We start from the raw sequence: 57,671 nt of genomic DNA, 5'->3' as shown, positions 1-57,671 counted from the left end.
GTTTTGCTATATTTTTACGAAGGTTGTAGGAGTGGTATTCTCCCCACGGAATTACATTATTAGAAAAGAAAAAAGTAACAATTCCTAAAATAACAATAAAAACACTTAGTCCCGCCATAGCACGTTGTAATGAAATTCCTGTAGATTTCATGGCGGCAAATTCATAGTTTTCTGCAAAACTTCCAAAAACCATTATAGATGATAATAAAATGGTAAGTGGCAATACTAAAGGTATTAACTTAGGCGAGTAGTACATTAAGAACTTAAAAATAACAATAACGTCTAAATCTTTACCAGCTAGCTCTTTTATAAATAGCCAAATGGTTTGTAATACAAAAATCATCATTAGTATTATAAAAACACTAAAAAATGTCTTGAGGTAAGTGGTTAAGATATATCGGTCTAAAATTTTCAAGTACGTACTAGTTTAATTTGTTGATGTAATAGTTTTTGTATTTGTTTTTATCGAAAGAAAATAATGCTTTAGATAAAGTCTGATTTGTTTCAAACGATGTTACAGTAAGTGTTGTTTGCGTTTCGTTATTACCAACTTCTATTAAATTGTATATGTGTTTTGTTTGTGGATCTATACCTAATAAAATATGATTTATTTCTGAATTAGAATCCATTGGTGTTAATTTTACAAATTGAATTTTACGTCCTTTAATGTTTTTTTCTTCACCCATTTTATATGTATAACCATCTGTGTAAAACGATAACATTTTACTAGGAGTAATACTGTTTTCGTCGTCTGGATCTTCAGTAGAAATGGTTACTTCTTCATCTTCAGGATTGATGCTGTAAAGTGTTTTACCATCAAAAACTCGAGTAATACCTAAAATGTTTAATACATATTTATCTCCTTCCATAACCACATCACCACGTGTTTCTTGGTTAATGTTTTCTGCAGAATTATGAAGTACGTATTTAAAATCTAATGAAATATTATCGTAAGATTTTACTTTTTTAGATACTTGATCTAATAATGTTTTCGCTTTAGTGTCATTTTGACTAAACCCTAGAAGGGTGAAACATAATGTAAGTGAAAGTAAAAATGTTTTCATTCTAATTGTTCTTTTCATTTTCTAATAATTGTTCTAATGCAATAAAATCAGGAACTAATACTTGTCGGGCTTTACTACCTTCAAAAGGGCCAACAATTCCTGCGGCTTCTAATTGATCGATTAATCGTCCGGCACGATTATAACCTAATTTTAATTTACGTTGTAATAACGATGCAGAACCTTGTTGTGCTGTAACAATAACTTCGGCAGCGTCTTTAAATAATTTATCTCTGTCGGAGATATCAATATCAAGATTTGTGCCACCTTCTTCACCAACATATTCTGGAAGTAAATGCGCGTCTGGATATGCCTTTTGTGCTCCAATAAAATCTACAATACGTTCTACTTCTGGAGTGTCTACAAAAGCACATTGTATACGTACTAATTCGTTACCTTGAGTGTAAAGCATATCTCCACGACCAATAAGTTGATCTGCTCCAGAACCATCTAAAATGGTTCGAGAATCTATTTTACTTGTTACTCTAAATGCTATTCTAGCGGGGAAATTGGCTTTAATAATACCTGTAATTACATTTACAGATGGTCTTTGTGTTGCTATAATTAAGTGAATACCAATGGCACGGGCTAATTGTGCTAAACGTGCTACAGGGGTTTCAACTTCTTTTCCAGCCGTCATAATTAAATCTGCAAATTCATCGACAACCAAAACTATATATGGTAAATAGGCATGTCCGTCGTTTGGATTTAATTTTCGTGCTTTAAATTTTGTGTTATATTCTACAATGTTACGGCACAATGCATTTTTTAGCATTTCGTAACGATTATCCATTTCTATACAAAGCGAATTAAGCGTATTAATTACTTTGGTATTATCTGTAATAATCGCTTCAGCTTCATCTGGAAGTTTTGCTAAATAATGACGTTCAATTTTGTTGAATAATGTTAACTCTACTTTTTTAGGATCGACCAAAACAAACTTAACTTCTGCAGGGTGTTTCTTATATAGTAATGATGTAAGCACTGCATTTAGTCCAACAGATTTACCTTGACCAGTAGCACCTGCCATAAGCATGTGAGGCATTTTAGCTAAATCGACTACAAAGGTTTCATTACTAATGGTTTTTCCAAAAGCAATAGGCAATTCCATTTCTGATTTCTGAAATTTCTGAGACGCAATTACAGATCGCATAGATACGATAGTAGAATTTTTATTAGGAACTTCTATACCAATGGTTCCTTTTCCAGGAATAGGGGCGATAATACGAATACCTAATGCTGATAGCGATAAGGCGATATCGTCTTCTAAGTTTTTAATTTTAGAAATACGAACACCGGCTTCTGGTACAATTTCATATAATGTAACTGTTGGTCCAATAGTCGCTTTAATACTAGCAATACCAATTTTATAATTGTTTAAGGTTTCTACAATTCTATTTTTGTTACCCTCAAGTTCTTCTTGGTTGATAGAAATGCCTTCATTATCGTATTTTTTTAATAAATCTAATGGCGGAAATTGATATTTTCCAAGCTCTAAAGTCGGATCAAACAAGCCAAAATCTGCGACTAATTTATTAGATAAATTATCGGTTTCAGAAAGCTCTTCTTCAACGGTTTCAATTTCTAATTCAGCGGTGTCTTCAATAGTTTCTTCCTTTGGCGTTTCGACTTCAAAAGTGCTTGTAGTAATATCTTTTACAGGTTTTGGTTGTTGTTTTGTCTCAAATTCGACAACAGGTGTTGGCTCAGGTTCTGGTATTATTGGTTTAGGTTTGTCTTGTTTCGGAGTGATATAAGCAGATTTTATTGCTTCAGCTTCTTCAGTTAGGCTGTTATCGAAAGCAAAACTATCTTCGTTTTTATTTGATTTTAATTCATCAGAAATATTTTTTCTAGCCGATTTGAATAGAGCTATAAAACTGTGAATTGTAATCTTAAAGCGTATGGCGAGATAGACTATAAGTCCGAAGAATAATAGTAAAGAGACACCTAGAATACCAATATAGTCTTGTAAAAAGGTATTGATTTCAAAACCTACTGTACCACCAAGAATGGCATGTTTTTCTCCAAAAAATCCGAAAAATATAGAAATCCAGATTGTGAGGTATAATCCCCAAAACCAGTGGCGTCTTAATTTAGCACGATTAATATCTAAAAGTACGTGTAATCCAGAACGAATAAGTAATCCTGAAAAAATAAAAGCTGCGATACCAAAACCGCGATATACAAAAATATCACTAAGGTAAGCCCCTAATTTTTTAACCCAATTTTCGGCTTCTACATTTCGTGCAGAAAACTCATTTAAAATGCTTTGGTCGGCTTTTCCTGTAAAGAAATAAGATAAAAATGCGGTACCCAAAATAATGCCGAGAATGATAAGTAAACTCCCAAAAATTAGCTTTTGTTGGTTGGTTAATTTCAGACTTGGTTTCTTAAATTTTGAAGTACTAGGTTGTTTAGTTTTTGGGTTTTTTTTAGCCATCAACGCGCTGTTGTTTATTTGAGCAAAAATACAAATTACTAACGTTTATCCTAAGGGTATGGTCTTTAAAATACTTTTGGGATATAAATAATAAAACCAACGATAGTTGCAGCAATAGCAGCAATGAAAACCGCTCCCGCAGAGATGTCTTTTATAAATCCAATTTTAGTATGGTGTTCTGGGTGAATAAAATCTGCAATAGCTTCTACAGCTGTATTTAAACCTTCGGCAGTCATGATAATACCAATGGCTAATGTTTGAGCCATCCATTCTGTAGATGATATATTAAAATAAAATCCAGCAACGGTGACGCAAAGCGCAATCACGAACTGGATTTTTATACTCGCTTCTGTTTTTAAGAGTAGGATAGCGCCTTTATACGCATATCCTACACTTTTAATTCTATTCGCTAGAAGTGATTCTTTTTTAGCCATTTTGTAGAGCTTCTAAAGCAGCCTTGTAATTAGGTTCGTCTACCGTTTCAGATACTTGTTCTGTGTAGATTACGTCTCCTTTTTCGTTTATAATAACTACAGATCTTGATAATAATGCTTCAAGAGGTCCTGTTATAAAATCTAAACCGTACGTTTTTCCGAAGCTACCATTTTTAAAATCTGATAAAGAAATAACATTATCTAATCCTTCCGCGCCACAAAAACGTGCTTGAGCAAAAGGTAAATCGCGAGAAATACAAAGTACTTTAGTGTTATCTAAATTGCTAGCTTCTTTATTAAACTCTCTTACAGATTGTGCACAAGTTCCTGTATCTACACTAGGAAATATGTTTAAAATAACATTGCTTCCTTCGAAATCTTTTAAAGATTTTGAACCTAATTCTATAGTTGTTAATGTGAAATCTGGAGCTTTTGTACCCACTTTTGGTAATTCTCCTGAAGTTTCTATTGCGTTTCCTTTTAAGGTTACAGTTGCCATATTTATGATTTTTTGATTAATGGTTAAAAATAATAATAATTATATGCTTACACTATTAGTTTCTTTTTTTTTTGAGTTTTTGATATTGATGTAAGTATTTTAAAATCAATAATCTAGGCGATGTGTCTAGTTAATATATTGTTAAGACGTTTAAAAAGCAAAAACTGAGGGAGATTAAATTTCGTTAATAGTACAGAAACAATAAAATAACAATTTTAAAAAACGTTAAAACTATGAAATCATTAAAATTATTAAAATCAGCATGCTTTACTGTTGCAATTTTTACAGCTGTTAGCGGATTTTCTCAAGACCGTACGATGAATGAAAAAACAGTTATGGTTGGTGGTGCTAAAATGTATCCTACTAAAAATATTATAGAAAATGCAGTAAACTCTAGAGACCATACCACTTTAGTTGCAGCTGTTAAAGCCGCAAATTTAGTAGATGTATTATCAAGTGAAGGTCCTTTTACTGTGTTTGCACCCACTAATGAAGCTTTTGATAAATTACCTAAAGGGACTGTTGAAACGTTGTTAATGATCGAAAATATGAAGCAATTACAAACCGTATTAACTTACCATGTTGTTGCAGGAAAATGGAATGCTAAAGATCTTTTAACATTGATTAAAAAAGGAAAGGGTAAAGCTGAAATTAAAACAGTAAGTGGTGGTATGATTACGTGTTGGTTAAAAGGTGAAGCTGTTTATGTTACAGATGAAAACGGAAATTCTGCTCAAGTAACGATTGCAGATGTGAATCAATCTAACGGAGTTATTCATGTTATTGATGCTGTATTGTTGCCAAAATCTTAATTTTTAGGGATTGATTAAGGTTGGTTTTTAAGAGTCACTTCTTTTTTTGAAGTGGCTTCTTTTATAAATTCACTTTAAGTATGTATTGTACAAAGAATGAATTTATAATTATTTATACTGAAGTCTTTCTATGAAAAATAATGGTTAATTATTAGGTGACTAATAAATAAAATAGCGGTTTTAATCCTAGATTAAAGCCGCTATTATTGTTATATATTATGAGATTTTATTTTAAATCAAATCGATCTGCATTCATTACTTTAGTCCAAGCTTTTACAAAATCGGTTACAAATTTTTCTTTGTTATCATCTTGTGCATATACTTCAGAATAAGAGCGTAAAATAGAATTAGAACCAAATACTAAATCCATTCGTGTAGCGGTCCATTTAACAACTCCAGTTTTACGATCTCTAATTTCGTAAAGACCTTTTTCGATAGGTTTCCATGTGTTACCCATATCTGTTAGGTTCACAAAGAAATCATTAGTTAAAGCTCCAACCTTATCTGTGAACACACCATGTTTTGTATTGTAATAGTTGGTTCCTAACATTCTCATTCCACCAACAAGGACTGTCATTTCTGGTGCAGTTAAGCCCATTAATTGAGTGCGATCAAGCATTAACTCTTCAGGACTTACTACGTATTCCTTTTTTGTATAATTACGGTATCCATCTGCTAAGGGTTCTAATGGAGCAAAAGAATCAGCATCAGTCATCTCGTCTGTAGCATCGCCACGTCCTGGAGTAAACGGTACTTCAATATTTAAACCGCCAGCTTTTATTGCTTTCTCAACTCCAACATTACCTGCTAAAACAATAGTATCAGCAATACTAATTTCAAATTCAGCTGCAATAGGTTCTAGCACAGATAATACATATGCTAAACGTTGTGGTTCATTGCCTTCCCAATCTTTTTGAGGAGCTAAACGAATACGAGCACCATTTGCACCTCCACGTTTATCAGAACCACGGAACGTACGTGCGCTATCCCAAGCAGTATTTACCATTTCAGGAATTGATAATCCTGAAGCTGCAATTTTATTTTTTACTGCCGTTATATCATAATCTTTTTTACCAGCAGGAATAGGATCTTGCCAAATTAAATCTTCTTGTGGTATATCTGTTCCAAAGTAATTTGCTTTTGGCCCCATATCTCTGTGAGTTAATTTAAACCAAGCACGTGCAAAGGTTTCAGAGAAATATTGTTGATCGTTCATGAATTTCAATGAGATGTCTTTGTATATAGGGTCTACTTTCATAGCCATATCAGCATCGGTCATCATTGGATTATGACGAATAGTATTGTCTTCAACATCTACAGGTTTATCTTCGTCTTTAATAGATACAGGTTCCCATTGCCACGCTCCCGCTGGACTTTTTACAGATTCCCATTCGTGATTAAATAACATTTCAAAGAAACCACCATCCCATTTTGTAGGGTTTGTTGTCCATGCACCTTCTAGTCCGCTTGTTACTGTATAACGACCTTTACCAGATTTATTAGGGTTGCTCCATCCTAAACCTTGTTCTTCTACATTTGCAGCCTCAGGTTCTGGTCCTAAAATACTAGCATCACCATTACCATGTGTTTTTCCTACGGTATGTCCACCAGCAGTTAACGCCACAGTTTCTTCATCGTTCATAGCCATACGCGCAAAAGTTTCACGAACATGAGCAGCCGTTTTTAAAGGATCTGGTTTGCCATTAACACCTTCTGGATTCACATAAATTAATCCCATTTGTACAGCGGCTAATGGATTTTCCATTGTTGATGGACTTTCTACATTATCATAACGTTCATCACTTGGTGCTAACCATTCTTTTTCTGCTCCCCAATAGGTGTCGGTTTCAGGATTCCAAATATCTTCACGTCCAAAAGCAAAACCGTAAGTTTTTAAGCCCATATCTTCATAAGCAATAGTACCTGCTAGAACAATTAAATCGGCCCAACTTACTTTATTACCATATTTTTTCTTGATAGGCCAAAGTAACCGTCTAGCTTTATCTAAGCTAACATTGTCTGGCCAAGAGTTTAATGGAGCAAAACGTTGGTTTCCTGTTCCTCCGCCACCGCGACCATCTGAAGTTCGGTATGTACCAGCAGAGTGCCAAGATAGACGTATCATTAATCCTCCATAGTGTCCCCAATCTGCAGGCCACCACTCTTGACTATCCGTCATTAAGGCATGCATATCTTTTTTTAAAGCTTCTATGTCTAATTTTTTAAGTTCTTCATGATAATCGAATTCCTGACCTAAAGGATTTGTTTTAGTATCATGCTGATGTAAAATATCAAGGTTAAGTGCTTTTGGCCACCAATCCATAACAGAATCCTTATTAGAGGTGTTAGCTCCGTGCATTACAGGGCATTTACCTGTAGATGAATTATGACTAGTAGAATGGTCGTGATTTTCTTCTGAAATAGGAGCTGCATGATCTTGGTGCTGCTGTTGTTGCTGTTGTTGGTGGTGTGGGCATTGACTAATATCGTCTGATGCTTTTGAGTTTTTATCGTTTTCCATATCTAAAGGGGTTAAAGTGTTTTTAATTTTATTGCTGATCAAATTTACTTTAGTTATCGTTTTTAAATTCAATATTTTAATTTTCAAATTCTATAAAACTATAAATATAATTGATGGGTTTTATGTTATTTATAAGTTTATGTTATTTTTAAATCGACATTTCTATAAAAATAACCTAAAAAACTAAGAAAGTGTTGTTATTTTGGTTGAAAATTTAAGAATATATTGGTCGTGTGGAGATGTTATTTAAATACACGATTCTTTAAGACTGATTATTAATAATAGTATTTGTTGCTATTATTTTTTCTGTTTTTTTAATATTATATCTTTAAAAAAGAAGATAAAACGTATTAATTATAAATCTTTAAAAGATTGAAATTAGTTAGATTTATTAAATCGTTTTTTAATTTTAAACAAAAAAAATCCACTTCATTTTGAAGTGGATTTTTGATAGTATAATTTTTCTTTTTCTATTTATCTATAGCGCCTAAAACACGTTTCATAAAACTGTTTAAAGCTTCTTTTTTTGGAGTACCATTTTTAATCATAGTATTCACTTCAATGGCACCGTACATGTTAGAGATTAATTCACCAATAACATCTAATTCATCATCTTTTAAAGAAGGTACTTCTGTCAAAGCTTCAAGTGTTTCGATGGTTTCATTTACGAAATCTTCATCGTTTGCTTCAATAAATTGAGTGAGGTGTTTAATTACTGGTAACTTCATTGACTAACTCTTTTAAAACGTCAAACTTATTTGTTTGTACTTGGTTTACAAAAGCTCCTTTTTTAAAGGTTGCAAAAGTAGGTAAATTGTCTACAGTTGCTAACTTTCTTGATTCAGTAAATTTTTCGGCATCAGCAATAACGAATGTTACATTTTCGTTTTCAGTAGCTAATTTTTTAAATTTTGGTTTCATAATTTTGCAATTACCACACCAAGATGCTGCATATTGTACAACGACTGTATCGTTTGAAGATACAATATCTTTTAAATTGTCTTGTTCTAATTCTTGTACCATAATAGAAGATTTTTTGTTTACCATCCTTTAACGAAAAAGGATGGTAGATTGTGTTTTTTTAATTAGTGAGAAGCTAAATAGCTAGAAACACCGTCTCTGTTAGCGCTCATTGCATCTTTTCCTTCTTCCCAGTTTGCAGGACAAACTTCACCATTTTTTTGTACGTGCGTTAAAGCATCTACGATACGTAAATATTCACCAACATTTCTCCCTAAAGGCATGTTGTTAATACTTTCGTGTTGTACAACACCATCTTCATCTATAATGTAAGTCGCTCTATAAGTTACGTTATCACCATCTACGGTTACAACTCCAGTTTCTTCGTTGTAAGTTTCGTTAGTAACATCTAAAATTCCTAGTGTAGAAGCTAAGTTTCTGTTAGTATCTGCTAAAATTGGGTAAGTAACACCTTCAATACCACCGTTATCTTTTGCTGTATTTAACCAAGCAAAATGTACTTCTGGAGTATCACAAGATGCTCCTATTACAATTGTATTTCTTTTTTCAAATTCAGCTGCAGCAGCTTGAAATGCATGTAATTCTGTTGGGCATACAAAAGTGAAATCTTTTGGGTACCAAAATAAAACTACTTTTTTCTTATTGTTAATCGCTTCTTCTAGAACGTTTACTTTAAAAGTATCGCCCATTTCGTTCATTGCGTCAACGTTTAAATCTGGAAATTTTTTACCTACAAATGCCATGTTATATGTTTTATATTGTTAATTTTTACAATACAAATATACGGCACTATATGTATTTATAGTGTGAACAAAATTTTAAATATTTATACCAATATAGCTTTTATTTATAGTGCAATAAATAAGGTATAGTTATTTGTTATTTGTCTTTAATTTGTTTGATTTTTATTTTAAATGCAGCAAAAACTAAGGTTGTAAATGGACTTAAATAATTGAAGAAAGCATAACCAGCGTAATGCCATGTGTCTACACCTAAAACACTGCTTTGATAGGCTCCACAGGTGTTCCAAGGGACTAAAACAGAGGTTACTGTTCCTGCATCTTCCAAAGTTCGACTTAAGTTTTCAGGAGCTAATCCTTTGTCTTCGAAGGCTTTTTTATACATTCTACCGGGAATAACAATTGCTAAATATTGATCGCTAGCAATAGCATTTAATCCGATACAGCTAATTACAGTACTTGCGAATAATCCGAATACAGAATCGAATAATTGTAATACCGCTTTGCTAATTCTTGCAAGTGCACCAATGGCATCCATAATACCTCCAAAAACCATAGCACAAATAATCAACCAAATAGTTCCAAGCATGCCGTACATCCCTCCTGAAGAAAATAAATCGTTTAAATCTTTACTATCAGTTGCCACAGAGGTGTCTACAGTAATAGCCGTCATTACTCCTTTATATGCCGATATAAAATTAAGTTCTGTTGCACCTGTAATTTGTTTAACAATTTCAGGTTGAAATATAAGAGCGAATATACCACCTAATAATGTACCAACTAATAAAGCTGGTAATGGTGGTGCTTTTTTTATGATTAAGAAAATAACTAATACAGGGACTAAGAATAGCCAAGGAGAAATATTAAATGCACTATCAATAGAGTGTAACATCGCAGATGTATCTGTTGTTCCGTGTACATCTAAAGAGAAACTAATAATTACAAAAATAACTAGAGTCGCAATTAATGTTGGTATAGTTGTATACGTCATGTATTTAATATGCGAGAATAATTCGCCTCCAGCCATAGCAGGAGCAAGGTTTGTGGTGTCACTTAAAGGCGACATTTTATCTCCGAAATATGCTCCAGAAATAACAGCCCCAGCAGTCATACCGTGATCGATTCCTAAAGCATTTCCTATACCTACTAAAGCAATCCCAACGGTTGCAGATGTTGTCCAGCTGCTTCCTGTTGCAATAGATATAATGGCACAAATAATAACACAGGCGGGTAAGAAAATAGATGGACTTAATATTTGTAGTCCATAATATATCATAGATGGAATAATACCACTAATAAGCCAAGTTCCCGCTAAGGATCCTACAAATAAAAGAATAAGTAATGCTCCTGTAGTCGATTTAATATTTTCTGCAACTTCCTCAAGCATCTGCTCGTAAGATACCTTATTAAAGAAGCCAACAATAGCAGCAACGGCTGCACCTAGTAATAAAATAAACTGATTACTTCCACTTAAAGCGTCGTCACCAAAAGCATATTTTACGTTAAAAAATAACATAATAACTAAAGCCAAAACTGGGATTAGTGCTTCCCAAATACTTAATTCTCTGTTCTCTACAATGGGGTCGTCTTCTTGAGTTTTAGGCTTTATATCTTGGCTTTCCATGCGCAATTATTAAGTTAAAAATAAAAAAATTATCGTTTTGTAATGTTACGATTTTACATGCTTATCTGCAAATAGAGTTTCAGATAAACATATTTTACAAAAAAAGGGGATAAAAAAAACACTTCTTTTAAAAAGAAGTGTTTTTAGAAGTGTAAAAGTTATTTTTTTATTATAAAATATGCAATTCTAACATACATTCATTCATGGTTTGATAAGTACGATTTATATCAGCATCTAATCCTACAGAGAATCTTATTAACCCGTTAGACATTCCCATTTCTTTTTGTTCTGCTTCTGGTATTTCTGATGATGTAGAACTTCCTGGTGATGAAAACAGTGTTTTGTAAAAGCCTAAACTCACTGCTAAATATCCTAAATTTTTATGTTGCATGAGTTCCATTAATGCGTTTGCTTTGTCTAGAGATCCAACATCTATGGTTAACATACCACCGAATCCGTATTGAGAATTCATTATGCTTTTGTATAATTTGTGAGATGGGTGAGAAGCTAATCCTGGATATACCGTTTTTAATCCGTTAGCTTCAAATTTTTCAGCTAAATACAATGCGTTTTTACTATGTTGTTCCATACGTATATGAAGTGTTCTCATGTTTTTTAAAACTGAGGCAGATCGCATACTATCCATAGTTGCTCCCAATAACATCGCCGCGCCATTATTAACATCTCTTAATTGGTTAATAAAATCTTGAGTTCCACAAACTACACCTGCAACCGTATCGCTACTACCATTAATAAATTTTGTTAAACTATGAATAACCACATCTGCTCCTAGTTTTGCAGGAGAAATACTTAAAGGAGAAAAGGTATTATCTACAACTAATTGCAAGTTGTGTTTTTTTGCAAGCTTTGCTAAGTTCTTAATATCTGCAATTTCTAATAATGGATTACTTACAGATTCGCAATATATTATTTTTGTATTAGGGGTAATAGCGGCTTCAACACGATCTACTTTTGTAATGTCTACAAAAGTAGTTTCAATATTGAATTTAGGGGTGAAGTTTTTTAAAAAAGCATAAGTGCCACCGTAAATTGTTCTGCTCGATACTATGTGTTCTCCTGCTTTACAGTGTTGTAATATGGTAGATGTAATAGCTCCCATTCCTGAAGCATAAACATTTGCAGTCTCTGTGCCTTCCATAGCTGCTAAGGCTTCGCTTAAATTTAAATTTGAAGGAGAAGCATGGCGAGAATATAGATAACAACCATCAGTATTTCCTTCAAAAGTATCGAACATGGTTTTTGCCGACATAAATGTATAGGTAGATGAGTCTGAAATGGAAGGGTTTACGCCTCCAAATTCTCCAAAATGTTGTACGTCTTGTATGTTGTTTGCGGGTTTAAAAGCCATTTTATTATTTTGTTTTTTTAGTTTAGTTATTCATTAAAATTGATGAAATTTAGATATATAATCAATACTTGTTGTTTTATTTAGATTTTAAAACTGATTTAAGTTGTTTTAATAGTTTTAAATTTGTTTTGTAAATGAATTTATTCAATTTAATAGAAAATTTTTCAATATGACTTTTGACACTATCGACAAACAACTCATTCAGCTTTTACAAACAGACAGTAAGCAAACTAATAAAGCATTGTCTACAAAATTAAATTTATCAGTTACTGCCGTATACGAGCGGATTAAGAAACTAGAAAATCAAGGTGTTATTAGTCGTTATGTGGCAATGGTTAACAAAGCAGAGGTACAAAAATCGTTTGTAGCATTTTGTCATATTAAATTAGTAAAACATAGTCAGGATTATGTGTTTCAGTTCGAAAAAGAAGTAGCAAATTTAAACGAGGTTATGGAGTGTTATCATATTAGTGGCGATTACGATTATCTACTAAAAGTATTAGTGAAAGATATGGAAGCCTTTAGGGAATTTATGGTAAATAAGCTTACTACAATAAATCATATAGGAAGCACTCATAGTATGTTTGTGATTAATGAAGTAAAGCATAGTACTGTAGTTACTGTTTAAGTGTAAGTAGTGTGAAAACATTTAAAATGTAGGTCTATTTTGGTGTTATATATTTTAATATTTTATTAAGAATTTTAATTTTAAAACATGTTTGAAATATATTATTTTAGTTTTTGAATCAAAAAACATGTTAATTAAATAATTAAGGTATGAAAAAAGTTTTATTTTTTACAGGATTGTTATTCTTAGGTTTAAGTGCTAAAGCGAGGACAATTAATCCGGTTCTTGTAAATGTTGGGGATGTTGTTACTATAGGTGCTCCGAGTAATTTTGAATATTCGTCAATTAAGTTTCCACGAAAAAACTTTATTATGAAACGTGGCGGGATTGTGAATCACAAAAGTTTGGCAGGAGTAAAGGTTGAAGTTGTAAGAGTAGAAAAAAGACGTGATGGTTCTAGAGAAGCCATTATAAAAAGAGCCGATGGACGTAAGTTTTTTAATGTACTGCCAACAGTTATAATTGAGCTTGAACATGCAGTAGATACAAAAGAGTTATTGTTACATACTAATTCTGTTTTTGTGATTTAATGTAGCCAAAATTATAAAATAAAAAACCCCCTACTTTTAATAAAAGTGGGGGGAATATGTTGGAATAAGATGATTATTTAATCATGCTGTAACTACGTTTTATGAAGTTAGTAAGTTCTTCTCCTTTTAATAAACCTTGAGATAAACGTGCTAAATCTAAACTTTGAGTAATTAAACGTTTTTGGTCCTCTTCAGCTTCAGTGTTTAATATTTCTGAAACTAAAGGTGCATTTGTGTTTACAACTAAATTGTACATCTCTGGCATACTACCAAACATGTTCATTCCGCCACCTCCAGTTTGTTGCATCTCTTTCATACGACGCATAAATTCTGGTTGCGTAATAATAAAAGGTGTTGCATCACTATCTGATGCTTCTAGTTGAACTGTAAATTTATCTGCAGGAATTGCTGCTTTTAAAACGTCTTCTAATTTCTTTTTCTCGTCGTCGCTTAATTTAGAAATTTCGGTATCATCTTTCTTAATTAAATTATTTACGTGATCTGCATCAACTCTAGAGAATGTTATATTTTCTTTAGAACCTTCTAATTTTTGCATTAAATGGGATACTATAGGAGAGTCTAATAAAAGCACTTCGTAACCTTTAGCTTTTGCATCTTGAATGTAACTGTGTTGGGCGTCTTTATCTGAGGCATATAAAATAACAAGCTTACCATCTTTGTCGGTTTGCGCGTCTTTTATTTTTTCAGTTAACTCTTCGTATGTAAAATATGTTCCGTCTACAGTTGGATAAAGTGCAAATGCTTCAGCTTTTTCAAAGAATTTATCTTCAGAAAGCATACCGTATTCAATAACAATTTTAATATCGTTCCATTTTGCTTCAAAGTCTTCACGATTAGCATTGAATAACGATTTTAATTTATCTGCTACTTTTCTAGTAATGTAAGATGAAATTTTCTTAACAGCACCATCTGCTTGTAAGTAGCTACGAGATACGTTTAATGGAATATCTGGAGAATCTATTACACCACGAAGCATGGTTAAGAATTCTGGTACAATACCTTCTACATTATCTGTAACATAAACTTGGTTTTGGTACAACTGAATTTTATCTTTTTGCACACCCATATCATTCGTCATCTTAGGGAAATATAAAATTCCTGTAAGATTAAATGGATAATCTACATTTAAGTGGATGTGGAATAAAGGTTCTTCGAATTGCATTGGGTACAACTCACGGTAGAAATTCTGGTAATCTTCAGTTTCTAAATCGGCTGGTTGTTTTGTCCAAGCTGGATTCGGGTTGTTTATAATATTATCGACAGTAATTTTACGTTGTGGTTCTTTTGTTTCTTTACCGTCTTTATCTGTAATAGTTGCAGGTTCATGCTCTGGGTCGTTAACCTCTTTAGTTCCAAATTTAATTGGCACTGGCATAAACTTGTTATATTTTGAAAGTAAACCACTAATACGACCTTCTTCTAAAAATTCAGTTGAATCTTCAGCAATATGAAGAATAATTTCTGTTCCGCGTTCTGTTTTGTCTGCAGGTTCTAAAGTGAATTCAGGAGATCCGTCGCAAGTCCAATGTGCAGCAGGTTCGTCTTTAAACGATTTTGTAATGATTTCAACTTTATCGGCTACCATAAAAGCGGAGTAGAAACCTAAACCAAAATGACCAATAATTCCAGAATCTTTAGCAGAGTCTTTGTATTTGTCTAAAAATTCTTCGGCTCCAGAAAAAGCAACTTGGTTAATGTATTTTTCTACTTCTTCTGCAGTCATTCCTAAACCTTGATCGATAATGTGAAGTTTTTTACCTTCTTTATCAATCTTAACTTCAAGTTTTGGATTGCCATATTCTACCGCTGCTTCACCAATACTTGTAAGGTGTTTCAACTTTAGGGTTGCATCTGTTCCGTTACTAATTAATTCACGTAAAAATATTTCGTGATCGCTATATAGGAACTTTTTAATTAATGGAAAGATATTTTCTACCGAAACATTAATACTTCCTTTTGTCATAATATGTATGTTTTAAATTGATTTAATTCTTATACATGGTAGTCAAAAAAAATACCAAGTATATAAAAGTGACAATTTGACATTGATAAATGAAAAAATGCCATTCGTGTTGGATGGCATTTTTAGAGTATTTAAAAAATATTTTAGAAGAAACTTAATCTACTGTTTCCGTTTTTTCTTTGTTTTTCACATGTTCTTCTAACCATTGGTCTTCTTCCCAAAGCATATGTAAAATAGATTCTTTAGCAGAATATCCATGACTCTCACGAGGTAACATGACTAATCTTACAGGAGCACCTAATCCTTTTAAGGCGTTAAAATAACGTTCACTTTGTAAAGGGTATGTTCCAGAATTGTTATCAGCTTCACCATGAATAAGTAATAGTGGTGTTTTCATTTTATCGGCATGCATAAAAGGTGACATGCTGTTGTAAATTTCTGGTGCTTCCCAGTAGTTGCGTTCTTCACTTTGAAAACCAAAAGGGGTTAATGTTCTGTTGTAAGCTCCAGAACGGGCAATACCAGCAGCAAATAAATTAGAGTGTGCTAATAAATTAGCGGTCATAAATGCACCATAACTATGGCCTCCAACAGCAACACGGTCGCGGTCTATGTATCCCAGATTGTCTACAGCATCTATAGCTGCTTTAGCATTTGCAACTAACTGTTCTCTAAACGTGTCGTTAGGTTGTTCGTTTCCTTCTCCTATAATAGGGAAAGCTGCATCGTCTAAAACCACAAATCCTCTAGTGACCCAGAATACTGGAGAGCCATAACTTGGGTATGTAAATTCATTAGAGCTAGACGTACTTTGTGCTGCACTGTTTTTATCTTTGTATTCACGCGGATACGCCCACATAAGCATAGGATACTTTTTTCCAGCCTCATAATCTGTTGGTAAATATAAAACACCAGATAAATCTAAACCGTCTGCACGTTTGTATGAAATAACTTCTTTCTTAACATTCTGAATACTTTTAAATGGGTTTTCAAATTGCGTTAATGGTGTTAAACCATTTCGTTTTTTTATATTTCTAATATAATAGTTTGGGTATTCGTTTTTAGATTCTATTCTAACAACGTATTCTCCAGTTTTTGTGTTTAAAGCTGAAGAAATACTCTCCATCTTATCTGTTAATCTAGATTGGTATAAACGTTTTGTTTTTTTTGTGCTTAAATTTAGTTCGTCTACAAACGGAAATTTTCCAGCATCGCTATATCCATCTCCAATTAAATAAGCAACGTTTTTATTTAAATCTAAAACGTACTCATTAAAATCGTTTTTAGTGTAAACAAATTGTCCGGGATCGCTATATAGATCTTGGTAATTGCGGTCAAATAATACTTTAGCGTCTTTATTAGGATTAGACGGGTCGAATACATATGTTCTTGTGTTACGCGTATTCCACCAATTATCGTAAGCGATAGCCGTATTGTCGTTACCCCAAGTAATACCTCTAAAACGATCTATAGTTTTTAATACAGAAGTGATTTTTCCGTTAAAAGGCGCATCTTGTTGAAAGACTTCATCACGAAAAGGAACTTCTACAGCAGGATCTCCACCGTCTAAAGCTTCTGCCCAGTATAGTGTTGCAGGCTTGTCGCTACGCCAGTCGAAATCTCTTTTTCCTGTACGTTCTGCCATAAAACCTTTTGGTAAATCTTCTATTAAAGGCACTTGTAAAACAGACTTTACTAAATCTCCATTAGACGCGTAAACAATAGATTCTGATGGAAACCTATTATAAGGTACCAAATAAGAAAACGGTTTACTAATTGTAGTTATCATTACATAATTACCATCTGGAGAAAATGAAATACCACGATACATGTTCGTTTCCTTCCATAAGGTCGCTTTTCCGTCTAATGTAATTTTGTATAGTTCTGATTGTGATAATTGTTCAAAATTATGTTCGTCATTCTTATTTTTTAATAAATCTTGGTACGTTCTATTTTGAGCTTTTACACCAGCTTCACTTACAGAAACTGTAGGACCTGTAGGTATGGCTTCACTTGTGTTAATTAATGCTTTACGGTTTTTAGGAAGCACTTTTACTAAAACAGCTTCGCTATCTTTAAACCAAGTTACAGGATTTCCCATGTTGGCATTTAGGTTAGCTTCGCTTATTTTTTTAGCCGAAGTATTTTTAATGTCTAATAACCATAATTCAACTCCGGTACTAAGCGTTTTAGTAAAGGTCATGTACTTTTGGTTTGGAGACCAAGAGAAATTTGCGTAACGACCATCTGTAGGTAAACCTGTAACGGTTATTGGAGTGCCATCTTTTTTGGTACTTAATTTAATATCTGTATAATAACGCGTACGACTACCAATATTGGTTACTGGGTTAATACGTAAACCTCCTAAGCGTAATTCGGTTTCAGAAAGTTCTTCAATAGTTTTGTACTTGCTTCTGTACAATAATACAATGTGTTCTCCCTTATTGTCTATTCTAATACTAGGAGCAAGAGGTGCTTCGGCTAACTCTAAAATGTTTTTGTGTGGCTTCTGGTATGTTAAGTTTTCTTGAGCATAACCTGTTATTACAAAACAGAGCAGGAAAAGAGTAAAAAAATGTTTCATGGGCAATTAAATATTTTTTAGAATGTGTTTAAGTTGATGAAGTTAGTAAAAAAAAACTTTATGGTTGCAGTCTAGGTCTGTATTTACAGTTGTTATGCAAGCATAGTAATTGGAAATAGGTTTAGAATATTTTTACATTTTAAATGATTAAATTGCAACTTATAAAAGTTGATATATGTACAATTCTAAAATTATAGGTCTTGGATATTATGTTCCAGACAATGTAGTAACCAACGATGATTTGTCTAAATTAATGGACACTAATGATGCTTGGATTCAAGAACGCACAGGTATTAAAGAACGTAGATGGGTTAAACCTGGTTCTGAAGATACAACATCTGTTATGGGAGTGAAAGCAGCGAAGGTTGCTATTGAGCGTGCTGGTATAGATAAAAACGATATTGATCTAATTGTATTTGCAACACTAAGTCCAGATTTTTATTTCCCTGGTCCAGGCGTGTTAGTACAAAAAGCTTTAGGTATAAAAACAGTTGGAGCTATAGATATTCGTAACCAATGTTCTGGGTTTATTTATGCACTTTCTGTAGCCGATCAGTTTATTAAAACAGGAATGTATAAGCATGTTTTGGTTATTGGTAGTGAAATTCATTCTAAAGGTTTAGATATCTCTACAAGAGGAAGAGGTGTTTCTGTGATTTTTGGAGATGGTGCAGGAGCAGCTATTTTAAGTAGAAGTGAAGATAATTCTAAAGGAATTTTATCAACTCATTTACATTCTGAAGGCGAACATGCAGAAGAATTAGCTTTAATAGCTCCGGCCATGGGAACACGTTGGGTAAGTGATATTTTAAAAGATAATGATCCTGAAGATGAAAGTTATTTCCCGCATATGAATGGGCAATTTGTATTTAAGAATGCAGTAGTGCGTTTTAGTGAAGTGATTATGGAAGGTTTAATGGCTAATAATTTAGATAAAGATGCTATTGATATGTTAATTCCGCATCAAGCCAACTTAAGGATATCTCAATTTATTCAGAAGAAATTTGGTTTAACAGACGATAAAGTGTTTAATAATATCATGAAATATGGTAACACAACAGCGGCATCTATTCCTATAGCTTTAACTGAAGCTTGGGAGCAAGGAAAAATTAAAGAAGGAGATACTGTTGTTTTAGCTGCTTTTGGTAGTGGTTTTACATGGGGTAGTGCAATTATTAAATGGTAAACATTTAAATATATAAATAAAAAGCCGAAATATAAGTTTCGGCTTTCTTGATTTTTAGCTATTAATCAATTCTATGAGTTCATACAATTTGCGAATAATAATTTTGATAAGAAGACTAATTCAAAAAGTAAAATGATAATTCGTTAAATGTAATTACTTAAAGGTAACGAAAAAAAAGAGTGTCTATTGTTTTGATAATCAGTAATTTTGAAAAATTTAACACTATTAACACAATATTTAGAAAACAAAATGAAAATAGCTTCTAATCTCTTGCTTCTTTTTTAGATTTCCTTAAACTAACGCTCAGATTTTTTATATCTATATTTTGTAATGTTTTAAAGTATTAGAGTTAATTTTAAAATTGATTGCTATATTAGAAAGACTATAATTTTGTGTTATTGTTACATGAATTTTAAAATATTATCTTCAATAAAAAAAATATGAATAAAAAAACATTAGTAATTGGAGCATCTTTAAAGGAAGAACGGTATTCTAATAGAGCAATAAAACGATTAGTTGTAGCTAAGCACGATACAGTTGCTTTCGGATTAAGATCTGGAGAGGTTTCGGGAGTGACTATCGATACCGATTTAAAAGCATATACAGACATAGATACAATTACGCTATATTTAAATCCGAAGCGGCAAGAGCAGTATTACAATTATATAATTGGCTTACATCCTAAACGTGTTATTTTTAATCCTGGGACAGAAAATCCTGAATTTTACGAACTTTTAAAGGAAAACGGAATCGATTTTGAAATTGCGTGTACTTTAGTTTTGTTGTCTACGAATCAATACTAATCCTAAAAAGGTTAAAAATCCATTTAATATCAGAATAAAAAATCCAAATTCAAAGCCAAACCATTTTAAACTGTTTACACTAATTATATAAGACAAGATAGGAGACAAGATTGCAATTGCGGGTACAAGTTTGTCTTTTATATGCCATGTTGTAAATAATCCAAAGCTATATAATCCTAATAAAGGACCATAGGTGTAACCTGCAAATACAAATAATTTAGCAATTACACTTTCGTCTTTTATTACATATTTAAACATAATAATAACAAATATTAAAAGTATAGAAATAAGGACGTGAATGTGCCTTCTAATCTTAATCTGTTTAGCTTCATCGTATTTCTTTTCTATATCTAAAATATCTATACTAAACGAGGTCGTTAAAGAGGTTAATGCACTATCAGCACTACTGTATGCAGCGGCAATTAATCCGAGTAAGAAAAATATAAAAACACCAGTTCCTAAATGGTGCTTTGCTAAAATTGGAAATAAATCGTCTTTGTGTGCATCTATACCATTTTGTTGGGCGTAAACAGTAAGCAGTAACCCTAGGCTTAAGATCACAAAATTAGTAATGGTTAATACAATGGTAAACCAAAACATGTTTTTTTGTGCGTCTTTTAGCGACTTACAGGTTAGGTTTTTTTGCATCATATCTTGGTCTAAACCAGTCATAACTATGGCTATAAAGGCACCGGATATAAATTGTTTCCAAAAATAATTTGCTGTTTTTACATCATCAAAAAAGAATATTTTAGATAAATCACTGTCTAATACAAAATTTAATGTTGTTTTTCCGCCTAGATTAAGATCGGCACTTACTGAATATATAGCAACACCAATGGCTACAAGCATAAAAAGGGTTTGGAGTGTGTCTGTCCAAACAATAGTTTTTATACCAGATTTAAAAGTATATAGCCATATTAATAATACGGTAATTGTTACAGTTTGCCAAAATTGAATGCCTAAATCGTCAAACAGTATAATTTGTAATACGTTAGCTACTAAAAATAATCTAAAACTAGCGCCTACTATTCTGGAAATTAAAAAGAATGAAGCCCCTGTTTTGTAGGAATAGTTTCCAAAACGTTCTTCTAAATAGGTGTAAATAGATGTTAAGTTAAGCTTGTAATATAACGGAAGTAATACTGTACCTATAACAACATACCCTACTATATAACCAAAAACAACTTGCATATAACTAAATTGAGATGCTTCAATCCAGCCAGGAACAGAAATAAAAGTAACTCCAGAAAGCGAAGCTCCAATCATACCAAAAGCAACAACATACCAAGGTGATTGTTTGTTTCCTTTAAAGAAAGCATTGTTATCTGTTTTTTTTCCAGTTAAATAAGATATTAAAATAAGCACGCCAAAATAGGCAGCAATAAGTAGAATGATTTGAGTTGCGTTCATAAAATAGTTTTCGCAGACCAAAATACAAATTACAATGCGATAATAAATAAATCTTAAAACTAAAATTGTAAATTAGTCGCATGGAATTTTCTTCAAAATTATTAGAAAAGGCAGTAAACGAAATGTCTCAGTTGCCAGGTATTGGTAAACGTACGGCTTTACGTCTGGTTTTGCATTTGTTGCGCCAACCAGAAACACAAACGGTAAACTTGGCCCAAGCCTTATTGAATATGCGTACCGAGATTAAATTTTGTAAGTCATGCAATAATATTAGTGATAATGAGTTATGTGAAATATGTTCTAACCCAAGAAGACAGGAAGGTCTTATTTGTGTGGTAGAAGATATTCGCGATGTTATGGCTATTGAAAATACGAGTTCGTATAAAGGATTATATCACGTATTAGGTGGGAAAATTTCGCCAATGGATGGCATTGGACCTCACGATTTAAATATTACACCTTTGGTTAATAAGGTGAAAGCAGGTCGTGTTAAAGAACTTATTTTTGCGTTAAGCCCAACAATGGAAGGTGATACTACCAATTTTTATATTTTTAAACAAATTCAAGATCTCGATGTTGTTATGTCTACAATAGCACGTGGAATTTCTGTTGGAGATGAGTTAGAATATGCAGATGAAGTGACATTAGGACGAAGTATATTAAATCGAATTCCGTTCGAAGGATCACTAAAATCTTAAGCCGATTTGAAGTTTTCTATTATTATATTAAATTATAATGTGCGTTATTTCTTGGAGCTCTGCCTAAAAAGTGTGGTAGAGGCTACCTCTAAGATTGATGTAGAAATTATTGTTGTAGATAATCATTCTGCAGATGATAGTTGTAATATGGTTAAAACATTATTCCCACAAGTAAAACTCATAGAAAATAAAACTAATTTCGGATTTTCAAAAGGAAATAATATAGGTGTTGCAGAAGCTAAGGGGGAGTACATTTGTGTTTTAAATCCAGATACAGTTGTTGCCGAAGATACTTTTGAAAAGGTTCTAGAATTTGCAGAATCAAAATCTAATTTAGGAATTATTGGTTGTAAATTAATAGATGGTTCAGGAAAATTTCTGCCAGAAAGTAAACGAAATGTGCCAACTCCAGAAGTTGCCTTAAAAAAGATTTTGGGAGATACAACACTTTATTATGCTAATCATTTAGAAGAAAATAGTATTAGTAGAGTAGAGGTTTTAGTTGGTGCTTTTATGGTTATGAAACGCGACGTTTATCATAGTGTAGAAGGATTTGATGAGGACTATTTTATGTATGGAGAAGATGTTGATATATCTTATAAAATATTAAAAAAAGGGTTCGATAATTATTATTATGGGGGCACAACGGTTATTCACTTTAAAGGCGAATGCACATTTAAAGATCGTAAATATGCGAAACGATTTAACGGTTCCATGCAAATTTTTTATAAGAAACATTTTAAAAAAAGCATTGTCTTCGAAGCATTAATTTGGGGGGGAATTAAAGGCCTTACTTTTTTAAATTTACAACCTTCAGTTAAAAAACAAAAAGTTGAAAGTGTAGTTCTAATATCTAATTCTGAACTAAAATCTTTGGAATCTGCTTTAAATTTTAAAACAGAATTAAAGCATGAAATGGATTCTGTAAGCGATTTTCAGCAAATCATTCTCGATAATAACATGCTGACGTTTAAGGAGATTATCTCTATAATGCAATCATATCAATATAATAATACAATAACCTATCGCATTCTTCCTCAAGGCAGTAATTTTGTACTTGGTAGCGATAATAAGGTGTCAAGAGGAATTGTTATTCATTTTTAGTACCTTTGCAAAACATTTCCGTTGTGAAAAAGTAATAATAATTTATTGCATGTTTTTAGGCTATAAACGCCTTTATGTATTAATTTCGCAATTTTAACTTTTAAAAAAGCTTTATATTATTAATATGACAAAATTTGAACTGAAATTACCTAAAATGGGAGAGAGTGTTGCTGAGGCAACAATAACTTCATGGTTAAAGGAAGTTGGAGAAACTATAGAGGCTGATGAGGCTGTATTAGAGATCGCAACAGATAAAGTTGATAGCGAGGTCCCGAGTGAAGTTGAAGGTGTTTTATTAGAGAAATTATTTAATGTTGATGATGTAGTGCAGGTAGGGCAGACTATTGCAATAATTGAAATTTCAGGAAACGGAGAAGTTGCATCTGCAGAATCAAGTGTGGTTGAAGAAATAACTCCTGAGCCAGAAGCCGTAGAAGCTTTAGAAAAATCTTTTGCAGAAGCTAAAGATGCAGTCGCACCACAAACCGTAGTTTCTAGCGACGATCGCTTTTATTCTCCATTAGTAAAAAACATAGCAAAAGCTGAAGGTATCGATCAGTCAGAATTAGATGCTATTCAAGGAACAGGACTTGAAGGTCGTGTTACAAAAACCGATATTCTTAATTATTTAGATAACAGAGGTTCTAAAGCTGTTTCATCTGCAGTAAATAATATTCAGCCACAAATTACAACTCCTAAAGTTGAAGCTGTAAAAAAAGCAGCTCCAGTAATTGCTTCTGGTGAGGACGAAATTATTGAGATGTCTAGAATGGGTAAATTAGTTGCCAATCACATGGTAGATTCTGTTAATACCTCTGTACATGTACAAAGTTTTATAGAAGCAGATGTAACCAACATCTGGAATTGGAGAAAGAAAGTTAAAGATAGTTTTTATAAGCGTGAAGGTGAAAACTTAACGTTTACTCCAATTTTTATGGAAGCTATAGCCAAATCTTTACGCGATTTTCCAATGATGAATATTTCATTTCAAGATGGAAAAGTTATTAAAAAGAAAAATATTAATTTAGGTATGGCAGCAGCCTTGCCAGATGGTAATTTAATCGTGCCTGTTATAAAAAATGCAGATCAATTAAATTTAGTTGGTATGACTAAACAAGTAAATGATTTAGCAAAACGTGCAAGAGAAAATAAATTAAAACCAGACGATATTCAAGGAGGAACATATACGGTAACAAACATAGGTAGTTTTGGGACGCTTATGGGGACCCCAATAATTAATCAGCCACAAGTTGGTATTTTAGCTTTAGGTGCCATTAGAAAAGTTCCTGCGGTTATTGAAACTCCAGAAGGCGATTTTATAGGTATTCGTTACAGAATGTTTTTATCTCACTCTTACGATCACCGTGTGGTTAATGGAGCGCTTGGAGGCATGTTTGTAAAAGCGGTTAAAGATTATTTAGAAGCTTGGGATGTGAACCAAGATATTTAAAAATAAAAAGTCTTAAAAAATTAAGCCCATCTGAAATCAGTTGGGTTTTTTTGTTCTACAAAAATAACATTTACTAAATTTACATTTTAATAAACTATATTTTAATGAATCTCAATCTTAAAAAACCAATCTGTTTTTTCGATCTAGAAACAACAGGAATAAATATATCAAAAGATAGAATCGTAGAAATTGCGATTTTAAAAGTATTTCCTGATGGCAAGGAAGAATCTAAAACATGGTTGGTAAATCCAGAAATGCCAATCCCACAGGAAGTAACCGAAATTCATGGTATTTCTGATGCAGATGTAGCCAATGCGCCAACATTTAAAGTGTTAGCTAAGGAAATTTATGGAATGATTAAAGATTCCGATTTAGGAGGTTTTAATTCTAATCGTTTCGATATTCCTCTTTTAGCAGAAGAAATGCTTCGTGCAGATGTCGATTTTGATATGAAAAGTACTCTGGCGGTCGATGTGCAAACTATTTTTCATAAAATGGAACAACGTACTCTAGTTGCTGCATATAAGTTTTATTGTGGAAAAGACTTAGAAAATGCGCATAGTGCCGCAGCAGATACTTTAGCGACCTACGAAGTGTTAAAAGCTCAGGTTGAAAGATATGATGAGTTAGAAAATAACACAAAATTTTTGTCTGAATTTAGTAGCAGAAAACAATTTGCAGATTTCGCAGGATTCTTAGTTTTTAATAAAGAAGGAGAAGAGTGTTTTGCTTTTGGTAAACATAAAAATAAACGTGTTTTAGATGTCTTAAGCGACGAGCCTGGTTATTTTGGATGGATCTTAAATGCAGATTTTCCGTTGTACACTAAAAAGGTGTTAACAGCAATTAAATTAAGAAATTTTAATAATAAATTGAGCTAATTTTATCGCGCATGAAACTAATTTGTATAGGAAGAAATTATACCGAACATATAGAAGAGTTAGAGAATGAAAAGCCAGCAGATCCGGTTGTGTTTTTAAAACCAGACACAGCAATTCTATTAAAAAAGCAACCTTTTTTTATTCCAGATTTCTCTAATGATGTTCATTATGAGGTTGAGGTTTTAGTTAAAATCAATAAAGTAGGGAAGTACATAGATAAGAAATTTGCGCATAAGTATTACGACGAAATTGGTTTAGGAATCGATTTTACAGCACGTGATTTACAGTCAAAATTAAAAGAAAAAGGACTACCTTGGGAAAAAGCCAAAGCCTTTGATGGCGCTGCAGTTATTGGAAAGTGGATGCCTAAAAGTGAAGTTTCAGATGTAAATCAGTTAAATTTTTCATTAAAAAAGAACGAAAACACGGTCCAAAATGGAAATACGAGTCACATGCTCTGGAAAATCGATGAGTTGATAGAATGTGTTTCAAAATATTTCACTTTAAAGATAGGAGATGTTATCTTTACGGGAACACCTGCTGGAGTAGGACCTGTCTCTCCAAACGATGTATTAAAAGGATTCATAGAAGACAAGGAAATGTTTTCAATAACGGTAAAATAAAATGGAACAACATTATAAATTATATAGAGTTAGAGAATTAGCAGATAATGATGAAGAGTTTGTTCGCGCTTTAGCTTTAACCTTTTTAGAAGAGGTTCCAGAAGATCTTAAAGTTTTAAAAAAAGCGGTAACAGAAAAAGATTATTATAACACTTACCAAATGGCTCATAAATTGAAGCCAACCATAGATTTGTTTGAACTTGGTGTTTTAGATGATGTGATTGTAGTACAAGATTGGGGGAAGTTTGAGCAAAAGGATATAGATATTACACCTACTTTTGATAATGTAATTGTTGCCATCGAATCAGCTCTTACAGAAATTAAATTAGATTTCGATATTTCATAATGCAAGCAGAAATAATAACTATTGGAGATGAAATTCTCATAGGTCAAATTATAGATACAAACTCCGCTTATATTGCACAAGCACTGAATAAAATAGGAGTTTCAGTATATCAAATCACCTCAATACAAGATGATAAAACTCATATTCTTAAAGCCTTAAAAGAAGCTGAAGGGAATGCAGATATTGTTATAATTACTGGGGGGTTAGGACCAACAAAAGACGATATCACAAAGCATACATTAGCCGAATATTTTAATGATACACTAGTGTTGAATCAAGATGTTTTAAAGCATGTTGAACATATTTTTGCTAGATTTTCTTCCAATCCGATTTCGCAATTAAACATTAATCAGGCTTTAGTGCCTTCAATGGCAACGGTTTTACATAACGAATATGGAACGGCTCCAGGCATGTGGATAGAGTCTAATTCTACTGTTTTTGTTTCGCTTCCGGGTGTACCCTTCGAAATGAAAGAATTAATAGATTCTAATGTTATTCCGCGTATTCAAAAAAAATATAAATGTCCGTTTATCATGCATAAAACCTACCTGACTTATGGTTTAGGCGAAAGTGCATTGGCTGAACGTATTGAAGCTTGGGAAGATGCGCTTCCAAAAAATATTAAGTTAGCTTATCTTCCAAATTTAGGTAAAGTTCGATTAAGATTGTCAGCTAAAAGTTTTGATAAAGAGGCTATTGTGTCTGAAATGGATAAACAAGAAAAATTGCTTATGCCTCAGATTAAAGATATCTTTATGGGAATTGAAGGTTTTGAGGATACTTTAGAAGAGCAAATAGGGAAAACGCTCACCATTTTAGGACAGTCCGTAGCTACAGCAGAGAGTTGTACGGGCGGACGAATAGCAGAACAATTTACTTCGCATGCAGGAGCATCAGAATATTTTAAAGGAAGTGTTGTAAGTTATGCCACACAAGCTAAAATAGATGTTTTAAATATCCCTGAAGCACTTATCTTAGAGCATTCGGTAGTAAGTTCGGCTGTAGCAGAAGCTATGGCAACACAGGCCTTAAAAATGTTTAAAAGTGATTATGCAATTGCAACAACGGGTAATGCAGGACCAAGTAAAGCGACAGATAAAGAAGAATTGGGAACCGTTTTTATAGCAATTGCTTCAAAAACAGGTGTATATTCCGAAAAATTTAATCTAGGAGACTTAAGAATTAAGGTGGTTAATAAGGCGGTGGACAAGGCTTTAGCGATGCTTCAAAAAGAAATTTTAAAAAATAGATCATAATTAAGTTGTTATAAGGTAAAGAATTAGTATATTTGCACCTCGTTTTGAAATAACAACATTTAAAGTTTAGAAAGAATGTCAAGAGTTTGTGAACTTACAGGTAAAAAGGCAATGGTAGGGAACAATGTGTCTCACGCAATGAACAAAACTAAACGCAGATTTGATGCGAATTTAGTTAAAAAGCGTTTTTACATTCCTGAAGAAGATAAGTGGGTAACTTTAAAAGTATCTACTTCAGCATTGAAAACCATTAACAAAATAGGAATTTCGGCTGCTATAAAAGAAGCTAAATCTAAAGGGTTTTTAAAATAAGCCTCTCATAAAATAATAGAACAATGGCAAAGAAAGGTAACAGAGTCCAAGTAATATTAGAGTGCACTGAGCACAAAGAATCAGGGGTGGCAGGAACTTCTAGATATATTACTACAAAAAACAAGAAAAACACTCCAGATAGAATGGAAATTAAAAAATTCAACCCTATCTTGAAGAAAATGACTGTTCATAAAGAAATAAAATAATTAAGTCATGGCAAAGAAATCCGTAGCAACATTACAAACAGGGTCTAAAAGATTAACTAAAGCTATAAAAATGGTAAAGTCTGATAAAACAGGTGCTTACACTTTTGTAGAATCTATCATGGCTCCAGAACAAGTAAACGATTACTTAAATAAAAAATAATTCTTTTTATTTTTTATCGAAAAAGATAATTTAAGCTGCTTTCTATTAAGAAAGCAGCTTTTGTTTTATATTTACATTTAAAATAGTGACAAAATTTCAGTTTTGTAAAATAGGCAGACATTTTGTATTAAGAGTTTTAAGAGTTACTGTCCTTTTTTGGGGGAGTATAACCATACTTAATTGCATAAATTCTAAATAATATCCAATGAGCTTTTTTAAAAAAATATTTTCTTCAGAAAAAAAAGAAACTTTAGACAAAGGGTTAGAAAAATCTAAGTCTAGTTTTTTTGATAAATTAAGTAAGGCTGTAGCTGGAAAATCTAAAGTTGACGATGATGTTTTAGATAATCTTGAAGAAATTTTAGTCTCTAGTGATGTTGGTGTAAATACAACTTTAAAAATTATCGATCGTATAGAAGCTCGTGTAGAAAAAGATAAATATCTTGGAACTGCAGAGTTGAATAAAATCCTCCGCGAAGAAATTGCAGGGTTATTATCTGAAACAAATTCTGGCGAAGATACCGAGTATACTATTCCGGCAAATAAAAAACCATATGTGCTTATGGTGGTTGGCGTAAATGGTGCTGGTAAAACGACAACTATTGGTAAGTTAGCATATCAGTTTAAAAAGAAAGGGCTTAATGTCGTTTTAGGAGCAGCAGATACCTTTAGAGCTGCAGCTATCGATCAGTTACAGGTATGGGCAGATCGTGTAGATGTTCCTATTGTTAAACAAGATATGGGTAGCGATCCTGCGTCTGTAGCCTTTGATGCACTACAATCAGGAGTGTCTCAAAATGCAGATGTTATTATAATTGATACAGCTGGACGTTTACATAATAAAGTTAATTTAATGAATGAATTAACTAAAGTAAAACGTGTTATGCAAAAAGTAATTGGTGATGCACCCCACGATGTGTTGTTAGTATTGGATGGCTCTACAGGGCAAAATGCATTCGAACAGGCCAAACAATTTACAGCAGCGACAGAAGTGACTTCACTTGCGGTTACAAAACTAGATGGTACAGCAAAAGGTGGTGTGGTAATTGGTATTAGCGATCAATTTAAAATTCCTGTAAAATATATTGGTGTTGGTGAAGGCTTAAACGATTTACAAGTCTTTAATAAATATGAATTTGTAGATTCTTTCTTTAAATAATAAATCCTTATCTCTCGATAAATATTTATCATTGGTATACCTTTATTTAACCAACATAGATGATATTTAATTAAATATAATTTTAAGAGTGCTAATGCTTTAATGTGATTAACACTCTTAAAAGGGTAGGAATATTATTTTTTAATAAACTTTAATGTACTTGTATTCATATCTGTCTTTCCAACTATAAAATACAATCCGCTAGGTAAATTAGAAACGTTTATTTCTTGAGTAGGTGTTTCTATATTTTTAACAGTTACTCCATTTGTATTTATAATTGAAAGTTGTTTTAAGTTTACATTAGATTTTATATTTAAAATGTCTGATGTTACTGTTGGATAAATTTTAAAACTTTTAATTATTTCAACTTCAGATACAGCTAGAGTATTTCCTTTAGCTAAATATAATGCTTCAACATCTGCAGCTGTTAATGCTCTGTTGTAAAGACGAACATCATCTAGAGCTCCTGTGTATGGAAGTGAAGCATCTTCTGTGTTTCTACCTCCAATTCTAAAATCCATATAACCCGTACCTGTTGTTGGTATTTGAGTGTCTACAATATCTGTAGTCACTAAGTTTACGGTTTCTGTTAGTTCGTTATCTACATAATAATCTGTAGCATATCCATCAGTTGTTTTAGTCACAACAGCAACAACATGGTGCCAAGTATTATCTGTGATGTCTGAAAAAGGTCCGGCCTGAGTTGTTTCAGTATTCCAGAATCCTAAGTTTAATTGTCCAGCGTTAGTTGTAATTTGATTTATGTTAAGGTGTACATGAAGTGATCTAAGGTTGGTTCCATAACTAAAAATCTGCATTCTAGTATCACCAACTTCTGTCTTCATCCATAAGGCATAACTTCTCCCATCTGCACTAATATCTCCCAGGGGCAAATCTGTAATTGCTGCAGGTGCAAAATTGATATGAGATCCTGATGAAAAATTAAAGGCACTGTTAGCTGTACCATTAGGGCCTTTTGTAGTTTCTATTTCTCCTACAATAGTTCCTGTCGCTGTGCTTGAAGATAATTCTGTTAGAGTCTCTCCATCTGTAATATTTACACTAGAGTCGCAGCTTAAATTAAATACCAAGCCTGTAGTAATGTCTTGAGCAGACAAGTTTGTAAAAGCAAAAAGGATAAATGTTTTAAGTAAAGTTTTTTTCATAATGTTTTTTTAGATTATTAATGTATTAGGGTTAGATAAAATACAGACAGAGACTTGTCCTAGCGTATTAGAGGGGTTTTGATATTGTTAAATTTTATTAGATTAGGAGGTACACTGACTGCATTTGTTATTCAAATTAATTATAATACGGGTAAATTGATTGTATGTTGTGATTACACTTATACTACAGTTGAAGGCTTTTATGAACTTTATAAATTAAGGCCTTAAAAAATATCAGTTTGTTTATTTTTATAAGAAGAATCGATTATTTGAGATGTAATTAGATTTTGTATTTATCTTAGTGTAATGGTGTTTTTAGTGAATTTGTGTAAGTCTTTTTAGATTTTAATAAGTGTTTTAACAAGATATAATGCTAGTTAATAGAGCTAGAAACTTTTTTTATTGCTATAGAATTATATTTTTTTTACATAAATAAAATACATTTAAATATAAGTTATATGTGTTAGTATAGCTCGCTATTCAAAAATTGTCAATCTTAAATCATTAATCCTAAATCATTACGTATCTTTGCACTCTGAAATTTTGATATGAGAACGAAATCACTTAAAAAGAATAAAATCAATGTAGTAACGCTTGGTTGTAGTAAAAATGTTTACGATAGCGAAGTGTTAATGGGACAGCTTAAAGCAAGTGGGAAAGATGTTGTGCATGAAGAAGAAGGTAATATTGTAGTGATTAATACCTGCGGATTTATTAATAATGCTAAGGAAGAAAGTGTGAATACTATTTTAGAATTCATGCAGAAAAAAGAAGATGGAGATGTCGATAAAGTATTTGTAACTGGATGTCTGTCTGAGCGTTATAAGCCAGATTTACAAAAGGAAATTCCTAATGTTGATGAGTATTTTGGAACCACAGAATTACCAGCTTTATTAAAAGCTTTAGGAGCAGATTATAAACACGAATTAATTGGAGAACGTTTAACAACAACACCAAAAAATTATGCGTATTTAAAAATTGCCGAAGGTTGCGATCGTCCGTGTAGTTTTTGTGCAATTCCAATTATGCGTGGTAAACACAAGTCTACTCCTATAGAAGAAATTGTTATCGAAGCTGAAAAATTAGCTGCTAAAGGGGTGAAAGAATTAATTCTTATCGCACAAGATTTAACATACTACGGATTAGATATTTATAAAAAACGTAACCTTGCAGAATTACTTGAAGCTTTAGTAAAAGTTGAAGGTGTGGAGTGGATTCGTTTACATTATGCATTTCCAACAGGATTCCCAATGGATGTGTTAGATATTATGAATCGTGAGCCTAAAATTTGTAATTATATAGATATTCCTTTACAGCATATATCAGATCGTATTCTTAAAAGTATGCGTCGCGGAACGACTCAAGAAAAAACGACTAAGTTATTACAGGAATTTAGAAAAGCAGTTCCAGAAATGACGATTCGTACAACACTTATTGTGGGATATCCAGGAGAAACCGAAGAAGATTATCAAACGCTTAAACAATGGGTTCAAGATATGCGTTTCGAACGTTTAGGTTGTTTTACATATTCTCATGAAGAAAATACACACGCTTATAATTTAGAAGACGATGTGCCAGAAGAGTTGAAGCAAGAGCGTGCCAACGAAATTATGGAAATTCAATCACAAATTTCATGGGAATTGAATCAAGCTAAAATCGGACAAGAATTTAAAGTCGTTATCGATAGAAAAGAAGGTAATTATTTTGTAGGTCGTACAGAATTCGATTCTCCAGATGTAGATAATGAAGTTTTAATTGATGCAACAGAAACCTATTTAAAAACAGGTGAATTTGCTCAAGTTATTATTACTGAAGCTGCAGATTTCGACTTGTATGCTAAAGTTGCGAAATAGCGAAAAAATAAAAAAATAAAAAGAGGTGTTTTAATGTAAGTTAAAGCACCTCTTTGCGTTTAAAGCCATATTGTTGTATAAACAACAATCTTAACTAATTTTTTAGATTTGAAAATTCTAATAACTGTATATTTACAATAAATTTGAATATTTTATGCCTACAGACTGTATTCCTTTTAGAGACACTCATTATTTTTCATCATTAATTTGTGATTATTTAGACGAAAAACCTGAATTAAAACCGTTTTATAATCGTTTTCCTAAGCTTGAAAATTTCAAGGCTCAAATAGAAGAAAAGTCAACATTTAAAGGATTATCAAAAACACATAGGCATGTTTTAGCTTCTGTTTTAGAACAGCAGTATGCCACGGTTAAAACATCGGAAGCTACACTTTTAAACATCTCACTCTTAAAAGAATCGAATACCTTTACAATAACAACAGGACATCAATTAAACCTGTTTACTGGACCGTTATATTTTTTATATAAAATTGTATCGACTATAAATTTAACGAAAGAATTAAAGATTGCTTATCCCAATCAACATTTTGTGCCTATTTATTGGATGGCTACAGAAGATCATGACTTCGATGAAATTAATTACTTCAATTTTAAAGGCAAAAAAATTCAATGGAATAGAGAAGATGGTGGTGCTGTAGGTGAGTTTTCTACTGAAGGTTTAGATAGTGTTTTCGAATTATATACAAAAGACTTAGGAATTGGTAAAGCGGCAGATGAGTTAAGAGCATTGTTTTCTGAAGCTTATTTAAAACACGATAACCTTGCAGATGCTACAAGATATTTAGCTAATGCATTATTTTCAGATTTAGGTTTGGTCATTATAGATGCAAATCAAACCGATTTAAAACGTGCTTTTATACCTTATATTGAGCAGGATATTTTATCGCAAACTTCCTCGCAAGAAGTGTCTAAAACAAATAGTTTACTTTCAGGAATTCCTGATACAGATTATAATATTCAGGTAAATCCGAGAGAAATTAATTTATTTTATTTGTCTAAAAATAGCCGAGAACGTATTGTTTTTGAAGACGATATTTATAAAGTAATTAATACAAAAATAGTATTTACAAAAGATGAAATTCTGAAAGAAATACACGAATTTCCAGAACGTTTTTCTCCAAATGTCATTATGCGTCCGTTATATCAAGAGGTTATACTACCTAATTTATGTTATATTGGCGGTGGTGGAGAACTGGCATATTGGCTTCAGTTAAAAGATTATTTCGAAGCAGTACAAGTGCCATTTCCAATGTTATTGTTAAGAAATTCTGTGTTAATAAAAACAAATCAACAAGCTAAGAAGCTAGATAAATTAAACATCTCTAACCGCGATTTGTTTTACAAACGAGATACTTTTATTAACAAAAGGGTGAGAAGTATATCTAATATAGATATCGATTTTACATCACAAAAAGCATTGCTTAAACAGCAATTTGAAGCCATGTATACTTTGGCAGCACAAACAGATGCGTCTTTTATAGGCGCAGTAAAAGCACAAGAACGTAAGCAAATCAAAGGATTAGAACATTTAGAAAAGCGTTTGCTAAAGGCACAGAAAAAGAAATTATCCGATCAAGTTTCTAGAATGACCGATTTACAAAATCAATTATTTCCGAATCAAAGCTTGCAAGAACGCGGTGTTAACTTCTCTGAATTATATCTAGAGTTTGGAGACCAATTAATCCCACAGTTAGTGTTAAATTTGCAACCATTAAAACAAGAATTTTTAATATTAAACTTATAAAGTGTACATGCATAAAGTAGATTTTGATTTGGTTGAAATGACCTTGGATGTAATGAAATATGCCATTGAAAGGATTTCTACCACCGAAAGAAATATTGGTAAACCTAAAAAGGCCGAAGAATTAAAGGCTTTAGTCGGAGAAACAATTACTGAAAAAGGTATTGGAGGAGAAGTTGCTTTTAATTTATGGAAAAAACATTTAGCTAAAGTTAATGTACCTATAGACCATCCTAGAAATCTTGCTTTTGTTCCCGCAGCACCAACTCGTGCAGCAATTATGTTCGATTTAGTAACCTCTGCATCTAGTATTCATGGTGCGTATTGGATGGAAGGAGCTGGTGGAATTTTCTGTGAAAATGAAGCGATGAAATGGATTGTATCTCTAACGGGGTTACCTGAAGGTGCTTTTGGAGTGTTTACCAGTGGTGGTACAGCAGCAAACCTCTCAGCAATTGTTACCGCAAGAGAATATTGGAGAAGTCTTAAAGATGCGCATAAAAGGGAAAAAGGACTAATTATAACATCTATTGGGGCACATTCTTCTATTAAAGCCATGGCTAAAGTAGCAGATATAGATGTGTTTTTAGTAGATTCTGAAGACCGTTTAGAAGGTGCAGCTTTACAAGAAACCATTGATAATTTATCTTCAGAACAACGCGAACGTTTATTTGCTGTCGTTGCAACAGGAGGAACAACAAATGCTGGGATTATAGATGATTTGGAAGGAATTTCTGCCATATGTAATAAAGAAAATTTATGGTTGCATGTAGATGCAGCTTATGGAGGAGGTGCTTTAGTTGCCGATTCTGTTAGACATTTATTTAAAGGTATAGAAAATGCAGATAGTATTACTATAGACCCCCATAAATGGATGTTCTCTCCATACGATTGCGGTGCTGTTTTATACCGAGAACCAGAATTAGCAAAGAATGCACATTCGCAAGATGGTTCTTATTTAGATATTTTTAAAGATGAAGGTGCTCACGGATTTAATCCAACAGATTACCAAATACAATTAACACGTCGTGTTCGAGGGTTACCTTTATGGTTTTCTTTAGCGACACATGGTACAGATCGTTATAAAGAAGCTGTGGAACGCGGTATAGAATTGGCTCAAATTGCTGGCCGATTAATTACCGAGCATCCAAATGTAGAATTAGTTCGAGAGCCAAGTTTATCTTGTGTGTTATATAGAAGAATAGGATGGAAGCCTGAAGATTATACACATTGGACTTACGAAAACCACGAAAAAGGATTCGCGCTCGTTACACCTTCTAAATGGAAATCAGGAGATACTTTCGAAACGATTTCTCGTTTTTGTTTTATAAATCCAGATACGACCGAACAAGATATAGTAGAAATTTTAAAAACAATGGAATAAAGTTTGCCTCAAACTTTTCAAATAAAATATAAATATTAATTTTGCGCATGCAACACGACAAGGTATTAATTTTAGACTTCGGATCGCAATACACACAGCTTATTGCCCGTAGAGTTCGAGAACTCAACATTTACTCCGAAATACATCCATTCAATAAAATTCCAACAGACATAGAAAGCTATAAAGCTGTTATTCTTTCTGGGAGTCCAAATTCCGTAAGAGGAGAGGACGCTTTACATCCAGAATTAAAAGATATACGTACTAAAAAACCATTATTGGCCGTATGTTATGGAGCGCAATATTTAGCACACTTCTCTGGCGGAGAAGTAGCACCTTCTAGTACACGCGAATATGGTCGCGCCAATTTGTCTTACATAAAAGACAACGAAGTGTTTTTTGAAAATATTTCTGAAGGTAGTCAAGTTTGGATGAGTCATAGTGATACCATTAAATCCCTACCTACAAATGGCGTTTTAATTGCAAGCACTACAGACGTTGCAAATGCAGCCTATAAAATTGAAGGTGAAGAAACTTATGCCATTCAGTTTCACCCAGAAGTGTATCATTCTACAGATGGGAAACAAATATTAGAAAACTTTTTAGTAAAAATAGCAGGTCTTAAACAAGATTGGACACCAGATTCTTTTGTAGAAGAAACAGTTGAAGCCATTCAAGCTAAAGTAGGAAACGACAAAGTTGTTTTAGGGTTGTCAGGAGGAGTAGACTCTACTGTTGCTGCTGTACTTTTGCATAAAGCAATAGGTGAAAACCTGTACTGTATTTTCGTGAATAATGGGTTACTTCGTAAAAACGAATTTGAAAGTGTTTTAAAACAATACGAAGGTATGGGGCTTAACGTAAAAGGTGTCGATGCATCGGAGCGTTTTCTTAAGGCATTAGTTGGTCTAGAAGATCCAGAGAAAAAACGTAAAGCCATTGGGAATTCATTTATTGAAGTTTTCGATGATGAAGCTCATAAATTAACCGATGTAAAATGGTTGGCGCAAGGAACCATTTATCCAGATGTTATCGAGAGTGTTTCTGCAACAGGAGGACCGTCGGCAACGATAAAAAGTCATCATAACGTAGGTGGATTGCCAGACTTTATGAAACTTAAAATTGTAGAGCCTTTACGTGCAATCTTTAAGGATGAAGTAAGACGTGTTGGAGCAACTTTAGGTATAGACCCAGAATTATTAGGTCGTCATCCATTCCCAGGTCCAGGACTTGGAATTCGTATTCTTGGTGATATTACGGCTGAAAAAGTGCGTATCTTACAAGAAGTAGATGCAATCTTTATTAACGGATTAAAAGAATGGGGATTATACGATAAAGTATGGCAAGCCGGAGCGATGTTATTACCTGTAAATAGTGTTGGTGTAATGGGAGACGAGCGTACGTACGAAAAATGTGTAGCGCTTAGAGCCGTAGAAAGTACAGATGGTATGACTGCAGATTGGGTAAATTTACCCTATGAGTTTTTACAAAAAACATCGAACGATATAATAAATAAAGTAAAAGGCGTTAATAGAGTAGTGTACGATATTAGCTCGAAACCACCAGCAACTATTGAGTGGGAATAGATATATAATGAATCAATTTTTTTCGAATTAAACCATATTGAATGAAAAAGTTTTTAGTCGTTTTTGTATTACTTTTAATGGTAACAAGCCATGTCTTTGCTCAAAATTATAAGACACACAAAGTAAAAAAAGATGAAAAAATAGAGGATATTGCTAAAGGATATAATATTACCGTTAACGATATATATTCCTTAAATCCTGATGCTAAAAATGGATTAAGAACCAATATGGTTTTAATTATCCCTAAAACGGAAGTCCAAGCAGAATTAACAACAGTAAGAGAAATTACTGGGTATAAACAACACCGTGTAAAACGTAAACAAACGCTTTATGGTATTGCTAAAGAATACAAAGTTACTGAAGATGAAATTAAAAAAGCAAATGTATTTTTATACTCTGAACCTTTAAAAAAAGGAATTAAAATTAGAATCCCAATCTTTGAAACTAAACAAGTTTTAAAAGAAGTTGCTACGGTTGTAGATGTGTCTAAACCTTATGTAGTATTACCCAAAGAAGGTAAATGGCGTGTGGCATATAAGTTTGGGATTACTGTTGAAGATTTAGAAGCTTTAAACCCAGAAATGGCAGAAGTTTTAAAAGTAGGTGATACAATTAAGGTCCCTAATATTCCAGATACTAACGAAAAAACGGTTCAGGATAAATACGATTATTATGAAGTGCAACCTAAAGAAGGGTTTTACCGTTTAAAAGTAAAATTGGGTCTAGAAAAGCAAGAGCTTGAAGCTTTAAATCCACAATTAGTGGGATCCGATTTAAAGGTAGGAATGGTGCTTAGAGTGCCCAAAAAAGGGTATAGTAATGTTCCTGGAATGATTTCTGAGAACACTTTAGAAACTTCAGTTTTATCTAAAAAACATTTTAATTCTGGTACAAAACATATCGCTATTTTAATGCCTTTTAAATTAAAAGATGTGCGTTTTGATTCTATTCAAGGCACTATGAATCAAATTAAAAAAGACAGTTATTTAAATTTCGCTTTAGAATTTCAATCGGGAGCTTTAATGGCTTTAGATTCTTTGAAAGCATTAGGTATATCTGTAAAGGTTGATGTTTACGATACAGAAAACAAAACCAGTACAATTAACGACTTAATAAATAAACATAATTTTGAAGATTTAGATGCCGTTATTGGGCCGTTATCACAAACAAGTGTAGAATATGCAGCACAGAAATTAAGCGCATATAATGTGCCTGTAGTGTCTCCAATTACTAAAAATGTAGTGCTTACAGGTAATACGTTTCAATCGCGTCCATCAGAAGATTTATTAAAAGATAAAGTTTTAAATTATTTTAAAGAACGTGACAGTCTAATAAATACGATTTTGATTTTCGATTCTAAAAGTGAGTCGGAAAATGTGGCATTAAAATCTGCCTTTTCTGGTGCGCCTGTGGTTAGATCTCGAAAAGATAAAAAAGGTAAGGAAGCATATTATATTCGTGTAGAAGATATTTCTAAACATTTAAAACCAGGTAAAAATGTGGTTTTTCTAGAAACAGAATCTTCGGGATTTGCATCTAATGTTGTAGGCAATTTAAATACTTTAAATTCAGATAAGTTTGAAATTGTATTGGCTACTACAAATTTAAATAGTGCTTTTGAAAATAGTGAAGTTTCTAATCATCATTTATCAAATTTACACTTCCATTTTGCATCTGTATCTAAATCTTTTGATGATAATTTAGGAAATGGATTTGTTAAATCATACACAGAAGCATATGGTGTAACTCCTACTAAAATTGCAGTAAGAGGATTTGATGTCACTATGGATGTGGTATTAAGATTAGCAACATCTGAAAATTTATATACATCTACATTAGACGCACCATTAACGGAATACATCGAAAATAAATTCGAATATAAAAAGACTCCGTTTGGCGGGTATTATAATGATACCGTATATTTATTAGAATATAATGATTTAAAAATCATAGAAGTAAAAGACTAAAAATATGACTTCTAAAGTAACTTATCTTGGTGGTTTACGAACTAAAAATGTGCATTTGCAATCCGGAAACTCCTTTGTAACAGATGCCCCTGTCGATAATAATGGTAAAGGAGAAGCTTTTTCTTCTACAGATACTGTGGCTACTGGATTTGCAAATTGTATGATGACTGTTATGGGTATTAAAGCCAATGGTTTAGATTACAATATGGAAGGGACTACTGCAGAGGTTAGTAAGCATATGGCTACAGATCCTAGGCGAATTTCTAAAATAGAGGTGATATTTAATTTCCCTTTAGAAGCAGATGCTAAGATTCGTAAAATTTTAGAACATACAGCTCAAACCTGTCCAGTGCATTATAGTTTGCATCCAGACATAGAAAAAGCAGTAACTTTTAATTGGAAGTGATTTATAAAACATTCAAATTTACATTTTCAATAGACTACTTATACTAATAAACTAGATATGATGGATCAACTTAATCGAGATCTCTTAATTGAGTTGGCGCATACTAAAATGCCTTTCGGAAAATATAAAGACCGATATTTAATAGATTTACCCGAGTTTTATATTGTATGGTACAATAATAAAGGTTTTCCTAAAGGAAAAATAGGAGATCAGTTACGAATGGTTTACGAATTAAAATTGAATGGTCTAGAAGATTTAATTCGGAATATAAAACAAAAATACCCAAACCCTAAGAAGCATTAAGTCATTACAACCGGCTTAATGCTTTTTATATCTATTCTAACTTTAGAATTCAAAAATTCGCAATTAAAATAAGTCTCATCTTTTTTGTAAAATGGGACGTTTTAAAGGTAATGACTAAAGAAACCTAAGAGGCTTTAGTTTTTGTTTTTTTGTTAAAAACTTTAGTGTTATTAATTATACTTTTTTAATTTTTAATGTAAACTGTTTGTTAATAATAGGTTATAAGAGGTCTAAAAAGAAGAAGCGTCTTTTTTATATGTTCATGTTTTAATCGGAATTAAAATACGCAACCATACTTAATTGTCAATTGTTCTTTGTAAATTTGCCTGCGTTTAAAAGCGCATCATGACAACTACAACAAAGTATATTTTCGTAACCGGCGGTGTTACATCTTCATTAGGAAAAGGAATTATTGCTGCATCATTAGCAAAATTACTTCAATCTCAAGGTTACAGAGTAACAATTCAAAAATTAGATCCATATATTAATGTGGACCCCGGTACGTTAAACCCATACGAACATGGTGAGTGCTATGTAACAGACGATGGTGCTGAAACCGATTTAGATTTAGGTCATTACGAGCGTTTTTTAAATACACCTACTAGTCAGGCTAATAATGTAACTACAGGTAGAATTTATCAAAGCGTTATTGAAAAAGAACGTCGTGGTGAATTTCTTGGTAAAACAGTACAAGTTATCCCTCATATTACAGACGAAATTAAAGAACGTATTCAGATTTTAGGAAAGTCTGGCGATTATGATATCGTAATTACTGAAATAGGAGGAACTGTAGGTGATATTGAATCGTTACCATACATTGAGGCTGTTAGACAATTACGTTGGGATTTAGGTGAAGATAACGGACTTGTTATTCATTTAACATTAGTACCTTATTTATCTGCTGCCGGAGAATTAAAAACAAAACCAACACAACATAGTGTAAAAACCTTGATGGAAAGTGGTGTGCAAGCAGATATTTTAGTTTGTAGAACAGAGCATCATTTACCAAAAGATTTACGTAAAAAATTAGCATTGTTTTGTAATGTGCGTGAAGAAGCGGTTATTCAATCTATCGATGCTTCCACAATTTACGATGTGCCAAATTTAATGTTGGAAGAAGGTTTAGATAAAGTCGTTCTTAAAAAACTAAATTTAAACAGTAGTGCTCCAGATTTATCAAGATGGAATGAGTTTTTACAACGTCATAAAAATCCAACTTCAGAAATTACTATTGGTTTAATTGGTAAATATGTAGAATTACAAGATTCTTACAAATCTATTTTAGAAGCTTTTATTCATGCGGGAGCAGAAAACGAAGTAAAAGTAAATGTGGAACCTATACATTCAGAATACATAAATGCAGATAATGCCAAACTAAAACTCTCACATTTAAATGGTGTTTTAGTCGCTCCAGGTTTTGGAGAACGAGGTATTGAAGGAAAAATTGATGCTGTACGTTATGTTAGAGAAAATAATATTCCGTTTTTAGGAATTTGTTTGGGTATGCAAATGGCAGTTATCGAATATTCTAGAAATATTTTAGGTTTAGCAAATGCAAATTCAACAGAAATGGATGCTAAAAGTCCAAATCCAGTAATTAGTATTATGGAAGAACAAAAAGACATTACAGATATGGGCGGAACCATGCGTTTAGGATCTTGGGAATGTTCTTTAAAAGAAGATAGTATTGCTAAAGAAATATATGGTTCTGAAATTATTGAAGAAAGACACAGGCACCGTTACGAATTTAATAGTGATTATAGAGCACAAATTGAAGCAGCAGGAATGATTGCTACTGGTGTAAATCCAAAAACAAATTTAGTAGAGATTGTAGAAGTGCCATCTCACCCTTGGTTTGTAGGTGTACAATATCATCCAGAATATAAAAGTACAGTAGCAAATCCACATCCTTTATTTGTTGCTTTTGTAAAGGCAGCTTTAAAAAATAAGAAAAAATAGTGCCATATTGTCAACAATTAAAATGTGGTCACCTTTTTGAGTAGCTTACTCATATTAAGAAATTATTTGGGACAAACCAAATGGTTTCTATTTATACCTAGAATATAATTAGATGGAAGAAAAGAAATTAGACCTTAATTCGGTCATAGGATTTATCCTAATCTTTGGAATTTTAATGTTTATGCTTTGGCAAAATCAGCCAACGCCAGAAGAGTTAAAAGCTCAAGAAGAAGCAAAACAAGAACAGGTCGAAACAGAAAAGAAAAAAGATGTTAAGCATGAAACTATAGAAACATCTTCAGAAGATTTTTCAGTAGCATCTGCGACAGATTCTTTACAATTAGCCGGACTTAAAAATAAATTAGGTGCTTTTGCTTATTCTTCAACATTACCATCAGCAACACATAGCCAAACCGAAGTTGAAACAGAATTATTCGATTTAAAGTTTAGTAATAAAGGAGGATTTCTTTCAGAAATTAGACTTAAAAAATTCGATAATTATGATTCGCTTCCTGTATACCTTATAAAAGATAAGAATGCGGCTTTTAATATTAGTTTTAGTACAACAGATAGTCGTGTATTAAATACACAAGATTTATATTTTCAACCTACAATATCTAAGAATGGTGAAAACACAGTAGTTTCTATGAAACTTAAAGTGTCTGAATCTAAGTTTTTAGAATACCGTTACGAATTGAAACCAGATAATTACATGATGGATTTTACAATCCGTTCTCAAGGCTTAAGCGATGTAATTAACAGTTCTCAAGGTGTTAATTTAGATTGGAAACAAAAAATGTATCGTGGTGATAAAAGTGTGGAATACGAAAATCGTTACACACGTTTAACTTATCAACATGATGGAGGGAAAATTGATAAATTAAGCCCAACAAGTGATGACGACGACGTAGAAGAAGAGGTAACGTGGTTATCTTACAGACAGCATTTCTTTAGTTCGATATTAGTAACTGAAAAGCCATTTAAAACGGTTGATTTAGTTTCAGAAAATTTATTAGAAAAAGGTGATGATGATGCCGTGTTTACTAAATTATACGCATCTAAGATTCCTTTAGAATTACAAAGTGGAGAAATTAATGCGCCTTTAAAATTCTACTTTGGGCCTACAGATAATACAGTACTTAAACAATACGAGTATAGTTTAGACGATAGTATTCCATTTGGATGGGGTATTTTTGGATGGATTAACCGTTATGTGTTTGTACCTGTATTTGCATTTTTAAGTGGTATTTTACCTTATGGTTTTGCTATTATTGTAATGACTATTTTAGTAAGAATAGTAATGTCTCCAGTGACATACAAATCGTATTTATCTCAGGCTAAGATGAAAATTCTTAAACCAGAAATTAACGAGATTAACGAGAAGTTTAAAGATAACGCCATGAAAAAGCAACAAGCTACAATGGCCTTATATAGTAAAGCAGGAGCGAGTCCTATGGCTGGATGTTTACCTGGATTATTGCAAATTCCGGTGTTCTATGCCTTATTTCAATTCTTCCCTTCGGCTTTCGATTTAAGACACAAAAGTTTCCTTTGGGCAGAAGATTTATCTTCTTACGATACCATTGCAGAATTACCTTTTAAAATTCCATTCTACGGAGATCATATTAGTTTATTCCCAATATTAGCTTCTGTAGCCATTTTCTTTTATATGAAAATGACAACAGGACAACAAGCAGCAGCGCAACCAACACAAGAAGGTATGCCTGATATGGGGAAAATGATGAAATACATGATTTATTTCTCTCCACTTATGATGTTAGTATTCTTTAATAATTATGCGTCAGGTTTGAGTTTGTATTACTTTATTTCTAACTTAATTACAATTGGAATTATGCTCGTGATTAAAAATTTCATTATCGATGAAAATAAAATTCACGCTAAAATTCAAGAGAATAAGAAGAAACCTAAAAAAGAGAATCGTTTTCAGAAGAAAATGAAAGATATGATGGAGCAGGCAGAGCAACAGAAACAATCTAAAAAATAGTAAAAAATAATTCAAAGCTGCCTTAATTGGCAGCTTTTTTGTTACTTGTCATTAGTAAAAAGTTATACATTATATTTATATGAAAAAATTATTGTCCATTTTAATGATGTGCTTTGTAGGAGTCGCTATGGCACAAAACATAAATCAGTTAGATGCTAACGGAAAACGTGATGGTGTTTGGAAGAAAAATTTTGATAATACTAAAGTCTTACGTTATGAAGGTCAGTTCTCTCACGGAAAAGAAATTGGTACATTCAAATTTTATAAAAATATAGGGAATAAACCTGTTTTAACAGCCATAAAAGACTTTAATCCAAATAGCGATATTGCCGCAGTTCAGTTCTTATCCTCTTCAAAGAAAGTGATTAGTAAAGGCCAAATGAAAGGTAAATTATATGTTGGAGAATGGAAATATTTTCATAAAAATTCTGATAAAATAATGACGACCGAAACTTATAATGCTAACGGTAAATTAGAAGGCGAACGTTTAGTGTTTTATAAGAATGGAAAAGTTGCTGAGCGTGCACTTTATAAAAATGGTTTACTTGAAGGAAAATCGACCTGGTATTCTGAAAAAGAGATTGCTATTAAAGAGTTTATGTATGTAAACGATAAATTGCAAGGTATGTCTAAATATTACGACTTAGAAGGGAATTTAGTTGCAGAAGGCGCTTTTAAAAATGATAAGAAAGATGGCATTTGGAACTTCTATAAAGACGGAGAATTAGACGAAACTAAGGATTTTACTAATTATAGTAATAATCCATATAAACAATAATATATTAAAAGATTACAGATTTAGATGCTTTTTAAATCAGTAGTTTTCTTTTCGATGCACATCTTGCATCTTTTAAATTATAAAAAATGAAACGAGTAATTGTTGGACTTTCGGGTGGTGTAGATTCTAGTGTTGCAGCGTATATATTACAGCAACAAGGATATGAAGTGATCGGGCTTTTTATGAAAAATTGGCACGACGACTCTGTTACTATTTCAGACGAATGTCCGTGGTTGGACGATAGTAACGACGCTATGTTGGTTGCAGAAAAATTAGGTATTCCTTTTCAAACTGTCGATTTAAGCGAACAGTATAAAGAACGTATTGTAGATTATATGTTTAAGGAATACGAAAATGGTCGTACACCAAATCCAGATGTGCTTTGTAATCGCGAAATTAAGTTTGATGTGTTTATGAAAATTGCATTAGATTTAGGTGCAGATTATGTTGCAACAGGGCATTATTGTAGAAAAGGAATTATTAATGAAGGTGGAGAAGAAACCTACCAACTTTTGGCAGGAGCAGATGGAAATAAAGATCAATCGTATTTTTTATGCCAATTGTCTCAAGAACAATTATCTAAGGCGTTATTTCCTATTGGTGAATTAATTAAACCAGAAGTGCGTAAAATTGCAGCCGAATTAGATTTAGTAACTGCAGAGAAGAAAGATTCTCAAGGGTTATGTTTTATAGGAAAAGTCCGTTTACCAGAATTTCTTCAACAACAATTAAAACCAAAAGAAGGTGTTATCGTAGAGGTTGATAAGGATAGTGACTTATATAAAAATACGCAGACAACATTTACAACAAAATTAGAAGAACTAGAATATTTAACTACAAAAAAAGTGTATGCCGTTACCGACGGAAAAATTGTGGGTAAACATCAAGGTGCACATTATTTTACAAAAGGCCAACGTAAAGGTTTAGGTGTAGGTGGTACAATAGAACCCTTATTTGTTATCGATACAGACGTTAATGAAAATGTGATTTATACTGGACAAGGGCATTCGCATCCAGGGTTATTTAAATCGGCTCTTTTTGTAACAGACGAAGAAGAACATTGGATTCGTGAAGATTTACAATTAGAACGCGGCCAAACTATGGAAGTGATGGCACGAATTCGTTACAGACAACCATTACAAAAAGCAATGTTGTATAAAGTTGACAGCGGGTTATATGTAGAATTTGAAGCGCCACAATCTGCAATTACTGAAGGACAATTTGTAGCTTGGTACTTAGAAGATGAATTAGTAGGATCAGGAGTTATTTCTTAACTTGTGTACAGTAAACAATAATATATGGCTTCAAAATTACTGTTTTTACTTTTTATTTGTTTTCAGCTACAAGTTTTTGGGCAACAAGATGCTTGGGTTTATTTTTCTGATAAAGAAAATATAGAGACTTCAATTGCAAATCCTACAACAATTTTAAGTGAGAAAGCAATTGATAGAAAACAACGCTATGGTATCAAAATTGATGCTAGAGATGTGCCTGTTAACGAAACTTATATTACAGCGTTAAAAGGACAAGATGATATTTTGGTGTTAGCTAAATCGAAATGGTTTAATGCCGTTCATGTTCGTGGTAGTGAAGCATCCATAACAGCATTACTTGATTTTTCATTTGTGTCTGAAATTATTTTTGCAGATAAAACACTTTCAACTACGAGTAAAAGTGAAAGACAAGGTGTGTTTTCCGAAGCCGCTTCAATATCAGAATTTGTGTATGGAAATACATTGAATCAAGTCGAAATGATTCAAGTTAACCCCTTACATAATAACGATTATACAGGATCCGGAATTACAATCGCGGTTTTAGACGGAGGCTTTCCTAATGTAAATACAATTGGTGCGTTTCAAAATTTAAGGGATAATAATAACCTTCTTGGTAGCTACGATTTTGTGTCAAGAGAAAGTGATGTGTATGCAGATACTCAAGACGAGCACGGTACATGGGTATTAAGTACTATGGCAGGCTATATTGAAAACGAATTTGTTGGTACAGCTCCAGATGCATCCTATTATTTATTTATAACTGAAGATGGTGCTGCTGAAAATCCAGTAGAGGAAAGTTTATGGGTAGAAGCTGCAGAACGAGCAGATAGTTTGGGGGTAGATATTATTAATACGTCTTTAGGCTATAAAAATTTCGACAATCCGAATTACGATTATACAGATGCCGATTTAGATGGGCTAACGGCCTATATAACTAGAGGAGCAACTATAGCATCCGAAAAAGGAATTTTAGTTGTTAGTTCTGCAGGAAATTCTGGAGAATCAGGAGTTGGTGCTCCAGCAGATTCCGAAGCTGTATTTTCTATAGGAGCTGTAAATGCTTCCGGAGTTTATGCTTATTTTAGTTCGCAAGGATCAGAAATTCAACCGGCAATAAAGCCAGATGTTTCAGCCCAAGGTTTAGGTAGTGTAGTGGTAGGTAAAACAAATACGATTCAAACTTTAAATGGCACATCATTTAGTTCTCCTATTATGGCGGGCGGTTTAGCGTGTTTATGGCAAGCGTTACCTAATTTAACGAATACAGAACTTAAGCAATTGGTTAGAGAATCTTCGTCTCAATATACTACACCAGATTATTTATTAGGTTATGGAATACCTAATTTTGCTACAGCATTAGAAAACGGTACATTAGGAATAGAAGATTTTACACAAGAGCTTGAACTGGTTATGTATCCTAATCCAACAACGAATAATGTGTATTTTAAATTAGATGCTTCGCTTACAGAAATTAATGTTGCTGTATTTAATGTATTAGGTAAAAAGATTTTAGAACGTACTTTAAAAAATCAAGAAGCATTAGATGTGTCTAGTTTTTCTGAAGGGATATATATATTACAGATTTCAGCATTTGATAAGATAACTACAAAAAAACTTATAAAAATTAATGCAAAATAGTATCACTAAATTATTCGGTATTACATATCCAATTATTCAAGCCGGAATGATTTGGAATTCAGGATGGCGTTTAGCTTCAGCAGCAAGTAATTCTGGAATTCTAGGATTAATTGGTGCAGGTTCTATGTACCCAGAAGTGTTGCGTGAGCATATTCAGAAATGTAAAAAAGCGACAGACAAACCATTTGGTGTAAATGTTCCGATGTTATATCCAAACATCGAAGCGCTCATGGATATTATTGTTGAAGAAGATGTGAAAATTGTGTTTACTGCAGCAGGAAATCCGAAAACGTGGACATCTTGGTTAAAAGCACGCGGTATTATTGTGGTTCACGTAGTAAGTAGTGTGAAATTTGCTTTAAAAGCACAAGCGGCTGGTGTAGATGCTGTTGTGGCAGAAGGATTTGAAGCCGGAGGACACAACGGGCGTGACGAAACAACATCGTTTACTTTAATACCAATGGTGAAGGAACACATAAAAATTCCATTAATAGCAGCTGGAGGCATCGCATCAGGAAAAGGCATGTTGGCGGCTATGGTTCTGGGGGCAGACGGTGTACAGATAGGTAGCCGTTTTGTGGCTAGTGAAGAATCATCGGCACATATACGTTTTAAGAATACTGTAATTAATACTAAAGAAGGTGATACGCAACTTACTTTGAAAGAATTAGCTCCAGTACGTTTAATAAAAAATAAGTTTTATAATGAGGTTTGTAATCTATATCAGAAAGGAACATCTGCAGACGAACTCAAAGCTTTTCTTGGTAAAGGCCGTTCTAAACGCGGTATGTTTGAAGGCGATCTAGAAGATGGCGAATTAGAGATTGGTCAGGTTGCAGGATTAATTCATAATATTCAGCCTGTTTCAGAAATTGTTTCAGAAATTATTACAGAATTCGAACAAGCAAAGAGAAATATTTCGTCTTTATAAAATTTTAATAAAAGGTAGTTATTAGGCTATTTTAAATCCTACCTTTGCGCAACAAAAATTAAAGCGTGCTTTTATCTCGATATACAAAAGAATTTAAATACAATTGGCAACTGGCAGCCCCAGTAATGCTAGGAATGCTTGGACATACATTTGTTAGTTTTGTCGATAATATTATGGTCGGACAATTGGGTACTGCAGAACTTGCGGCGGTGTCTTTGGGGAATAGTTTTATGTTTATAGCCATGTCTGTTGGAATTGGTTTCTCTACAGCAATTACACCATTAGTTGCAGAAGCAGATACAGCTCACGATTTTGAATCTGGTAAATCTGCTTTTAAGCACGGACTGTTTTTATGTACAGTTCTAGGGGTTTTACTATTCTTATTACTCTATTTTGCCAAACCATTAATGTATTTAATGAAACAACCTGTAGAGGTTGTAGAGCTAGCTATACCATATTTAGATCTGGTAGCGTTCTCCTTAATTCCGTTGATTGTTTTTCAGGGGTTTAAACAGTTTAGTGATGGAATGTCTATGACTAAATATCCTATGTATGCTACAATTATAGCGAATGTTGTAAATGTAGTTTTAAACTATATGTTTATTTTTGGAAAACTAGGAGCTCCAGCTTATGGTATTGTAGGAGCCGCTTATGGTACTTTAGCATCTCGTTTTATTATGGTCGCCTTTATTTGGTGGGTATTAAAAGGAAACAAAAAATCTAGAGAATACGTTATTAATATAAAGTTCTTCGTTTTAGAGAAATTAATGATAAAGCGTATTTTTAATCTCGGAGCACCAAGTGCTATGCAAATGCTTTTTGAAGTAGCCATATTTACATCGGCAGTGTGGTTAAGTGGTTTGCTTGGTAAAAACCCACAAGCAGCTAATCAAATTGCTTTAAATTTGTCTTCCATGACATTTATGGTCGCAACAGGGTTAAGTGTAGCGAGTATGGTACGTGTTGGTAATCAAAAAGGATTAAGAAATTTTCATGAATTAAGACGTATAGCATTTTCATTATTTTTAATGGGAACATTATTTGCCATATGTTTTGCTTTAATGTTTTTTGCGTTACGTACTCAATTACCAAAGATTTATGTAGATTTAAAAGATGTAGCAAACTTTGCAGATAATTCTGAAGTGGTGCATATTGCATCAAATTTATTACTTGCAGCAGCCGTTTTTCAAATTAGCGATAGCATACAAGTTGTTGTTTTAGGTGCATTACGCGGACTTCAAGACGTTAAAGTACCAACAATAATAACCTTTATTGCGTATTGGATTATTGGTTTTCCTATAAGTTATTATTTCGGAAAAGCAGATCAATTAGGAAGCTTCGGAATTTGGTTAGGACTGTTAGCAGGATTAACATCGGCAGCAATTTTACTATATATTAGATTCAATTATCTAACAAAACAATTAATCTTAGAAAAATAATTTTAAAGATATGGAACTTCCAAAATTTATATTAGGAGACAATACAGATCATCCCAATGCCATTTTTGTTATTCATACAGAATTTCCTCGATTTATAATCAATTTAGAAGATGATGAGGTAGAATGGTTAGAAGATTTCGATCAAGAAGATCAACGTGAAATAGAAATGGAAACTGAAGGTTTAATACAAAAAGCTACCGATTTTTATGACAGAGAAGTAGCTCGTTACGAAGAGTAAAGCTTATGTTCGATCAACTTGTAAACGCAGATAAAGACTTATTTTTATATTTAAATAACTTAGGTTCCGAAACGTGGGATCCGCTTTGGTTAGCCATTACACACGAGTTTACTTTTGCACCGCTGTACGGGTTGTTATTGTATTTAATTTATAGAAAAAGAGGTTTGCAATCGCTTGTTGTTTCTGTTATTGTAATTGTTTTAATGATAACCTTTACAGATCAAATAACCAATTTAGTGAAGCATACTGTACAACGCTTTAGACCTTGTAGAACTGAAGGCGTAATGGAGCATATGCGATATATTGCAGCACGTTGTGGGCGCTACGGATTCTTTTCCGGACATTCTTCAAACTCTATGGCAGCCGCAATATTTGGAGGCCTGTTACTTAAGCCATTTTATAAAAAAGCAATTTATCTTTTAATTGTTTGGAGCTTAATTGTTGCTTATAGTCGTGTGTATGTTGGTGTGCATTATCCGTTAGATTTATTATGCGGACTTACTTTTGGAGCAATTTCAGGATTCGGGTTTTACAAGTTGTATTTGTATATTGCAAAACGTAGAGGTTTACCTATTTTTTAGTTAGAATATAATAGGTGTTTACAAGTCTAGAATTGTGTTTTTTTGAAGCATCATTTGCCATATTAATGTCGTATGTTCTCACAAAATCTATTGTGTAAATTGCACTTATCGATTGCTTTTCTGAAGCTGTTAATTCATTAGAAAGTAAACCGAAACTGTTTTCTTTAGGAAACTCAAGGCGATTGTCTTCGGTATTTATACTTGGAAGAATTTCACCGTATAACCAAAGCATTTCTGGCGATACAGCATTTAGCCCATATACATTAAGTCCTTGTTTTTTAGCTTCCGATTTTAAACTAGAAATATCGTAATAATGTGCAGGAACCATTGCTTTATATAACGGTAATGCAACAATAAATATAGACGCGAAGAATATAACGGTTAGATAAAAGACCGGTTTTATTGCTTTTTTCTTTAAGTTGATAAAAATTAAAGTTCCTATACTAAACAGCACAACTGAAGCGATAATATATTGAAACCAAAAGCCATCTAATTTATCTTTTAACCCTAAATAGGCTAGAATAGGGAATAAAACACCAATACTCGCTATTAATCCGAAGTTAAAATATACAGGAATTGTTTCTTTTTTATGTTGTAAAGTTTTAAAACGCTGAATAAGGTAATCGATATAAAAACCAGTATTTATAGCTAACGGAATTAAAACAGGCATAAGATATCTCGATTTTTTCTCTGGAATTATAGATAATAATATCACAGCAAAAATGGTCCAATACAAACTAAATTTATAAGCTTTTAGGTTACGAACCCTAGTTTTTAAATACGGAAAAAGTAACCCTATAAATGCAGGAATAGTCCAAATTCCACTTTGTGTAAAGAAGCTCCAATAATAGTAAAACGGACGAATATTATAACTTCCCCAATTGCTTGTTTCCTTTTGTGTAATATGTGTAAACGTTTCAGGATCTACCAAACGTACGTAAATAAACCACCAGCCACCAATAACAAGCATCAATATTAAAACACTAACTATAGAGAAGGTTTTAGGTCTGAATTTTTTAAACTTATACGTAAAGGCATAAGCGAATATAAACGGCAAGAAAAGTGCGTATAGAGATACAGGGCCTTTACTTAAAAATGAAAAGCCTAAACATATTCCAGCGATTAACGTATGTTTCCAATACGTATTCTCTTTCTGAAACAGTTGAAATAAATGATATATAGCAATCATCATGAATCCATGAGCATAAATATCCCAAGGCGCTTCAATAGTAATTCCTACAGTATAAAAAGCTGTAATTACAATACACGCATTAACTAAACCATGTGCCGTATTCTGTAAAAGTGATACAGATAAACGATAGGTGAAAACGCCTATTACCATAATCATAAATACGGTTGGAAGTCTTAAAGCATAGACTTTTAATCCGAATATTAAGGCAGATATCGCAGATAACCATGTTGGTAAAGGTGGTTTTTCATAGCGTGCTTCACCGTTCATGGTAGTTAATAACCAATGATTATCGGTTATCATTTCTCGAGCTGTAATAAAGTTTCTCGCTTCCATAATGGTTACTTGCATGACATGTAAATTAGGAAGAAGCATCACTGCTACCAAAAGACAAATGGTTATAACGGGATGTTTTTCGAGAACTTTAATCATGATATTTTTTTATTAAAACAAGATTTCGACTATAAATTACGGCACCTAAAATATGTCCAGTAAATAAAACGGGATCTCTACGTAATACTGCGTAAATTAAAATAAGTATAGATCCTGCTAAGCTTAAGGCCCAAAAACCAAAAGGTAACGTAGATTCTTTCTTTTTTTCAGAATAAATCCATTGGTAAACAAAACGTAAGGTAAATACAATTTGCGATACAATGCCTAAAACTAATAACCAGATAGGAATATCTTCGTTTTTGAATAATAACGTCATATCTATTTTGTTATTATTATAGTAGTATATCACGATAAGTATTGGAACAAAAAGTAAAAACCAACGCATGGGTTTAGGAAATTTTTGCCATTGATTTTGTAGCTGAAGATTCCTTATATATATAAAATACGTTAAACTCTGACCTAGCATTATAGCAAAGTCTTGGCGTAGATAGCCATAAATAAAAAGTAAGAAGGAAGCAATTAAGCTTAACGTCCAAAATAGGGTAGGAGTAATGACTTTACGTTTTTTTTCAGACGTTATCCATTGTACAACTAATCGGGACGAGAATAAGATTTGTGCAATAAATCCTATAGTATATATAATCCAATCACTCATTAACTACGGGTCTCAATTTCGTAGTTAATATACTTCTTTTTCATCCACATATAAGCAAAACAATCTACTAGAGGTCCTAATAATCTATTCCATAATCCAAATTTAGCAACTCCTGCAATTCTAGGAAAATGTTGAACTGGTACTTGAATAATTTTACCATGCTGAAGTAAAATCATAGCAGGTAAAAAACGATGTAAGCCTTTAAACATTGGAATGCGTTTAGCATAATCGGTTTTTATAACCTTTAAAGGGCAACCGGTATCGTCCATGCCATCGTGAGTAAAACTTCTACGAATCCCATTTGCAATTTTAGACGACATATTTTTTACAAAAGAATCTTTTCTGTTAGAACGTACACCTGTTACCAAGTCGTATGTTCCTATATGTTGAAGTAAGATATTAAAATCTGAAGGTGCAGTTTGTAAATCGGAATCGATATAACCAACCAAAGGTGTATTTGTGTAATCAAATCCCGCTTTTATAGCGGCACTTAGTCCTCGATTTTGCTTAAAACTAATGAATTCAAATTCTTCGTTTCGTTTGCAGATTGTTTCTATTAGTTCCTGACTTTTATCTTTAGATCCGTCATTTACGAGAAGGATTTTTGTGCTTTTAGATGCTGTTTTAGCGTATGCTAGTAACTCTTCTTCGACACGTAATAAATTGTCTTCTTCATTATAAACAGGAACTATAATGGTGAATTGATAACTCATAGATAAAAACTTGAAAGTACAAATGTATTCTTTTTTATAGAAAAGAAATTTTTAGCATTTAAAAATGTTAAATAAACAGTGAAATAGATCTGTTTATTTTAAAGGGACAGCAACTTTTACATCGTCCCATGCCATGGTTAAGGCTAAATTGTCGGTAGAATTATCAAAAGAAATGGTGAATTCTTCAACCGAATTGTTTAATTTCTCGACAGGAACTTCTAAATCTATGACATCAAAAGAGGGATCGCGCATGGCTTGCATAGTTTCATCTACACCCCATTTATATTGTTTTTTATTAAACATAACATGCCAAATAGAATCGTTAGGAATAGTCCAAAGCGTATATTTTCCTGGAGGTAAAGAATCTGTTCCTATTTTTAAAGCTTTGTTTGTCTTAAAAGTAGTGGCTTCGTTGGCACCTGTTCTCCAAACTTCATTAAATGGTACTAACCCTCCAAAAATTAAACGGTCACGTTTTGACGGTCTGTTATAGAACACCTCTAATTTTAAATCGTTTAGTTTATACTCTACGGTATCTTTCGGACTTAAAACTTTATTAAAAGCTCCTTTTTCAAAATATGCATACAGAAAAACTCCTATGGCTACAAACAATAAGAGTATCATTACCCATTTTAAAAATCTATTCATAAAACAATTGTTATTTAAGTGGGTAAATATACTTTAAAAGATAGTCAACTTAAAAATGTGAGGTTTAATTAATTCAAATTTAACAAGCCTTAGAAAAAATTATATTACTTTTTTGCAACACTTCAAAAAAAGCGTCGTCTTTAAGATGTACACTAACCAATAAAACCATAAGTGAGTTTGTTTTCTATTGATATCATAGAACAATGTAAGCGACATAACCAAAAGGCTCAATTGCAGTTATACAACCAGTATTGCCAAGGTATGTATAGTGTGGCGAAACGGTTTATTTCGAATACAGCAGAGGCCGAAGATCTGGTGCAAGATGCATTTATAAAGGCCTTTAGTAAACTCCATCAATTTAAAGGAGATGTCACTTTTGGAGCTTGGTTAAAACGTATTGTTGTGAATACCTGTATAGATTCACTTAAATCTAAAAAACAGCAGTTAGATGTTTTAGAAGAAGTGCACTTGAAAGTAGTCGATACAAATCCTCATGATAATTGGACGGTCGATGATGGTGTGACTTTAAATGATATAAAACGCGTTATAGAAACCTTGCCAGAAAAGTATAAGTATGTGGTGATGTTGTTTTTAATTGAAGGCTATGACCATCAAGAAATTTCTGAAATTTTAAACATTTCTGAAGTTGCCTCACGTACACAATTATCGCGAGGAAAACAAAAATTACAAGAACTTTTAAAAACTAAGAATTATGGCACAAGATATTAGAGATTTATTTGAAGCCGATAAAGCGCATCAAAAAGACGACCGGTTGTCTGAAGGACATGAAGCACGCTTTTTAGAAAAGTTAAAGGCTAGTTTACCTCAAGATCCGCCTAAATCTAAATTTAATTGGATGGCTGTCGCCGCGAGTTTAGTGATTTTATTTGCGTTGAGCTTTGGAGGATATACGTTTTTTAATGCTGATAAAATAACAAAAACACAACAGCAAGTTGTAGAAACCGAAGTGACGCCAGTTGTAAAAACAAAAACCTTGGGAGATTTGTCTCCCGACTTAAAGAAAGTTGAAGATTATTATTTAGCGAGTATTCATACCGAATTATCTAAAGTAGAATTAACACCAGAAAACAAGGAACTGATAGATGGTTACATTCAGCGTTTAGAAGAATTAACCAACGAATACAAAAAGTTGTCTATAGAATTAACCGAATCTGGCCCGAGCGAATTAACCGTAAATGCCTTAATCGATAATTTAAAATTGCGTTTAAACTTGTTATACCGTTTACGCGATCAATTAAAAGAATTCAGTACCGATGCTATTGCTGATGAGGCGATAGAACAATCCATTTAAAAAATCAATCAAAAAAATGAAACAGTTAATTATAAAATCAATCACAAGTTTAGTGCTAGTCGTGTTTGTGTCTAATCTAACACAAGCACAACAAAAGCTATCTAAGGCATCGCAATCTTTAAAAGTGAATAAAGAGGTGACTATTAATTTAGAATCGAATTACACCATAGTAAAAATCGATACGTGGAATAAAGATGTGATTGAAGTTGAGGCTTTTGTAGAAAGCGATCATTTAAGTCAGTCTGATTTACAAAACGCGTTAAAAGATTGGCATGTAGATGTAAGTGGATCTAGCGATTTTGTAAATATTTCGAGTAAAGGCATGCAAAACGGATGGGATGCAGATTACGATTTCGATATGAATTCAATATCCGCGTTACAGCATTTAGAGTTTGAACTGGCCGAAGTGCCACCCATGCCACCGTTACCGGACATGAAGCATTTTGCGAATATGCCACAGATGCCCAATATGCCAGAGCCACCAACAATGCCAGAATTACCAGAATTACCAGAAGGCATGAGTCAAGTACATTTTGATTATGAAGCGTATAAAGCAGAAGGTGATAAGTATTTAGATACGTGGAGTAAAACGTACCAGAAAAAATATGGAAAAGAATATGAAGATAAAATGAAGGCTTGGGCGAAAAAAATCAGTGCATCGGGTTTTGAAGATTATGAGAAAAAAATGGAAGCCTGGGGAGAGACGTTTGGCGAATCTTATGGCAAGCAAATGGAAGCTTGGGGCAAACAATTTGAAAATGGCTTTGGAAAGGATTTTGAGAACCAAATGGAAGCTTGGGGAGAATCGTTTGGCAAATCGTTTGAAAAGCAAATGGAAGCCCAAGAGCATGCCGAAGCGAGCCGTATGAAAGCAGAAGAAGCGATGCATAGTGCAGAGCAGGGTAGAAGCATGAGAGATAGCAATCCTAATATTAGAAAAACAATTATTATCCACATGCCTAAAAAGGCAAATTTAAAAGTGAATGTAAAATATGGCGAATTACAATTTGTGTCGCTTATAGAAAATTTAAAGGCCGAAATGTCGCATACCAAATTAACAGCAAACACCATCGATGGGAGTAACACCTCCATCGCGGTGTCTTATGCGCCCGTGTCTATTACCAATTGGAATCAGGGGCAGTTGATGTTGAAATATGTAGAACAGGCTAATATTGAAGCTGTAAATCAGTTGGTGTTAAATTCAAATTCATCTAATATACAGTTGGGGCAACTGTCTGGAAACACCATAATTAATGGAAGTTTTGGCGATCTTAAGATTTCAAAAATAGCAGATACGTTTCAGAACCTAAATATTGTTTTAGAAAATAGCGATGCCCTAATTAGTTTGCCAAAAACAGACTATAGCTTACAATATAATGGCAAGCAATCTCGATTTAAACATCCAAAGAAAACGAGCAGTGAAAACGTGTCTACATTTTCTACGGGGAATTTAAGTAGCAATAAAACGATTATCGTGAATGCTAAATTTAGTAAGGTATCAATGGAGTAAATATAATTCTATATAGTTAAAATACGTCTAATTAAACATAGGACTTTGTGTGCCGATATCCTGAATAGTAATGGATTATCGTTTATATTTGTTTTGATATAACACGTTGTGCGTAAGTTAACAGACCAACGAAAACCTTGCTTCCATTTTAGTTTATTAGTACTAATAGCGAAATAA

At 32.9% G+C, this 57,671-nt stretch carries 54 protein-coding genes (1 of these 54 running past the window's edge); 35 read left to right on the top strand and 19 right to left on the bottom strand.

All coding sequences use genetic code 11. The features are described 5' to 3' along the window. The 5 genes from Q1B05_RS16945 to tpx form a co-directional block, all read right to left on the bottom strand. A protein-coding gene (locus Q1B05_RS16945; RefSeq protein WP_366944404.1) for an LptF/LptG family permease crosses the window boundary here: on the bottom strand, positions 1–415 show its 5' portion. 1,565 nt of this gene lie to the left of the window's left edge; 415 of the gene's 1,980 nt are visible here — the first part of the coding sequence; its start codon is at positions 413–415; its stop codon lies off the left edge, out of view. 7 nt (positions 416–422) lie between these two features. Then, on the bottom strand, positions 423–1,064 hold the full coding sequence (locus Q1B05_RS16940; RefSeq protein WP_299782389.1) for an outer membrane lipoprotein carrier protein LolA: 642 nt from the start codon (positions 1,062–1,064) through the stop codon (positions 423–425). A gap of 1 nt (position 1,065) precedes the next feature. After that, positions 1,066–3,504, bottom strand: coding sequence for a DNA translocase FtsK (locus tag Q1B05_RS16935; protein ID WP_299782328.1), 2,439 nt, complete (start codon positions 3,502–3,504; stop codon positions 1,066–1,068). Between the two features lie 65 nt (positions 3,505–3,569). Then, positions 3,570–3,938 (bottom strand): diacylglycerol kinase family protein, encoded by a 369-nt coding sequence (locus Q1B05_RS16930; RefSeq protein ID WP_299782326.1) that lies wholly within the window; start codon positions 3,936–3,938, stop codon positions 3,570–3,572. After that, positions 3,931–4,437 carry a thiol peroxidase gene (tpx, locus tag Q1B05_RS16925; protein ID WP_299782324.1) on the bottom strand — a complete coding sequence of 169 codons (507 nt, stop codon included), beginning with the start codon at positions 4,435–4,437 and terminating at the stop codon, positions 3,931–3,933. Before tpx ends, Q1B05_RS16930 begins: the two co-directional genes overlap by 8 nt. A 233-nt stretch (positions 4,438–4,670) precedes the next feature. Here tpx and Q1B05_RS16920 point away from each other — a divergent pair, with 233 nt between their 5' ends. Then, entirely contained in the window at positions 4,671–5,249 is a 579-nt protein-coding gene (locus tag Q1B05_RS16920; RefSeq protein ID WP_299782322.1) for a fasciclin domain-containing protein, read from the top strand. Positions 5,250–5,475: 226 nt separating this feature from the next. Here the strand turns inward: Q1B05_RS16920 and katG are convergent, their stop codons facing one another. The 6 genes from katG to Q1B05_RS16890 form a co-directional block, all read right to left on the bottom strand. Continuing rightward, positions 5,476–7,770 (bottom strand): catalase/peroxidase HPI, encoded by a 2,295-nt coding sequence (gene katG / locus Q1B05_RS16915; RefSeq protein WP_299782320.1) that lies wholly within the window; start codon positions 7,768–7,770, stop codon positions 5,476–5,478. A 470-nt stretch (positions 7,771–8,240) separates the two neighbouring features. After that, positions 8,241–8,498: a hypothetical protein gene (locus Q1B05_RS16910; RefSeq protein WP_299782318.1), complete on the bottom strand. Its 258-nt coding sequence runs from the start codon at positions 8,496–8,498 to the stop codon at positions 8,241–8,243. Then, positions 8,479–8,793 carry a thioredoxin family protein gene (locus Q1B05_RS16905; protein ID WP_299782316.1) on the bottom strand — a complete coding sequence of 105 codons (315 nt, stop codon included), beginning with the start codon at positions 8,791–8,793 and terminating at the stop codon, positions 8,479–8,481. Before Q1B05_RS16905 ends, Q1B05_RS16910 begins: the two co-directional genes overlap by 20 nt. Positions 8,794–8,855: 62 nt before the next feature. Beyond that, entirely contained in the window at positions 8,856–9,494 is a 639-nt protein-coding gene (locus tag Q1B05_RS16900; protein WP_299782314.1) for a peroxiredoxin, read from the bottom strand. Positions 9,495–9,630: 136 nt separating this feature from the next. After that, entirely contained in the window at positions 9,631–11,115 is a 1,485-nt protein-coding gene (nhaC, locus tag Q1B05_RS16895) for a Na+/H+ antiporter NhaC (RefSeq protein ID WP_299782312.1), read from the bottom strand. A gap of 169 nt (positions 11,116–11,284) precedes the next feature. Next, positions 11,285–12,484 (bottom strand): aminotransferase class I/II-fold pyridoxal phosphate-dependent enzyme, encoded by a 1,200-nt coding sequence (locus Q1B05_RS16890; RefSeq protein WP_299782310.1) that lies wholly within the window; start codon positions 12,482–12,484, stop codon positions 11,285–11,287. 169 nt (positions 12,485–12,653) lie between these two features. Between Q1B05_RS16890 and Q1B05_RS16885 the strand changes: the two genes are divergently transcribed. Beyond that, the gene (locus tag Q1B05_RS16885; RefSeq protein WP_299782308.1) at positions 12,654–13,112 is read left to right on the top strand and encodes an Lrp/AsnC family transcriptional regulator; all 459 of its coding nucleotides are present in this window, start codon (positions 12,654–12,656) and stop codon (positions 13,110–13,112) included. A 149-nt stretch (positions 13,113–13,261) separates the two neighbouring features. Then, the gene (locus Q1B05_RS16880; RefSeq protein WP_299782306.1) at positions 13,262–13,642 is read left to right on the top strand and encodes a hypothetical protein; all 381 of its coding nucleotides are present in this window, start codon (positions 13,262–13,264) and stop codon (positions 13,640–13,642) included. Between the two features lie 73 nt (positions 13,643–13,715). On the opposite strand, the gene htpG is transcribed toward Q1B05_RS16880, so the two are convergent. Together htpG and Q1B05_RS16870 are read right to left on the bottom strand one after the other, a co-directional pair. Beyond that, positions 13,716–15,626 (bottom strand): molecular chaperone HtpG, encoded by a 1,911-nt coding sequence (htpG, locus tag Q1B05_RS16875; protein ID WP_299782304.1) that lies wholly within the window; start codon positions 15,624–15,626, stop codon positions 13,716–13,718. Positions 15,627–15,780: 154 nt separating this feature from the next. Next, entirely contained in the window at positions 15,781–18,210 is a 2,430-nt protein-coding gene (locus Q1B05_RS16870) for a prolyl oligopeptidase family serine peptidase (RefSeq protein ID WP_299782302.1), read from the bottom strand. Positions 18,211–18,385: 175 nt separating this feature from the next. On the opposite strand from Q1B05_RS16870, the gene Q1B05_RS16865 reads away from it, so the two are divergent. After that, positions 18,386–19,396 carry a 3-oxoacyl-ACP synthase III family protein gene (locus Q1B05_RS16865; RefSeq protein WP_299782300.1) on the top strand — a complete coding sequence of 337 codons (1,011 nt, stop codon included), beginning with the start codon at positions 18,386–18,388 and terminating at the stop codon, positions 19,394–19,396. A 440-nt stretch (positions 19,397–19,836) separates the two neighbouring features. Continuing rightward, positions 19,837–20,199 carry a CoA-binding protein gene (locus Q1B05_RS16860; RefSeq protein ID WP_299782298.1) on the top strand — a complete coding sequence of 121 codons (363 nt, stop codon included), beginning with the start codon at positions 19,837–19,839 and terminating at the stop codon, positions 20,197–20,199. Here the strand turns inward: Q1B05_RS16860 and Q1B05_RS16855 are convergent. Beyond that, complete coding sequence (locus tag Q1B05_RS16855; RefSeq protein ID WP_299782296.1) at positions 20,170–21,612, bottom strand: sodium:solute symporter; 1,443 nt, start codon at positions 21,610–21,612, stop codon at positions 20,170–20,172. The genes Q1B05_RS16860 and Q1B05_RS16855 overlap by 30 nt on opposite strands. Positions 21,613–21,692: 80 nt before the next feature. Here Q1B05_RS16855 and recR point away from each other — a divergent pair, with 80 nt between their 5' ends. The 11 genes from recR to ftsY all read left to right on the top strand — a co-directional run bounded on the left by recR (position 21,693) and on the right by ftsY (position 29,807). Further along, complete coding sequence (gene recR / locus Q1B05_RS16850) at positions 21,693–22,310, top strand: recombination mediator RecR (RefSeq protein ID WP_299782294.1); 618 nt, start codon at positions 21,693–21,695, stop codon at positions 22,308–22,310. Between the two features lie 6 nt (positions 22,311–22,316). Beyond that, a complete protein-coding gene (locus Q1B05_RS16845) occupies positions 22,317–23,414 on the top strand; it encodes a glycosyltransferase (protein ID WP_299782292.1) in 1,098 nt (365 codons plus the stop codon). Positions 23,415–23,538: 124 nt separating this feature from the next. After that, positions 23,539–24,864, top strand: a complete 1,326-nt coding sequence (locus Q1B05_RS16840) for a dihydrolipoamide acetyltransferase family protein (protein ID WP_299782290.1) — start codon at positions 23,539–23,541, stop codon at positions 24,862–24,864. 104 nt (positions 24,865–24,968) lie between these two features. Then, complete coding sequence (locus tag Q1B05_RS16835; protein ID WP_299782288.1) at positions 24,969–25,745, top strand: 3'-5' exonuclease; 777 nt, start codon at positions 24,969–24,971, stop codon at positions 25,743–25,745. An 11-nt stretch (positions 25,746–25,756) separates the two neighbouring features. Continuing rightward, on the top strand, positions 25,757–26,368 hold the full coding sequence (locus Q1B05_RS16830) for a fumarylacetoacetate hydrolase family protein (protein ID WP_299782286.1): 612 nt from the start codon (positions 25,757–25,759) through the stop codon (positions 26,366–26,368). Position 26,369: 1 nt separating this feature from the next. After that, on the top strand, positions 26,370–26,714 hold the full coding sequence (locus Q1B05_RS16825; RefSeq protein ID WP_299782284.1) for an Hpt domain-containing protein: 345 nt from the start codon (positions 26,370–26,372) through the stop codon (positions 26,712–26,714). Next, positions 26,714–27,970, top strand: coding sequence for a CinA family nicotinamide mononucleotide deamidase-related protein (locus Q1B05_RS16820; RefSeq protein ID WP_299782282.1), 1,257 nt, complete (start codon positions 26,714–26,716; stop codon positions 27,968–27,970). The genes Q1B05_RS16825 and Q1B05_RS16820 overlap by 1 nt, the downstream gene beginning before the upstream one ends. 75 nt (positions 27,971–28,045) lie before the next feature. After that, entirely contained in the window at positions 28,046–28,282 is a 237-nt protein-coding gene (gene rpmB / locus Q1B05_RS16815) for a 50S ribosomal protein L28 (protein WP_038527816.1), read from the top strand. Positions 28,283–28,305: 23 nt separating this feature from the next. Further along, positions 28,306–28,488: a 50S ribosomal protein L33 gene (rpmG, locus tag Q1B05_RS16810; RefSeq protein ID WP_038527818.1), complete on the top strand. Its 183-nt coding sequence runs from the start codon at positions 28,306–28,308 to the stop codon at positions 28,486–28,488. A gap of 7 nt (positions 28,489–28,495) precedes the next feature. Beyond that, on the top strand, positions 28,496–28,648 hold the full coding sequence (locus Q1B05_RS16805; protein ID WP_299782275.1) for a DUF4295 domain-containing protein: 153 nt from the start codon (positions 28,496–28,498) through the stop codon (positions 28,646–28,648). 205 nt (positions 28,649–28,853) lie between these two features. After that, positions 28,854–29,807, top strand: coding sequence for a signal recognition particle-docking protein FtsY (gene ftsY, locus Q1B05_RS16800; protein WP_299782273.1), 954 nt, complete (start codon positions 28,854–28,856; stop codon positions 29,805–29,807). 134 nt (positions 29,808–29,941) lie between these two features. On the opposite strand, the gene Q1B05_RS16795 is transcribed toward ftsY, so the two are convergent. Further along, on the bottom strand, positions 29,942–30,973 hold the full coding sequence (locus Q1B05_RS16795; protein WP_299782271.1) for a LamG-like jellyroll fold domain-containing protein: 1,032 nt from the start codon (positions 30,971–30,973) through the stop codon (positions 29,942–29,944). Positions 30,974–31,521: 548 nt separating this feature from the next. Here Q1B05_RS16795 and rimO point away from each other — a divergent pair. The 16 genes from rimO (at position 31,522) to Q1B05_RS16715 (ending at position 51,074) form a co-directional block, all read left to right on the top strand. Further along, positions 31,522–32,826 (top strand): 30S ribosomal protein S12 methylthiotransferase RimO, encoded by a 1,305-nt coding sequence (gene rimO, locus Q1B05_RS16790; protein ID WP_299782269.1) that lies wholly within the window; start codon positions 31,522–31,524, stop codon positions 32,824–32,826. Between the two features lie 154 nt (positions 32,827–32,980). Next, complete coding sequence (bshC, locus tag Q1B05_RS16785) at positions 32,981–34,591, top strand: bacillithiol biosynthesis cysteine-adding enzyme BshC (protein WP_299782267.1); 1,611 nt, start codon at positions 32,981–32,983, stop codon at positions 34,589–34,591. A 7-nt stretch (positions 34,592–34,598) separates the two neighbouring features. After that, positions 34,599–35,972: an aminotransferase class V-fold PLP-dependent enzyme gene (locus tag Q1B05_RS16780; RefSeq protein WP_299782265.1), complete on the top strand. Its 1,374-nt coding sequence runs from the start codon at positions 34,599–34,601 to the stop codon at positions 35,970–35,972. A gap of 47 nt (positions 35,973–36,019) precedes the next feature. Continuing rightward, positions 36,020–37,555, top strand: coding sequence for a glutamine-hydrolyzing GMP synthase (guaA, locus tag Q1B05_RS16775; RefSeq protein WP_299782263.1), 1,536 nt, complete (start codon positions 36,020–36,022; stop codon positions 37,553–37,555). 41 nt (positions 37,556–37,596) lie between these two features. Further along, positions 37,597–39,522 carry a LysM peptidoglycan-binding domain-containing protein gene (locus tag Q1B05_RS16770; RefSeq protein WP_299782261.1) on the top strand — a complete coding sequence of 642 codons (1,926 nt, stop codon included), beginning with the start codon at positions 37,597–37,599 and terminating at the stop codon, positions 39,520–39,522. Positions 39,523–39,526: 4 nt separating this feature from the next. Then, entirely contained in the window at positions 39,527–39,928 is a 402-nt protein-coding gene (locus Q1B05_RS16765) for an OsmC family protein (RefSeq protein WP_299782259.1), read from the top strand. A 60-nt stretch (positions 39,929–39,988) separates the two neighbouring features. Next, positions 39,989–40,231 (top strand): DUF3820 family protein, encoded by a 243-nt coding sequence (locus tag Q1B05_RS16760; protein ID WP_159024271.1) that lies wholly within the window; start codon positions 39,989–39,991, stop codon positions 40,229–40,231. Positions 40,232–40,576: 345 nt separating this feature from the next. Beyond that, entirely contained in the window at positions 40,577–42,190 is a 1,614-nt protein-coding gene (locus Q1B05_RS16755) for a CTP synthase (RefSeq protein WP_299782257.1), read from the top strand. 112 nt (positions 42,191–42,302) lie between these two features. Continuing rightward, entirely contained in the window at positions 42,303–44,195 is a 1,893-nt protein-coding gene (gene yidC / locus Q1B05_RS16750) for a membrane protein insertase YidC (RefSeq protein ID WP_299782255.1), read from the top strand. Positions 44,196–44,274: 79 nt separating this feature from the next. After that, entirely contained in the window at positions 44,275–44,973 is a 699-nt protein-coding gene (locus Q1B05_RS16745; protein ID WP_299782253.1) for a toxin-antitoxin system YwqK family antitoxin, read from the top strand. Between the two features lie 86 nt (positions 44,974–45,059). Then, complete coding sequence (gene mnmA / locus Q1B05_RS16740; protein WP_299782251.1) at positions 45,060–46,247, top strand: tRNA 2-thiouridine(34) synthase MnmA; 1,188 nt, start codon at positions 45,060–45,062, stop codon at positions 46,245–46,247. Between the two features lie 24 nt (positions 46,248–46,271). Next, a complete protein-coding gene (locus Q1B05_RS16735; protein ID WP_299782249.1) occupies positions 46,272–47,885 on the top strand; it encodes a S8 family serine peptidase in 1,614 nt (537 codons plus the stop codon). After that, positions 47,875–48,816 carry a nitronate monooxygenase gene (locus tag Q1B05_RS16730; protein WP_299782247.1) on the top strand — a complete coding sequence of 314 codons (942 nt, stop codon included), beginning with the start codon at positions 47,875–47,877 and terminating at the stop codon, positions 48,814–48,816. Before Q1B05_RS16735 ends, Q1B05_RS16730 begins: the two co-directional genes overlap by 11 nt. Positions 48,817–48,881: 65 nt before the next feature. Continuing rightward, positions 48,882–50,255: an MATE family efflux transporter gene (locus Q1B05_RS16725; RefSeq protein ID WP_299782245.1), complete on the top strand. Its 1,374-nt coding sequence runs from the start codon at positions 48,882–48,884 to the stop codon at positions 50,253–50,255. A 10-nt stretch (positions 50,256–50,265) separates the two neighbouring features. Further along, the gene (locus Q1B05_RS16720; RefSeq protein WP_299782243.1) at positions 50,266–50,493 is read left to right on the top strand and encodes a hypothetical protein; all 228 of its coding nucleotides are present in this window, start codon (positions 50,266–50,268) and stop codon (positions 50,491–50,493) included. 5 nt (positions 50,494–50,498) lie between these two features. Next, positions 50,499–51,074, top strand: coding sequence for a phosphatase PAP2 family protein (locus tag Q1B05_RS16715; protein WP_299782241.1), 576 nt, complete (start codon positions 50,499–50,501; stop codon positions 51,072–51,074). Here Q1B05_RS16715 and Q1B05_RS16710 read toward each other — a convergent pair. The 4 genes from Q1B05_RS16710 to Q1B05_RS16695 form a co-directional block, all read right to left on the bottom strand. Then, positions 51,064–52,695, bottom strand: a complete 1,632-nt coding sequence (locus Q1B05_RS16710) for a glycosyltransferase family 39 protein (protein WP_299782239.1) — start codon at positions 52,693–52,695, stop codon at positions 51,064–51,066. The genes Q1B05_RS16715 and Q1B05_RS16710 overlap by 11 nt on opposite strands. Further along, complete coding sequence (locus Q1B05_RS16705) at positions 52,688–53,311, bottom strand: lipid-A-disaccharide synthase N-terminal domain-containing protein (protein ID WP_299782237.1); 624 nt, start codon at positions 53,309–53,311, stop codon at positions 52,688–52,690. The genes Q1B05_RS16710 and Q1B05_RS16705 overlap by 8 nt, the downstream gene beginning before the upstream one ends. After that, positions 53,311–54,024, bottom strand: coding sequence for a glycosyltransferase family 2 protein (locus Q1B05_RS16700; protein WP_299782235.1), 714 nt, complete (start codon positions 54,022–54,024; stop codon positions 53,311–53,313). The genes Q1B05_RS16705 and Q1B05_RS16700 overlap by 1 nt, the downstream gene beginning before the upstream one ends. A gap of 93 nt (positions 54,025–54,117) precedes the next feature. Beyond that, positions 54,118–54,672 carry a DUF2911 domain-containing protein gene (locus Q1B05_RS16695; RefSeq protein ID WP_299782233.1) on the bottom strand — a complete coding sequence of 185 codons (555 nt, stop codon included), beginning with the start codon at positions 54,670–54,672 and terminating at the stop codon, positions 54,118–54,120. A gap of 177 nt (positions 54,673–54,849) precedes the next feature. Here Q1B05_RS16695 and Q1B05_RS16690 point away from each other — a divergent pair, with 177 nt between their 5' ends. The 3 genes from Q1B05_RS16690 to Q1B05_RS16680 are packed head-to-tail and all read left to right on the top strand — an operon-like array spanning position 54,850 to position 57,494. Beyond that, on the top strand, positions 54,850–55,401 hold the full coding sequence (locus Q1B05_RS16690) for an RNA polymerase sigma factor (RefSeq protein WP_299782231.1): 552 nt from the start codon (positions 54,850–54,852) through the stop codon (positions 55,399–55,401). After that, positions 55,385–55,984, top strand: coding sequence for a hypothetical protein (locus Q1B05_RS16685; protein WP_299782229.1), 600 nt, complete (start codon positions 55,385–55,387; stop codon positions 55,982–55,984). The genes Q1B05_RS16690 and Q1B05_RS16685 overlap by 17 nt, the downstream gene beginning before the upstream one ends. Positions 55,985–56,000: 16 nt before the next feature. Then, positions 56,001–57,494 carry a hypothetical protein gene (locus Q1B05_RS16680; protein ID WP_299782228.1) on the top strand — a complete coding sequence of 498 codons (1,494 nt, stop codon included), beginning with the start codon at positions 56,001–56,003 and terminating at the stop codon, positions 57,492–57,494. Positions 57,495–57,671: the final 177 nt, after the last annotated feature.

It is taken from the genome of uncultured Formosa sp. (assembly GCF_947500765.1).
In the GTDB taxonomy this organism is placed as follows: Bacteria; Bacteroidota; Bacteroidia; order Flavobacteriales; family Flavobacteriaceae; genus Formosa.
This window is presented reverse-complemented; position numbering and strand designations above follow the sequence as displayed.

Excerpts from the sequence above, each read along its gene's own strand:
- Q1B05_RS16805 (WP_299782275.1), top strand. The coding sequence starts at position 28,496 with ATGGCAAAGAAATCCGTAGCAACATTACAAACAGGGTCTAAAAGATTA.
- nhaC (WP_299782312.1), bottom strand. The coding sequence starts at position 11,115 with ATGGAAAGCCAAGATATAAAGCCTAAAACTCAAGAAGACGACCCCATT.
- Q1B05_RS16860 (WP_299782298.1), top strand. The coding sequence starts at position 19,837 with ATGAATAAAAAAACATTAGTAATTGGAGCATCTTTAAAGGAAGAACGG.
- Q1B05_RS16755 (WP_299782257.1), top strand. The coding sequence starts at position 40,577 with ATGACAACTACAACAAAGTATATTTTCGTAACCGGCGGTGTTACATCT.
- Q1B05_RS16820 (WP_299782282.1), top strand. The coding sequence starts at position 26,714 with ATGCAAGCAGAAATAATAACTATTGGAGATGAAATTCTCATAGGTCAA.
- Q1B05_RS16730 (WP_299782247.1), top strand. The coding sequence starts at position 47,875 with ATGCAAAATAGTATCACTAAATTATTCGGTATTACATATCCAATTATT.
- Q1B05_RS16825 (WP_299782284.1), top strand. The coding sequence starts at position 26,370 with ATGGAACAACATTATAAATTATATAGAGTTAGAGAATTAGCAGATAAT.
- Q1B05_RS16715 (WP_299782241.1), top strand. The coding sequence starts at position 50,499 with ATGTTCGATCAACTTGTAAACGCAGATAAAGACTTATTTTTATATTTA.
- Q1B05_RS16760 (WP_159024271.1), top strand. The coding sequence starts at position 39,989 with ATGGATCAACTTAATCGAGATCTCTTAATTGAGTTGGCGCATACTAAA.
- Q1B05_RS16940 (WP_299782389.1), bottom strand. The coding sequence starts at position 1,064 with ATGAAAACATTTTTACTTTCACTTACATTATGTTTCACCCTTCTAGGG.
- Q1B05_RS16880 (WP_299782306.1), top strand. The coding sequence starts at position 13,262 with ATGAAAAAAGTTTTATTTTTTACAGGATTGTTATTCTTAGGTTTAAGT.
- bshC (WP_299782267.1), top strand. The coding sequence starts at position 32,981 with ATGCCTACAGACTGTATTCCTTTTAGAGACACTCATTATTTTTCATCA.
- Q1B05_RS16720 (WP_299782243.1), top strand. The coding sequence starts at position 50,266 with ATGGAACTTCCAAAATTTATATTAGGAGACAATACAGATCATCCCAAT.
- Q1B05_RS16795 (WP_299782271.1), bottom strand. The coding sequence starts at position 30,973 with ATGAAAAAAACTTTACTTAAAACATTTATCCTTTTTGCTTTTACAAAC.
- Q1B05_RS16930 (WP_299782326.1), bottom strand. The coding sequence starts at position 3,938 with ATGGCTAAAAAAGAATCACTTCTAGCGAATAGAATTAAAAGTGTAGGA.
- Q1B05_RS16705 (WP_299782237.1), bottom strand. The coding sequence starts at position 53,311 with ATGAGTGATTGGATTATATATACTATAGGATTTATTGCACAAATCTTA.
- Q1B05_RS16855 (WP_299782296.1), bottom strand. The coding sequence starts at position 21,612 with ATGAACGCAACTCAAATCATTCTACTTATTGCTGCCTATTTTGGCGTG.
- Q1B05_RS16710 (WP_299782239.1), bottom strand. The coding sequence starts at position 52,695 with ATGATTAAAGTTCTCGAAAAACATCCCGTTATAACCATTTGTCTTTTG.
- Q1B05_RS16695 (WP_299782233.1), bottom strand. The coding sequence starts at position 54,672 with ATGAATAGATTTTTAAAATGGGTAATGATACTCTTATTGTTTGTAGCC.
- tpx (WP_299782324.1), bottom strand. The coding sequence starts at position 4,437 with ATGGCAACTGTAACCTTAAAAGGAAACGCAATAGAAACTTCAGGAGAA.
- Q1B05_RS16905 (WP_299782316.1), bottom strand. The coding sequence starts at position 8,793 with ATGGTACAAGAATTAGAACAAGACAATTTAAAAGATATTGTATCTTCA.
- katG (WP_299782320.1), bottom strand. The coding sequence starts at position 7,770 with ATGGAAAACGATAAAAACTCAAAAGCATCAGACGATATTAGTCAATGC.
- Q1B05_RS16780 (WP_299782265.1), top strand. The coding sequence starts at position 34,599 with ATGCATAAAGTAGATTTTGATTTGGTTGAAATGACCTTGGATGTAATG.
- Q1B05_RS16890 (WP_299782310.1), bottom strand. The coding sequence starts at position 12,484 with ATGGCTTTTAAACCCGCAAACAACATACAAGACGTACAACATTTTGGA.
- Q1B05_RS16835 (WP_299782288.1), top strand. The coding sequence starts at position 24,969 with ATGAATCTCAATCTTAAAAAACCAATCTGTTTTTTCGATCTAGAAACA.
- guaA (WP_299782263.1), top strand. The coding sequence starts at position 36,020 with ATGCAACACGACAAGGTATTAATTTTAGACTTCGGATCGCAATACACA.
- Q1B05_RS16900 (WP_299782314.1), bottom strand. The coding sequence starts at position 9,494 with ATGGCATTTGTAGGTAAAAAATTTCCAGATTTAAACGTTGACGCAATG.
- rimO (WP_299782269.1), top strand. The coding sequence starts at position 31,522 with ATGAGAACGAAATCACTTAAAAAGAATAAAATCAATGTAGTAACGCTT.
- Q1B05_RS16765 (WP_299782259.1), top strand. The coding sequence starts at position 39,527 with ATGACTTCTAAAGTAACTTATCTTGGTGGTTTACGAACTAAAAATGTG.
- Q1B05_RS16745 (WP_299782253.1), top strand. The coding sequence starts at position 44,275 with ATGAAAAAATTATTGTCCATTTTAATGATGTGCTTTGTAGGAGTCGCT.
- rpmG (WP_038527818.1), top strand. The coding sequence starts at position 28,306 with ATGGCAAAGAAAGGTAACAGAGTCCAAGTAATATTAGAGTGCACTGAG.
- Q1B05_RS16920 (WP_299782322.1), top strand. The coding sequence starts at position 4,671 with ATGAAATCATTAAAATTATTAAAATCAGCATGCTTTACTGTTGCAATT.
- htpG (WP_299782304.1), bottom strand. The coding sequence starts at position 15,626 with ATGACAAAAGGAAGTATTAATGTTTCGGTAGAAAATATCTTTCCATTA.
- Q1B05_RS16830 (WP_299782286.1), top strand. The coding sequence starts at position 25,757 with ATGAAACTAATTTGTATAGGAAGAAATTATACCGAACATATAGAAGAG.
- Q1B05_RS16870 (WP_299782302.1), bottom strand. The coding sequence starts at position 18,210 with ATGAAACATTTTTTTACTCTTTTCCTGCTCTGTTTTGTAATAACAGGT.
- recR (WP_299782294.1), top strand. The coding sequence starts at position 21,693 with ATGGAATTTTCTTCAAAATTATTAGAAAAGGCAGTAAACGAAATGTCT.
- Q1B05_RS16910 (WP_299782318.1), bottom strand. The coding sequence starts at position 8,498 with ATGAAGTTACCAGTAATTAAACACCTCACTCAATTTATTGAAGCAAAC.
- Q1B05_RS16685 (WP_299782229.1), top strand. The coding sequence starts at position 55,385 with ATGGCACAAGATATTAGAGATTTATTTGAAGCCGATAAAGCGCATCAA.
- Q1B05_RS16935 (WP_299782328.1), bottom strand. The coding sequence starts at position 3,504 with ATGGCTAAAAAAAACCCAAAAACTAAACAACCTAGTACTTCAAAATTT.
- Q1B05_RS16885 (WP_299782308.1), top strand. The coding sequence starts at position 12,654 with ATGACTTTTGACACTATCGACAAACAACTCATTCAGCTTTTACAAACA.
- Q1B05_RS16735 (WP_299782249.1), top strand. The coding sequence starts at position 46,272 with ATGGCTTCAAAATTACTGTTTTTACTTTTTATTTGTTTTCAGCTACAA.
- mnmA (WP_299782251.1), top strand. The coding sequence starts at position 45,060 with ATGAAACGAGTAATTGTTGGACTTTCGGGTGGTGTAGATTCTAGTGTT.
- rpmB (WP_038527816.1), top strand. The coding sequence starts at position 28,046 with ATGTCAAGAGTTTGTGAACTTACAGGTAAAAAGGCAATGGTAGGGAAC.
- Q1B05_RS16770 (WP_299782261.1), top strand. The coding sequence starts at position 37,597 with ATGAAAAAGTTTTTAGTCGTTTTTGTATTACTTTTAATGGTAACAAGC.
- Q1B05_RS16680 (WP_299782228.1), top strand. The coding sequence starts at position 56,001 with ATGAAACAGTTAATTATAAAATCAATCACAAGTTTAGTGCTAGTCGTG.
- Q1B05_RS16865 (WP_299782300.1), top strand. The coding sequence starts at position 18,386 with ATGTACAATTCTAAAATTATAGGTCTTGGATATTATGTTCCAGACAAT.
- Q1B05_RS16700 (WP_299782235.1), bottom strand. The coding sequence starts at position 54,024 with ATGAGTTATCAATTCACCATTATAGTTCCTGTTTATAATGAAGAAGAC.
- yidC (WP_299782255.1), top strand. The coding sequence starts at position 42,303 with ATGGAAGAAAAGAAATTAGACCTTAATTCGGTCATAGGATTTATCCTA.
- Q1B05_RS16840 (WP_299782290.1), top strand. The coding sequence starts at position 23,539 with ATGACAAAATTTGAACTGAAATTACCTAAAATGGGAGAGAGTGTTGCT.
- ftsY (WP_299782273.1), top strand. The coding sequence starts at position 28,854 with ATGAGCTTTTTTAAAAAAATATTTTCTTCAGAAAAAAAAGAAACTTTA.